The sequence below is a fragment of the Streptomyces sp. NPDC056883 genome, from assembly GCF_042788835.1.
GTDB classification, from domain to species: Bacteria; Actinomycetota; Actinomycetes; order Streptomycetales; family Streptomycetaceae; genus Streptomyces; species Streptomyces stoeckheimensis.
Genome location: NZ_JBHUBS010000004.1, coordinates 270,464 through 325,838, shown reverse-complemented (window position 1 = coordinate 325,838; position 55,375 = coordinate 270,464). Strand labels below are relative to the sequence as shown.

Here is a 55,375-nt window from a genome sequence, read left to right as displayed (position 1 = left end):
TCGCCCGCTCGCGCCGGCTCACCCGGGCCCACGAACGCCTCGGCACCGCCCTCGCGCGCGGCGGCGGCGCCCTGGTGGTGATCGCCCGCTTCGCCCCGGCGGGCCGCTCGGTGGTCTCCCTCGGCGCGGGCAAGACCCACCGCAAGGTCCGGGAGTTCCTGCCCTGGTCGGTCCTGGCCGCCATCGCCTGGGCCGGCTACAGCATCGCCCTCGGCTACTTCGGCACCCAGTGGCTGGGCACCACCTGGCTCGGCACCGCGATCTCCCTGCTGGCCCTCTTCGCCGCAGGCTCCCTGGCAGCCTTCGTAGTCCGCCGCCCCACCCCCACCCCCACCGCCTAACCCCACCCCCAGCGCCGCCAGCCGCTGCACCGCCTACCACCAGCCCCGAAGCACGCCCCACGGTCCGCCCACAGAACGCCATGCCGCACCGCAGCCACCGCCGACACCCCTCGCACAGCCCCCGGCCAGCCCCCACTCACGCCTCCACCCCAGACCCCAGCCTGCGCGCGCCCACCCCTCGGTCCCAGACACCGACCGGCCCGCTCTCCCCCCTCCGGCCGTCCCAGACCCCGGCCAGCAGCTCGGCCATTCACCCCGCAGCGATCGCCGCGGCCGCGCACCCCCGTGCCACCCCGCCGCCCCGCCGCCCCGCCGCCCCGGCACCCCGGCACCCCGGCACCCCGCTCCCTTGGCGCGCCCCCTCGGGATCCCAGGCGCAGGGCCCGACCGCCCCCGCCGCCCCACCCACTCCTCCCGCCGCCCGGCGGGATCGGTGGCCCAGCCGTTCACCCGCAGCAATCCCCCCCCGGCTCACTCCTACGCCCCGCCTCCCTCCGTCGGCGCGCCGCCTCAGGCCCCGGGCACGAGGCCCGACCCGGACCCCGCTCCCTCGCCCGCTCCTCCCCGCCACACCGCCTCGCCGTCTCCCCCGTGGACCGGTAGCTCAGCCAGTCACCCCGCAGCGATCCCCGCGGCCGCGCGCCCCGGGCCGGCCCGGGGGCCGGTCCCGCGCCGATCCCCCGGCTCCCTCGCCCGCAACCGGCAACCGGCAACCCACACCCGCACCCAGCTCCGCACCCCACCCGCTCCGCCCCGCCTCCCCCGGGCGGAGCAGTGGCTCACCCGTTCACCCGGCAGCGATCGCCGCGGCCGCGCCGGGCTCCTAGCGTCCAGAGAACGGTGCGCACCCGAATCCGCGCCGCGCAGTTCCCGGAGCCCGAGGAGTCCTCTCCATGCCCGCCACCCCCCACAGCCCCCGCCGGTACCGCCCCCTCCCCCGCCTGCTGGCCGTCGCCGCAGCGACCGTCGCCTTCGCCGCAGGCGCGCCGCCGACCCTCGCCCAGGCCCAGCCCTCCGGCAGCGTCTCCCCGACCAACGTCGCCCCCGGGGACCGGGTCAGCCTCAACGTCTCCGGCTGCGGCACCCGCACCGGCAAGGCCACCTCCCGCGCCTTCGGCGACGTCTGGCTGACCCCCGGCAACGCCGAGGCCACCAACCTCTTCGGCTCCGCCACCACCTCCCGGAACATCAGCGCCGGCTCACATCCCGTCACCTTCGAGTGCGGCGGCCCCGGCGGCGAACGCGTCACCGTGGCCCTGAACATCACCCCGGGCGCCGCCCGTGGCGGACTCGGCGGCAGCGTCGACTCCATGAGCCCGGGCCAGATCGCCATCGGCGGCGCCCTCGTAGCCGGTGCGCTGGGTGCCGGCGCCTGGATCCTGCGCCGCCGCACGGGCCACGCCTCCTGAGCCGACCCGACGCCCCACCCGCCGCGACCCACCCACCCCGAACCCATACCCCCCTCCGCCCTCCCCCCGACGGGGGTGGCCGATGGTCCCGCCGCATTCGGGACTTTCCCCACTCCCGCCCGGAGCCCCCTCCCGCAAGGCTGAGTCCACGCACCGCTGCCCCTCAAGGAGCCCGCCATGGACCAGAGCCCGCGCCCCGTGATCGCCGCCGTAGACGGTTCCGCGAACGGCAACCGGGCCCTGGAATGGGCCATCTCCCAGGCCCTGATGGCCTCCGCCCCGCTGCGCATCGTGCACGCCCGCCTCTACATGAACACCATCGGCGCAGCCCTGTCCGGCGCCTTCACCGAGCCGGGCCTCGACGACGACCCCGTACTGATCCGGGTCCGCGAGGCACTCGACGGCCGCGCCGGCCTCCCACCGATCGAGTACGCCTCGCACCCCGGCGCCCCCGACCAGGTACTGCCCCGGCTGGGCGAGGACGCCCAGGTGATGGTCCTCGGCTCACGCGGCCGCGGCGGCTTCGCGAGCCTGCTCCTCGGCTCGAACGGCATCGCCTGCGCGAGCCAGGCCGCCTGCCCCGTGGTGGTCGTCCCGCGCGCCGAGCCGCCCCTGCACGACCCGTACGGGCAGGTCGTACTCGGCCTCAACAGCGCGGCCCCCGACGCGAGCACCACCTCTTTCGCCTTCCGCGAAGCGGCCCGGCACGGGGCCCGGCTCCAGGTCGTCGTCGCCCACGCCTGGCCCGGCCGGACCTTCACCGCCGCCGGCGCCATCGCCACGGCCGCGCACGAGGAGACCGCCAACACCCACGAGGTCACGGCCCTGGCCGCCGCGCACCTGCGCCCGTACGCCGAGCAGTACCCGGAGGTGGAGATCGAGCAGCTGTCGGCCCCCGGCGACGCGGCCGGCCACCTGGTCGCCGCCTCCCAGGCCGCGGACCTGATCGTCATCGGCCGCCACCGCAAGCGCCCGCTGTCCCCGCGCCTGGGCTCCGTCACCAACGCGGTACTGCTCCACACCGGCTGCCCGGTCGCGGTGGTCCCCCTGGAAGAGGACGCCGTCCCGGCAGCCGCCTGACCGTCCGCCCGGCACCCCTCACCCGGCCACGGCCGCCCCCGCCCCCCTGACGTGAAGCCCCTCCAACAGGTCCCTCGTAGCCTCCGCTACCGCATCGACGGCGGCGTCGAAGACCTCCTGGTTGTGCGCGGCCGGCGCCCTGAAGCCGGACACCTTCCGCACGAACTGCAGGGCGGCGGCCCGGATCTCCTCCTCGGTCGCCTTCTCCGGAATGGCGGGCGGACGCAACGTCTTGATCGATCGGCACATACCTCCACTATCCCGCCCCACGAACAACCCGTCACCGCCCCACCTCGACCTCGACCCCACAAAGCCCGACCCACACCCCCTACCAACGGGTACTGGCCGGCAACGACGTCGAATGCGAACGCGAATGCGAATGCAGGAGCCCTCCCCGCCGTTCACGGCGGGGAGGGCTCCTCACCACCAGCCCCATTTCTTCTTCCGCAGCTCCTGCATCTTGGCCTTGGCTTGCTTCTCCTCCGCCTGCGCGTTCCCCTGTCGAGTCCAGCGCCCCTGGTGCTTGGCGCACTGGCCGCTCCCGACGATCGCCTTGTTCCGACACCGACCTCCGCGCTTGGTCACCGCGCCGCACCTCGGTTGCGTCACCCCGCCCCCTCCCGCCCACTCAACGTGAGCACTCCTCGTACCGTGCCGGAAGCTCCGAGGAGCAGGAAGGGCGCACAGCAACGCGCTGGGAGCTCAGGGGGGGCTCGGCCCGTTACCACCGCAGAGGGCAGTCGAACCTGTGGGGCGGCAGGGATCGGCGGTTCGTCCCTCGGAGGTCTGCCGGGCAAGTTCGCAGGCCGCCGTGCGCGAGGCCGCAATCAAGGTCGCACCTACCTCGCCACCTCGGGCGGGTTCCTGTTCGGGCGCGCGGAGGGAATGCGGGTTGCCGGCAACTCACCTGACCTATGCCGCACAATGCCTAGGTGTCGCAAGCGTTCTGGACCGAACTGGTAAGCGTAGTTCCCGGAATTCTGTGGGTGGCATTCGCCACCTTCGCATTCCTGGCGCTCCGAGAGCCAATCATCCAACGGTTTCCACAAGTGAGGACCTTCAGAGGCTTCGGCATCGAAGTGGAGCTTGCCGAGGAGCTGCTGGACCGGGCGTCCGATCAAGGCAGTGCGGCCCCCAGCCCTGAAGCCAGAAAGGGGGTTGTTCGCAGGCTGGATCACGCAGCCGAGTTCCTCCTTGGTGGCAGGATCCTCTGGGTTGACGACCACCCTGAGGGGAACAGTGCCCTGATCAAGCTGTTTCGCACCGTTGGCATGACCGTCGATACGGCTCGCTCAACCGAGGAAGCCCTTGCGCAGCTGAGGCAGGGGAACTACGACATCATCCTCAGCGACATCGAGCGCAATGGCGATCCGCAAGCAGGAATCAAGATGCTGCGCGAACTGGAGCGCCACCGCATCCAAGCCCCTGTACTGATTCATGCAATGAGATTCAACCCGGAATTGGGTGTAGATCGACGGATCTTTGCCGGTACGAACAAAGCCAATGACGTCGTCCACTATGTGATCGACTTGATGGAAAGGGCCAGAATGACCCTCCCCTTCTGGGCGGCGACAACGGAAGGCAGGAAACGGTGAGGTCGGCGGAGCGGCTCCGGCCACCCTCCGGCGCCTCATGTCGCCCTGCCGGGCACGCAGATGGCTACGTCGGCATCGTCGCCAGCCTTGCACCCGGGCCATGACAGGTCCGCACCTCGAGATGCCGCGGCGACGAGCTCCGCAGGGACGGCTGCCGTCAAGAACTACCGTCAAAGGCCCCCAACCATGATTGGTTGGGGGCCTTTGTACTGGTGGGCGCGGACGGTTTCGAACCGCCGACATCTGCTTTGTAAGAGCAGCGCTCTACCCCTGAGCTACGCACCCGTGGATGAGTGGACAGCCTACATGCAGGGCACACCCCCCACGCAAACCCGTTCCTGTGGGGGAGAATGGGCCGGGGCAGGGGACATGCGGACCGGGTACGGGAGAGGCGACTGTGACGACGGCACCCCGGCGGTGGTTCGGCGGCGGGCGGGACGAGAGTCGGCGGGCGGATGCGCAGGCGGCGAAGGACGCTGCCGCGGCGGCGTTCTACGAGCTGGACACCGCGCAGCGGGATCTGCGGATCTCGATCGAGACGATCGCGGCCGCGGACGGGTCGCCGGAGGCGCGTCGGGTCGGTGAGGGGTTCGCCGCGCTCGGGCAGCGGATCGACCAGGTCAGCCACGTGTACATCGATGCCGTCGACGCGCACGATCTCGATCGGGTGGAGTTGGAGGCGTCCGCCGCGACGCGCGCCCGGGACGAGCTGACGCGGGCCAAGGAGGAGCTGGTACGGGTCAAGGGCGAGCTCGACCGGTTCGCGCACGGGTTGCAGCCGCTGCTGGACCGGGCCGAGACCCAGCTCGCCCGGGTGGCGCCCGCACGGGAGCGGGCCAGGGCCGCGCTGCTCGCGGCGAGCACGGCGCTGGACGAGGTGCGCGGCAAGGGGATCCGGGCCGACGACCTGGCCGCCCGGCTGGCCGCGCTCGGGCCGGAGCTGACCAAGCTGAACCAGGGCGCCGCGCAGCACGGCGTGCAGGAGACCGTGCAGCGCGCCGACCGGATCCTGCGCGACGCCGAAGCGATACGGGCCGAGGCGGCGCGGCTCCCGGAGCGGGCCGCGGAGATCGACCGGCGGCTGGTGAGCCTGCGGACCCGGGCGCAGGCCCTGCGCAACCGGGCGGACCGGGTGGATCCGGTGCTCAGCGAGCTGCGCCGGCGGTTCAGCGCGGCCTGCTGGCAGGACCTCCAACAGGTCCCGGAGCAGGCGGTACGGGACGTCGCGCAGGCGGAGGACCGGCTCGCGGAGGCCGGCCGGGCCCGCGACCAGCAGCAGTGGGCCGTCGTGGCGGCCCTGGTCGAGGCGGTGCGGGCTTCGCTGGACGCCACCGACGAAGCGGTGTCGGCGGCGCAGGACCGGCTGACCCGGCTGGAGGCGGTGGCACGGGATCCGCAGGCGGAGGTGCAGCGGACCCGGTTCGCGATCCGGGACGCGCAGCGGCTGGCGATGGAGGGCCGTACGGTCCCCGAGGCCCGGCACGCGCGCCCGCTCGACGACGCGGTGGCCCGGGTCGCCCGGGCGCTGTCCGCCCTGGAGGACCGCCATCCCGACTACTGGGCCTTCCTCCAGGAGATGGAGGCCGTACGGTCGTCCGTGCAGCGGGTCGTCACCGACATCCGGACCGAGCGCGGCCACGCCTGAGGGGCTTCCCGGTCCGGACTTGTCCGGGTGGGGGCACCGGCGGATGCTGGAGGGGCCACGAACGGAGCAGAGGAGGGCGCCATGGCCGCCCACGCTTCTCAGGGACACCACCACGGGACTCACGGACTTCGCAGATTGCACAGGCCGCACCGGCCCCGTTGGTCCCGGGCTTCCGGCCCGCCCCAGGCGTCGCCCGTGCCCCGTGCGCCGCAGGAGTCGTACGCGGCCCACGCGCTCTACGGGTGCCACGAGCCCCATGAGCACTACGCGCCCTACGTGGCCCACGAGCCGTACGCGACGGCGGCACCGCCCCGGAGCTCCCCCGGGATCCTGCACCGCATGATGCGGCCCGTGAACGCGAGCCTCGACGAGCACCTGCCCAGCGATCACCGCCTCAGCAAGGTCTACCGGGTCGGCGCCGGGCTGACCGGACTCCTGCTGGTGGCCTTCGGGATCCTCGGGCTCATCGACCGGATCGGGTTCTTCGACACCGGCGGGGACACCGTGCTCGCGCTGAACACCAACGGCGCGCTGAGCGTGCTGTCGATCTGCATCGGACTGTTGCTGTTCATCGGGATGGTCATCGGCGGCACGTTCGCCTCGACCCTCAACATCGTGCTCGGCGTGCTGTTCATCGCGAGCGGGTTCGTGAACCTCGCGCTGCTCGACACCGAGCTGAACTTCCTGGCCTTCCACATCCCCAACGTGCTGTTCAGCTTCGTGGTCGGCGTGATGCTGATGTGGTTCGGGATGTACGGGCGGGTGGGCAGCGCCCTGCCGCACGACAACCCGTACTGGCGCGCCCGCCACCCCGAGCAGGCGGCTCGGGAGCAGCGGGCACGTACGAGCGCGAGCGGGAGGACGCCCGCCGGCAGGCCTGCGTGAGGCCCTACGCCTCGATGTCCACGAGGAAGAGGAAGGACAGGGCTCCGGTCAGCAGCGCGGAGCAGCCGGAATCAGCTCTTCCGGTAGCGCGACTCGATAATTGCTAATTAACGATTACTTGTGCAAGTCTTTGCCTTGTCAGGGGGTGCATAGGGGAGCAAGTGAGGACCAAAGCCCCGACGGGGAGAGGGGCAACCGGAGTGAGCAACAGCGAGGCCGCGTACGCCGGCCGCGGGGTCCACAAGGCGGCGGTGGAAGAGCTGGCCCGCCGGATCTTCGACGGCACGTACGACGAGGGGGCCACCCTCGACCTCCCCCTCCTGATGGAGGAGCTCGACGTCAGCCAGACGGTGCTCCGCGAAGCCATCAAGGTGCTCATGGCCAAGGGGCTGGTCGACGCCCGGCAGAAGCGCGGCACCTTCGTGCGCCCGCGCACGGACTGGAACCTCTTCGACGCCGACGTGCTGCGCTGGAAGCTCGCGGCCGGCGCGCCCGACTGCTTCTTCTCGGACCTGCTCGAACTGCGCCGCTCGATCGAGCCGGCCGCCGCCGCGCTGGCCGCCGTACGGGCCACCGAGCAGGACCTCGCCGCGCTGGACGCGGCGCTGACCGCGATGGCGGCGAGCGGCTCCGACCCGGTGCTGCACGTGCGGGCCGACGCCTCGTTCCACCTGGCGCTGCTGGCCGCCTCGCACAACCTGTTCTTCACGCAGATGTACCGGGTGATCATCCCGGCCCTCGTCGAACGCGACCGCGCGGTGCACAAGGGGGACTTCGAGCACCCGCACGCGATCCACCGGGCCGTGGTCGACCAGGTCCGGGCCGGGAACCCGGACGGGGCGCACCGGGCCGTGCTCGACCTCCTCGACATGGCGCAGCGCGACCACCCGTAGGACCCGTAGGACCCGCAGAACCCGTAGGACCCGAGGCATCGGCCGGCGCCCGCAGCGCCGTCCGCCGCCCCGGCCCTACCGCAGATCAGATCCCCTCCTGCCACCCCACAAGGAGAGGACACCGTCAGCCGTGAAGATCACCCGCATCGAGACGTTCATGGCCCCGCCGCGCCCGATGTTCGTCCGCGCAGAAACCGACGAGGGCGTCGTCGGCCGGGACCCGATGCGGATCGAGGACCGCTGGCAGGTCATGCCCAAGGGCGGCTTCCACCGCGGCGGCCCCGTACTCGGAACTGCGCCGCATCGCCCCCTGGCCGAGGTCTACGGAGCCCAGATCGCGCCGCACTGCCCGCTGGGGCCGGTCGCCCTGGCGGCCGTCCGCGCCGCCGACAAGAAGGGCCACGCCCGGCGCAACCCGGTGTGGCGCGACGAAGACGGTTCCTTCGACGAGTGGTGAGCCCCCACCACCACCCGGCGGCATCCCCACCCCCACAGCACCCCCACCCCCCACACCCCAGAAGGCAGGCATTCCCATGGAGTTCGGCGCAGCGCTGCGACAGGAGCGGCTCGTCGCCATCGTCCGCGGACGGGACCCGGAGGCGTCCTTCCGCACCGTCATGACCCTCGTCGAGGAGGGCGTCCCGCTCATCGAGGTCTCCCTCAGCGGGACCGACGCGCTGGACGTCATCGGCCGGGCCCGCAAGGAGCTCGGCGACGGGGCCTGGCTCGGGGCCGGTACGGTCCTGACCGCCGAGGACGCCCAGCGGGCCGCCGACGCCGGAGCCAATCTGCTGGCCACCCCGGGCCTCGGCGCCGGCGTGGACGAATCCGTCCGGCAGGGGCTGCCGGTACTGGCCGGGGTCATCACCCCGACCGAGGTCATCGCGGCCGACGCGGCGGGGGCCTCCGGGCTCAAGCTGTTCCCGGGCACGATCGGCGGACCGGCGTACCTCCGGGCCCTGCGCGCCCCCTTCCCCGACCTGCCGTTCGTCCCCGTCGGCGGGGTGGACGCGGCCGCCGCGGCCGAGTACCTGTCCTCGGGCGCGGTGGCGGTCGGCGTGGGCTCCCCGCTGATCGGCGACGCGGCCGACGGCGGCGACCTGCTCGCGCTGCGGCGCCGGGCGGCGGAGTTCAAGGCGGCCTGCGCGTGACCGGGACCGGGGCCGTCGCCGCCCCCGAGGTGCTCACCTTCGGGGAGACGATGCTCGCCCTGCGCGGCAGCGGCCCGCTGCGCCTCGGCGGGTCCATGGAGGTCTCCGTCGCGGGCGCCGAGTCGAACGTCGCGATCGGCCTGGCCCGGCTCGGGCACGCGGTCCGCTGGGCGGGTGCGGTCGGCGAGGACGAAGCCGGTGAGCTGGTCCTACGGACCCTGCGTGCCGAGGGCGTCGACGTCTCCGGAGCCTCCCGCGACGACGGCGGCGCCCCGACCGGGCTGATGATCGCGGAGCCCAGGCTGCCGGAGGTCACGCGGGTGCACCACCACCGCGCGGGCTCCGCGGGCTCCCGCCTCAAGGCCTGTTCCCTGGAGCGGGCCTTCACGGAGGCCCCGCCGAAGGTCCTGCACCTGACCGGGATCACCCCGGCGCTCTCCCGCTCCGCCCGCTCGGCCTGCACCCTCGCCCTGCGCCTCGCGGCCGAGCACTCGGCGCTGGTGTGCCTGGACGTGAACTTCCGGTCCCGGCTCTGGTCCTCGGAGGAGGCTGCGGAGGTGCTGCGCGGGTGGGCGCCTTCGGTGGACGTCCTCATCGCCTCCGGCGACGAGCTCCCGCTGTGCCTCCCAGGGGAGGCCCCGGCCGACCAAGGCCTCCAGGCGAAGGCGCTGCTCGCCCTCGGAGTCGGCGAGGTGGTCGTCACACTCGGCGCCGCCGGCGCGACGGCCTACACGGACGACGGCCGGACGGTGCACGCCCCGGCGCGGCCCGTCCGCGCGGTCGACACGGTCGGCGCGGGTGACGCCTTCGTGGCGGGCTACCTCTCGGCGTTCCTCGACGGGTCGACCGCGGAGGCCCGGCTGGACCGCGCGGTCGCCGCGGGCGCCTTCGCGGTGGCCTCGCGGGGCGGCTGGGAGGGCGCGCCCACGCGTGCGGAGCTCGGCCTCCTGTCCGCCCCGGCGGGCACGGTGGTCCGCTGAGACCCCGGCGGGGTTGGGGCGACACGGGGGTGTGTCCCGGCCCCGCCGGTTCCGGGGTGCGGGGCGGAGTCCCCTACCCGCCCTTCCACCGTTCCCTGGGGCTCCGCCCCAGACCCCGCGCCTCAAACGCCGGCGAGGCTGGATCTTTCCAGCCCGTCCGGCGTTTGAGGACCGGGTCCGGGCAGCGCCCGGGGAACGGTGGAAGGGTGGGTAGGGGATCTCGCCCCCGCAGGGCCGGCCCGTCCGCGCTCCGGATCCCGCGCGCGGGGATTCCGGAGGCCGGGCGGGACTGCGTAGCCTGTCCGCATGCCCCGTTATGAATTCCGCTGCCGGACCTGCGAAGACGTCTTCGAGGTCAGCCGGCCCATGGCCGAGTCCTCCGCTCCCGCCGACTGCCCCGCCGGGCACGCCGATACCGTCAAGCTGCTCTCCGTAGGCGCCGTAGCCGTCGGCGGGACCAGCGCAGCCCCCGCCGCACCCATGGGCGGTGGCGGAGGCTGCTGTGGCGGGGGCGGCTGCGGCTAGCGCTTGCGGGACAGGGTGATGCCGTCGGAGATCGCCAGCAGCACCGACTCCATGCGGGGGTCCGCCACGACGTGGTCGTTGTAGGCCTGGACCCCCGCCGCCCCGCCGGTCGCCGCCGGGTTCAGCACCTCACCGTGGTACAGCGTGTTGTCCGTGACCAGCAGGGCCCCCGGGCGCAGCCGCGGGACGAGCTCCTCCCAGTAGGCGATCTGGCTCTGCTTGTCCGCGTCCATGTACGCCATGTCGATGTGCGGCTCCGCCGGCATCGCGCGCAGCGTCTCCAGCGCGGGCGCGATCCGCAGGTCGATGCGGTCCGCGACCCCGGCCTTCGCCCAGGCCTCGCGCGCGTACGCCGTCCACTCCTCCGAGACGTCGCAGGCGATGAGGCGGCCGTCCGCCGGCATGGCCTGTGCCATCGACAGGGAGGAGAAGCCGGTGAAGGTGCCGATCTCCACGATGTGCCGCGCGCCGGTCAGCCGGACCAGGAAGGCCAGCAGCGGCCCCTGCTCCTCCGCCGACTGCATTCCGGCCGCGTCCGGGAACACCTCGTACGTCGTCGCCACCAGCCCCCGCTGGACCTCGTCCAGCGGGGGGTTGTGCGCGAGCATGTACTGGTAGAGCTCGTCTGTGATCTTGGTGCTGTTGCCCTTGGTCATGGGCCCAGTGTGCCCACGATCAGGCGGCGGGTGTGCCGAGTCGCGCCACTTCGCGGGTGAACGCGCGCACGATCTCCTCACCGGCCAGCACGCCCGCCTGCGCCAGCGCCGTGACGTGCGGCGCCGTCCAGCCCGCGTCGGCCAGCTCGCCGTGGCCCGGCCGCCAGGCCGTGTCGGCCGCGAGCAGCAGGTCCGCGTCGAGCAGCGAGTCGCCGGCGGCCAGCGTGCTCGTGGCCCCCGTGCGCTCGGCCACCTCGCGCATCGCCGCGCTCTTGGTCAGCGGCCGCGGGACGGCGTAGATCTTCCGGCCCTGGAGCGAGATGGTCCAGCCGCGCGCCTCGGCCCATTCCGTCAGCGCCTTGATCCATTCCTCCGGGACCATCGCCCGCTCCACGACCAGGTACGCGAACAGGTCCTCCGCCACCCGCGCCTTGCGCAGCCACGCCGGGTCGGCCACGGACAGCAAGTGCGCGTTCATCTCCTCCAGCGGCACGGACTCCGCGGCGAGCCGTGCCGCGACCTGGCGGCGCCAGTCCCGGTCCGGGACCCCGTCCACCAGCAGCTGGCCGCCGTTGGCGCAGATCGCGTACTTCGCCGGCCGGCCGGGGAAGCGGATGCGCTGGTACTGCTTGCGGGTCCGGGTGGTGGTCGGGACGAACACCGCTCCCGGGTCGGCCGACAGCTCGGCCAGCAGGCCCGCCGCCGTCTCGGTCATGTACGACAGCGGCTTGCTCTCGTGCACCTCCACGCACAGCAGCCGCGGGGCCACCGGGTCGGGCATGGTCAGGCCGAGCGCGGCCGTCGAGTAGATGAGCGTACGGTCGAGGTCACTGGCTACGAGGACGGTCACTTGGCGGCCACAGCCTTTCCGTCGGCGCCCGTGGCGCCGCGCGTGAAGCGGGGATGGATGAGTCCTACGCAGCTGTACGGCAGGCCGTCGACCTCTTCGACCGGCACCCCCCGCTGCTCCGCGAGGAGTCGTACGTGGTCCAGGTCGGCCCCGGCGCCGCGCTGCGCGAGGATCTTCCACGGCACCCGGCGCAGCAGCACGCGCGTGGTCTCGCCGACGCCGGGCTTGACGAGGTTGACGTCGTGGATGCCGTACTCCTCGCTGATCCGCTCCACCGCCCGCCAGCCCACCCAGGTCGGCGTGCGGTCGGCGGCGAGGAGCTCCTTGACCTCGGCGTCCACGGCCTCGGCCACCTCCTCGAAGTGCGCGGAGACGGTGTCGACGAACGCGACGGAGACATCGGCCCCGGCGAGCTCGCGGTAGAACTTCGCGCCGTGGAAATCGGCGGGCCCGACCAGGTCGGACCTGAGAACCGTACGCGAGACGAGCCCGGAAACGGTGGAATTGAGACAGGCGGAGGGGATCAGGAAGTCCTCGCGCGTGCCGTACGTCTCCACGCACGAGCCGGGGTCGGCGAGCACCACGATCTCCGGGTTGAATCCCTCGAACTCGCCCAGGGCCTCGCGCAGTTCGCGGGTGATGGCGCCCTTGCCGGTCCAGCCGTCGACGAAGACCACGTCGGCCGGGTCGTGGTGGGCGGCGAGCCAGCGCAGCGCGTTGGCGTCGATGCCGCGGCCGCGCACGATGGAGACGGCGTAGTGCGGCAGGTCCAGGCCGTGCCGGGCCTGCGCCCAGCGCCGCATGAGCACGCCCACGGGGGTGCCGGCGCGGGCCAGGGAGACGAGGACGGGGGACGGGGAGCGCTCGGCGAGGACCGTCTCGGTGACGGTGCCGACGGCGCGGGCCATCCGGGCGGCGGAGGCGGTCAGCGCGCTCTGGTAGAGCTGCTGGTACTCCGGCGACGGCTGGAACTCCACCGGCAGCGATTCCGCGTAGTGGGCGCCGCCGGCCTGGATGGCTTCCTCGCGCTCCTCGGTCGGGGCCTCCAGCTCGACGTCGGAGAGGTCCTGGAGCAGCCAGCCGACGTCCTCGGCGGCGTAGGAGGAGAAGGCGGGGCCGCGCAGTGGTTCGCCCAGGGGCCCGTGCTGGGGCTCGGTCATGATCGGCTCCTGCCGGTCGGGTACGTACGAAGGTATGACCGCCAGCAGGACCCGGCCGGTGTGCGGGGCGAGGGCCGCGAGCAGGCCGGTACGGAGCTCCGCGGTGTCCCCGGCCGAGTCCACGACGGCGACCACGGCGTCGAAGCCGGCGCCCGCGACGTTGTACGCGTACCGGTCCCCCGGCCCGTCGGCCGGGGCGTCGTGGGCGGGGAAGACCAGCCGGGTACGGATGGCGTAGCCGGGGTCGTCCACGGCGAGCACCGGCGAGCGGGTGGTGGTGGAGAAGCGCACCTCGGCCGGCGCTGCCGCCGCGCCGGACGCCTCCAGGGCCTGCGCGAGGCGCAGCGGGGCGTACATCAGCTCCTCGTTGCCGAGTACGAGGACCCTCTCGGGGGTCCCGCCGAGCGCGGCCCTGAGCCGGTCAGCCATGCCTGGCAGGGCGGCCTCCAGTGCTGCGCGGTGCGCGGGGGTGAAGCCGTGGCGTCCGCCGTCGGGTATCCCGGCGGGCCAGCCCAGTTCCACGCGGATGGTCGGGTGCGGGTCGTCTGCCGGGGCGCCGCCCCGGACCCCGCTGCTCAAACGCCGCAGGGGCTGATTTTGCCCACCCCCGGGCTGCGATTCGCCGGCCCCGGGCTGGGATGCGGCAGCAGCGGAGGGAGCCGCAGCGGAAGCTCGAGCAGCGGCCTCCGCCTCGTACTGCTCCACCAGGGCCTGCCCCTTCTCCAGGACCCCCTCCGGGAGGGAGACCGTGCCCGAGGCCAGGGATATGAGGTCCACGCGGGCCTCCAGCCCCTCCGCGAAGGCGGCCAGACGGTCGCGGTCGGCCTCCGAGCGCATGTCGACCAGGGCGACGACCACGTAGTGGCCGCGCGGGTGGCGGGCGTGGAGGTCGGCGATGGTGTTCAGGACGGTGTTGCCGGTGGAGAACTCGTCGTCGACGAGGACCAGCGGGCCCGAGCCCGCCAGCAGCTTCGGGTCCTCGGGCAGCAGCAGGTGCGAGGTGGCGTGCGAGTGGGCCTCCTCGAAGCCGCCCGCGGCCTCCACGCCGGGCACGGGGCGGCGGGTGGAGTGCAGGTACGGGGCGCCGCCCAGGCCGTCGGCCACGCAGTGGCCCAGCCCGGTCGCGGTCTCCGCGTATCCCAGGACCACCGCCGAGGCCGCCTCCGCGTCGCCCAGCAGCTCCCGGACCCGCTCGCCGAGCCCGTACCCGGCGGCGTACACGGCCGCCGGGGACTGCGGGACGTGCTTTCCCAGCACCCGCGACACGAGCAGGTGCGCCCGCTTGGGGTTGCGCCGCAGCGCCAGCCCGAGGAGCTCTTCCAGCGCCGGCCCGCCGGTTCCGGTACCCGTCCCGTCCTCCAGGCTCACGCCCAGCCGGTCCGCGACCCACGTTCCCGACCACACCGCTTCGATCGTCTTGCCCTTCTTCGCAGTCAACGGCCCGCTCACACCTGGAGCCCGGCCGTGAGGAGATCGACGAAGCCGACCTCCTCCTTCGCCACACCGAAGACCTCGGCGCGCAGCATGGTGCGCTCGGCCCAGGCCCGGTGGGGCTTCACCTCGTTCATCTTGTTCGTGTAGGCGGAACGCATCACTCCGCCGCCTCCGCGCTCGGGGCGCAGGATGTCTTGAGCATCGCTGAACTCCTCGTGCGACACCACCGAGAGCGCGTGGACCGGGGTGACGTGGGCGGGGTGGATGCAGGTCTTGCCCAGCAGCCCGTTGGCCCGGTCGAGCTCGATCTCGCGCAGCAGCCCGTCCAGGTCGTGCTCGATCAGCGCGGTGCGCAGCTCCTCGACGCCCTCCTCCAGGAAGGGGCTGCGGCGCAGCTGCGGCTTGAAGAGGCGCTGCTGGCTGCGGAAGTACTCCCACACGGGCCCGGTGACGGTGAAGCCGGTGCCGTCGGCGCGGCTGAGCACGTTGACCACGTCGGCGATCACCCCGGCGACGATCTGGACGTCGTAGGCGGTCATGTCGGGGGTGCGGCGCAGCCCGTAGGCGGAGCAGAAGTCGGTCACGCCGAGGCGGAGCGCCAGGACCCGCTCGCGGTACTTGTTGACCGTGCGGGAGATCCCGGCGAGGGCCTCGACCCGGGTCTCCAGGTGGAGCAGCTCGGGGGTCTCCAGGACGGGCATCGCGTACAGCCGGGGCAGGCCGCTCGCGGCTTCCGCCTGCGCGACGGCGTCGAGGAAGGCGATCCCCCGGCTCTCGCTGAACTTGGGGAGCACGAATCCGGCCAGTCGCGCCGCCGAGCCGCCGAGCCGGTGCACGAGGTCGGGGATCTGCTCGGGTTCCCGGACGCGGATGAAGAGCAGCGGGAGCTCCGCCGGGTCCTCGTGGAGGGCGGCGAACTGCCGGACGAGGTTCTCCTCGCCCCCCACGACGTCCGCGTCGCTGATGGAATCCTCCAGGCAGAGGACCATGGAGACGACCCCGAGACCGGCCTGCTTGCGGATGTCACGGGCGAGCTGGGGACGGGTGGCCGGGCTGTAGAGCGTGGCTCCCAGCGCGGCCGCGAGCGTGGCGGCGGGAGAGGCGGCGGTGAACTCTGCCGGCTCCTGGTGGAAGAGGTCCTTGCGGACAGTGGGCGAAATATGCCCGAAGTGACGCATGTGCTTCCCCCGTACAGGCTCGGCGGCCGATCTGGCATGGCCGGTAATAGTACGTACGAACGTGAGTCAAAAATTCCTCAAGCACATGAAATCCAGGTAACCCTCTTGCACCATGCCCAGGTCTCGCGATCCGGACAAGGTCTACGGGGGGCCGCATTGTCCCGGTCCCGCCCGGGAGGGCAGGATGACCGGCATGACGCACGCGATGCAGAAGGGCTCCAACATCCCCGTGGCCGCCTTGGCGGTCCGCGCGGTGCTGCGCTGGACCGCGGGGCCCGACGTACCCGACGTGGACGCCTCGGCGCTGCTCGTGGGGGCGGACGGGCGCGTGCGCTCGGACGAGGACTTCGTCTTCTACAACCAGCCCCGGCACCCCTCAGGGGCCGTCTGGCGGCTCGGGAAGAAGCAGATCGGCGACGGGATCACCGACGCCGTCCAGGCCGACCTGCGGGCCGTCACCCCGGCCGTGGACCGGATCCTCGTCGTCGCCTCAGCCGAGGACGTCCCCTTCGAGCGGGTCCACGACCTGCGGATCCTCCTCTACGACGCCACCGCGGCCGGCGGCTCCGAACCGCTGGCCTACTTCGACGTGCGGCCGGAGACGGGCGCCGAGACGGCGCTGATCTGCGGCGAGCTGTACCGGCGGGCCGATGCCTGGAAGTTCCGTGCGCTCGGCGAGGGCTACTCCAACGGGCTCGTCGGCCTGGCCACCGACCACGGGATCTCCGTGGACGAGAACGCCCCCGAGGCCCAGGAACAGGGCCAGGGGCAGGTCCAGGGGCAGTCCCCGTCGGTCTCCCCCGCGACCCCGGCGCCGCCCACCCAGGCCCCGCCGGTCGCCCAGCCCGCATACGGCTACCCGCAGCCGGTGGCCCAGGCCCCGGTGCCGGCTCCGGGCGGGGACCCGTCCTTCAGGCTGCCGGCGCAGGGCCCGCAGTTCATCCGCCGGTGAGCGGCGGCCGGGCCGGGCCGGCCGTGCGGACCGAGCGGCCCGGCCGGCCCCGTCAGGTCTTGGTCTTGTAGCCCCGGCCCCACTGGAGGCCCCACCCGTACAGCCGGTCCAGCTCGGCCTGGAACCCGTACACGAAGGTGACCTCGCGCCGCACGATCAGCTCTCCCTTGACGTTCTCCAGGGAGACGACCGCGCAGGAGCGGGCGTGCGGGTGGCGCTCCTCCAGGGGGATCTCGATGCGCGGACCGGTGATCGGGTAGAGGGTGACCAGGGCGTGCGTCCGGTCGAAGGCCGGGGTCTGGTCGTAGATGTAGACGAAGACCAGCAGCCGTTTGATCTCCTCGGCGTGGTCGAGATTGACGAAGATCGTCTCGCCGGAGGGCGCCCCGAACCGGTCGTCCCCGCTGAGCTTCACGTACGGCGGGCTGTTGATGTCCCCGTGCAGGTTCCCCAGCGGCTGGACGACGCCCCGGGTTCCGTCGGTCAGTTCGTAGAGGCAGCCGATGTCGAGGTCGACATTGACCATGCCCTGGGTGTGCGCCTGCACCATGTCCGGCTTGAACAGCTTGAACGGATGCCGGAAGAGCTGCCCGCTCTGGCCGGCGCTGCGGCCGCCTATGTCCGAGGTGCGCATCCGCCAGGAGAGGTTCACGCGCAGATTGCCGTGCACCGCCCCCTGTTTGGTGAGCGACACCGTCGGATGGCGTTTGGTCAGCTCGATCGCGTTCGACGAGGCACTGCCCGACTGGAACTGCGTACCGCGGCTGCCCCTGATGCCGTCGAAGAATCCCATCCCCACAACCCCCCTTGTCCCTTGGCGCGCTCGGCCCCCTGCCGGCACGCCGATGTCCCGACATGCGGACGGGGCGGTCCGGTGGGTCCGTGGACCCGCCGGACCGCCCCGCACTTGAGCGTTCCGCATTACCGCCGCGATCATGCCTCGGCGGTGGAACCCTCCAGTTCCAGGCGCTTGTTGCGGCGCACCGAGGACCAGAAGGACCAGGCGATCAGCACGACGCCGACGAGACCGGTGATGACCTCGTTGATCTCGTGCTGGATGGTGACGAGCAGGATGACGGCGAGCGCGCCGATGGCGTAGTGCGCGCCGTGCTCCAGGTAGACGTAGTCGTCGAGGGTGCCCTGGCGGACCAGGTAGACCGTGAGCGACCGGACGTACATGGCACCGATGCCGAGGCCGAGGGCCATGAGCACGATGTCGTTGGTGATGGCGAAGGCGCCGATGACCCCGTCGAAGGAGAAGGAGGCGTCGAGGACTTCGAGGTAGAGGAACATGAAGAACGCGGCCTTGCCGGCCATGGCGACGGCCGTCACCGGCTTGCCGGACTTCTTGGCGGCTTCCTCCGCCTCGTGCTCGGCCTCTTCCTCCTCTTCGAGCTTGTTCTCGAAGTAGCCCGAGAGACCGCCGACGACCATGTAGGTGATCAGGCCGAGGACGCCCGAGATCAGGACGGTCTGGGCCTTGTCCACGTGGGCGCCGCCGTGCTGGTGGGCCTGGGTGGCGAAGGTCATCGCGGTGATGACGAGAACGATCAGCGCGATGCACGCGGACAGCATGTCGATCTTGCCGAGCTTCGCCAGCGGGCGCTCCAGCCAGGCGAGCCACTTGATGTCACGGTCCTCGAAGATGAAGTCGAGGAAGATCATCAGCAGGAACATGCCACCGAAGGCGGCGATGGCCGGGTGGGCGTCCGTGACCAGTTGCTGGTACTGGTTCTTGTCGGTGAGGGCCAGGTTGACCGCGTCGATGGGTCCGATCTTGGCACTGATGGCGACGATGACGACGGGGAAGACCAGCCGCATGCCGAAGACGGCGATCAGAACACCGATCGTGAGGAAGATCTTCTGCCAGAAGGCATTCATCTTCTTCAGGATCCCGGCGTTGACCACCGCATTGTCGAAGGACAGCGAGATCTCAAGGATGGACAGGATCGCGACGATCCCGAGCGCCTCCCAGTTCCCGTAGAGCAGCGCCACAACCAGTCCGAGCGCAGTGACTGCGAACGACCAGCCGAAGGTTTTCAGAACCACTGGCATCCCATCGTGTTGTACGGCTTTACGAAACGTTGACCCCGAAGTCTAGAGCGATGCCGCGGAGCCCCGACGCGTACCCCTGCCCCACTGCACGGAACTTCCATTCGCCGCCGTACCGGTAGACCTCGCCGAAGATCATCGCGGTCTCGCTGGAGGCGTCCTCGGAAAGGTCGTAGCGGGCGAGTTCCTGTCCGTCCGCCTCGTTCACCACGCGGATGAAGGCATTGCTGACCTGGCCGAAGCTCTGCCTGCGGGCCTCGGCCTCGTGGATCGAGACGGGAAAGACGATCTTGTCCACGCCGGCCGGGACCTTGCTGAGGTCGACGATGATCGACTCGTCGTCGCCTTCACCCTCGCCGGTGAGGTTGTCCCCCGTGTGTTCGACGGAGCCCTCGGGGCTCTTCAGGTTGTTGTAGAAGACGAAGTACTCGTCCCCGAGCACCCGGCCGTTGCTGCACAGCAGTGCGCTGGCGTCGAGGTCGAAGTCGGCGCCCGTGGTCGAGCGCGCGTCCCATCCGAGGCCGATCAGAACCCGGGTGAGGTTCGGTGCGGCTTTGGAGAGGGAGACATTGCCCCCCTTGGCGAGTGTGACGCCCATGTTGTGGTCCTCCCCGGACGACGATGGCGATGTGGCGAAGCGGCGGTGCGGCCGTACGGCGGTGTGACGGTACGCGGTACGGCGGTGTGACGGTACGGCGGGTGTGGCCGTAAAGCCGGTCCGGCGCCGTACACACGAGTGCACGGCGCCGGACGGATGGAACGACTGCTCTGGGGGAGCAGGCTCAGACGTTGACGCCGAAGTCCTGCGCGATGCCGCGCAGGCCCGAGGCGTAGCCCTGGCCGATGGCGCGGAACTTCCACTCCGCACCGTTGCGGTAGAGCTCGCCGAAGACCATGGCGGTCTCCGTCGAGGCGTCCTCCGACAGGTCGTAGCGGGCGAGCTCGGCGTTGTCGGCCTGGTTCACGACGCGGATGTACGCGTTGCGGACCTGGCCGAAGCTCTGCTGGCGGCTCTCGGCCTCGTAGATCGAGACCGGGAAGACGATCTTGGCCACGTCGGCGGGCACGCCGGCGAGGTTGACCTTGATCGCCTCGTCGTCGCCCTCGCCCTCACCGGTGGTGTTGTCACCGGTGTGCTCGACCGAGCCGTCGGGGCTCTTCAGGTTGTTGAAGAAGACGAAGTTCGCGTCGCTGGCGACCTTGCCCTGGTCGTTGGTCAGGATCGCGCTGGCGTCGAGGTCGAAGTCGACACCGGTGGTGGTGCGAGCGTCCCAGCCCAGTCCGACGATGACCGCCGTCAGGTTCGGCGCGGCCTTGGTCAGCGAGACGTTGCCGCCCTTGCTGAGGCTGACTCCCACGGGTCCTCCATAAGGTTTTGTGTGGGGCGGGGCCCCGTCGTGCGGTTGCTACCGGATCAACGTTTCGATCCTAGTGACGGGTTCCCGCCTGTACGGGCTTATTCCAGGCGAACGGGCCCGCGTGCCTGTCGGCACCGTGCCCACGAGCCTGCGGCACGGACTCAGAGGCTGTCGAGGGCCTTGATGTACTCGTTCAGGTCACGGGCGTCGGGCAGCCCGTTGACGACGCTCCAGCGCACGATGCCGTCGCGGTCGATGACGAAGGTGCCGCGCACCGCGCAGCCCTTCTCCTCGTCGAAGACCCCGTAGGCGCGGGAGGCCTCCCCGTGCGGCCAGAAGTCCGACAGCAGGGGGTACTCCAGCCCCTCCTGCTCGCCGAAGACGCGCAGGGTCGGTACGGAGTCGTTGGAGACCGCCAGGAGCTGCACGTCGTCGTTCTGGAAGCGCGGCAGCTGGTCGCGCAGCTCGCAGAGTTCGCCGGTGCAGACGCCGGTGAAGGCGAAGGGGTAGAAGAGCAGCACGACGGCCTTCTCCCCCCGGAAGTCGGAGAGCCGCACGACCCTGCCGTGGTTGTCCTTGAGCTCGAAGTCCGGGGCCTTGCTGCCGACCTCGATCGCCATCTGTCGCATCCCTTCGTCCCGCATCCCTGCGTTGGGCTGTTCGGGTGATCTCACCTTATGGGTCCTGCGCGCGTCCGGCTCCGGCCCGCCCGCGAAACGCACACACCCCGCCCACCGGGAAGCTTCCGGCGGGCGGGGTGCGTGTGTCCGCATGACTGCGGGGCGCGGCTCAGCGCTTGGACTTGGCCGTCTTCGGAGTCGCCAGCTTGGTGGCGGTCCACTCCTTGCCGACGGGGAGACCCTTCGCCAGCGAGAGGCCGGCCGTCTCGGCGGCCTCGCTGATGTCGCTGGCCTCGACGAAACCGTCCTTGCCGGTCTTGGGGGTCACCAGCAGGATCAGTGCGCCGTCCTCGACCAGCTCGGTCGCATCGACCAGGGCGTCCGTCAGGTCGCCGTCGTCCTCCCGGAACCACAGCAGAACCGCGTCTGCGACATCGTCGTAGTCCTCATCGACGAGTTCGGTGACGTGATCCTCTACGGCATCACGGAATTCCTGATCGACGTCGTCGTCGTAGCCGATCTCCTGGACCACCTGTTCGGACTGGAAACCCAGCCTGGCGGCCAGGTTCTCCGCGTGGTCCGCGGTCGCGCTCACGGGGTGCCTCCTGCTCATGTTCGGTGAATGTTCTTCGGCGGCGCGCGTACGCGCAGCATTGGGCGTAGTCCACACGGGCGCGGCGGATCGCGCAAGTACCCGGCCGCCGGGACCGTCGAAACGGTGACGATTGCGGCCGTCTCGCCGCAACTTTCAGCCCTTCCGCATGTACCCCTGGTGATTCATCCCACACCATTCCACCTCATTCGGCACGCCCCCGGGACTTTCGCACCTGTTTGAGGGACGAACGGCCTTGCGAAGGGGGTGATCGACATGGGCGTAAGGTTGCGGTTTGGGCGTTGTCGTCGCCACAGCCAGCAGAATCCCGCCACCTCCAGGGATTACCCAACGGTAAAGATGACGATTTCTGCCGAGCGTAAGACCATGGGAGGCGGCGAGACTCAAGGCACGACTCCCCCGACAGCGAAGGAACAGCGTGGCTTCCGCATCCGATCGCAATCCGATCATCATTGGTGGCCTGCCGAGTCAGGTACCGGACTTCGATCCGGAAGAGACGCAGGAGTGGCTCGACTCCCTGGACGCGGCCGTCGACGAGCGGGGCCGTGAGCGCGCCCGCTACCTGATGCTGCGGCTGATGGAGCGCGCCCGCGAGAAGCGCGTGGCCGTGCCCGAGATGCGCTCCACGGACTACGTCAACACCATCGCCACCAAGGACGAGCCCTTCTTCCCCGGCAACGAGGAGATCGAGCGCAAGGTCCTCAACGCCACCCGGTGGAACGCGGCCGTCATGGTCTCGCGCGCCCAGCGTCCCGGGATCGGCGTCGGCGGTCACATCGCCACCTTCGCCTCCTCCGCCTCCCTCTACGACGTGGGCTTCAACCACTTCTTCCGGGGCAAGGACGAGGGCGACGGCGGCGACCAGATCTTCTTCCAGGGCCACGCCTCGCCCGGCATCTACGCCCGCGCCTACCTCCTGGACCGGCTCTCCGAGCAGCAGCTCGACGCGTTCCGCCAGGAGAAGTCGAAGGCCCCGTACGGCCTCTCCAGCTACCCGCACCCGCGGCTCATGCCGGACTTCTGGGAGTTCCCGACCGTCTCGATGGGCCTCGGCCCGCTCGGTGCGATCTACCAGGCCCGGATGAACCGGTACATGGAGGCCCGCGGGATCGCGGACACCTCCAAGTCACACGTTTGGGCGTACCTGGGTGACGGCGAGATGGACGAGCCCGAGTCCCTCGGCCAGCTCTCCATCGCGGCCCGCGAACACCTCGACAACCTGACCTTCGTCGTCAACTGCAACCTCCAGCGCCTCGACGGCCCGGTCCGCGGCAACGGCAAGATCATGCAGGAGCTGGAGTCGCAGTTCCGCGGCGCCGGCTGGAACGTCATCAAGCTGATCTGGGACCGCTCCTGGGACCCGCTGCTGGCCCAGGACCGCGACGGCATCCTGGTCAACAAGCTGAACACCACCCCGGACGGCCAGTTCCAGACGTACGCCACCGAGACGGGCGCGTACATCCGCGACCACTTCTTCGGCGGCGACCACCGGCTGCGGGCCATGGTCGAGAACATGACCGACCAGCAGATCCAGCACCTGGGCCGCGGCGGTCACGACCACAAGAAGGTCTACGCGGCGTACGCGGCGGCCAAGGCCCACAAGGGCCAGCCGACGGTGATCCTGGCGCAGACGGTCAAGGGCTGGACCCTCGGCCCGAACTTCGAGGGCCGCAACGCGACCCACCAGATGAAGAAGCTGACGGCCGACGACCTCAAGCGCTTCCGCGACCGCCTGCACATCCCGATCACGGACGCCCAGCTGGAGGACGGCGCGCCGCCGTACTACCACCCGGGCCGCAACTCCCCCGAGATCCAGTACATGCACGACCGCCGCAGCGCGCTCGGCGGCTACGTGCCGACCCGCGTGGTGCGCGCGAAGCCGCTCCAGCTGCCGGGCGACGCCACCTACGCGGCGGCCAAGAAGGGCTCGGGCCAGCAGTCGATCGCCACCACCATGGCCTTCGTCCGCATCCTGAAGGACCTGATGCGGGACAAGGAGATCGGCAAGCGCTTCGTGCTGATCGCCCCCGACGAGTACCGCACCTTCGGCATGGACGCGTTCTTCCCGAGCGCCAAGATCTACAACCCGCTGGGCCAGCAGTACGAGGCGGTCGACCGCGACCTGCTGCTCGCGTACAAGGAGTCGCCGACCGGCCAGATGCTGCACGACGGCATCTCGGAGGCGGGCTGCACGGCTTCGCTGATCGCCGCGGGTTCGGCGTACGCGACGCACGGCGAGCCGCTGATCCCGGTCTACGTCTTCTACTCGATGTTCGGATTCCAGCGCACGGGTGACCAGTTCTGGCAGATGGCCGACCAGCTGGCGCGCGGTTTCGTCCTCGGTGCGACCGCCGGCCGGACCACCCTGACGGGTGAGGGCCTGCAGCACGCCGACGGCCACTCCCAGCTGCTGGCCTCGACGAACCCGGGCTGCGTGGCGTACGACCCGGCGTACGGGTACGAGATCGCGCACATCGTCAAGGACGGTCTGCGGCGCATGTACGGCCCCGACGCCGAGGACGTCTTCTACTACCTGACGGTCTACAACGAGCCCATCCAGCACCCGGCCGAGCCGGCCGGCGTGGACGTGGACGGGATCCTCAAGGGCATCCACCGGGTCTCCCAGGGCACCGCGGGAGCCGTCGGGGCGCAGATCATGGCCTCGGGCGTGGCGGTTCCGTGGGCGCTGGAGGCGCAGCGGATCCTCGCCGAGGAGTGGAACGTCAGGGCGGACGTCTGGTCGGCGACCTCCTGGAACGAGCTGCGCCGCGAGGCCGTCGCCGTGGAGGAGCACAACCTGCTCCACCCGGAGGAGGAGCAGCGCGTCCCCTACGTGACGACCAAGCTGTCCGGCGCGGAGGGTCCGTTCGTGGCCGTCTCCGACTGGATGCGGGCGGTCCCGGACCAGATCTCGCGCTGGGTGCCCGGCACGTACACCTCGCTGGGCGCGGACGGCTTCGGCTTCGCGGACACGCGGGGCGCGGCCCGGCGCTTCTTCCACATCGACGCGCAGTCGGTGGTCCTCTCGGTGCTGACCGAGCTGGCCAAGGAAGGCAAGATCGACCGCTCGGCGCTGAAGCAGGCGATCGACCGGTACCAGCTGCTGGACGTCCGGGCGGCCGACCCGGGCGCGGCCGGGGGCGACGCGTAGCCGTCACTCGTCCGTGAGGGGCGCCGGGACACCTGTCCCGGCGCCCCTTACGCGTTCTTTACGATGCTCCGCATGAAGCAACCCTCCCCCCAGGCCCGGTGGGAACGCCGGACGCAGACGCCGCTGCTGGTGCTCGCCCTGGGATTCGCCGTGGCCTACGCGGTGCCGATCGTCCTGCCCGACGCGAGCCCGGCGGTGCACGCCGCCTGCAAGCACGCCGAGTGGGTGGTGTGGGCCGCCTTCGCCGCCGACTACCTGATGCGGCTGGGCCTGGCGCACTCGAAGAGGGCCTTCGTCCGGAGCCACTGGCTGGACCTGGCGGCGGTGGTGCTGCCGATGATCCAGCCGCTGCGGCTGCTGCGGGTGGTGTCCACCCTGATGCTGGTGGGCCGGCGGGCCCGGATGGCCCCGCAGATCCGGCTCACCACCTACGTGGCGGGTTCGGTGGTCGGGCTGCTGATGTTCGGCTCGCTGGCGGTGCTGAGCGTGGAGCGGGACGCCCCCGACGGCAACATCAAGAACCTCGGGGACGCGCTGTGGTGGTCGGTGACCACGATGACGACGGTCGGGTACGGGGACCACTCCCCCACCACCGGACTCGGACGGCTGCTGGCGGTGGGGCTGATGCTGTCCGGGATCGCGCTGCTGGGTGTGGTGACCGCCAACATCGCGGCCTGGTTCATCTCCCGCTTCGAGCGCGACGACCTGGTGGAGCTCGCCCAGACGGCGGCGATCACCGAACTGACGGCGGAGGTACGGGCGCTGCGTGCCGAGGTCGCCCGCCTCGGCGGGGCGGCTCCCGCGGGGGCGACCGGGGCGGGGGTTCCCGCACCGGTCGCGCCCGAGGGCGGCGCCGCCGTCAGCGCTCCCACACCTTGAACGCCCTGACCTGGTAGGGCGACTGGGGCAGCCACACCCCGTCGCCCGGGTAGGTCTGGAACTCGCCGGTCTCGGCGCACTCGGCCGACTGGTAGGTGGTGACCGGGCGGCCGGTCCGGTTCGTGAGGGACTGGGCGGTGGTCCCGGCGGGCAGGGCGGTGCAGCTGTTGATGTCGAGGGTGCTGAGCTCGTGGGTCGTGCGGGCGCCCTTGAACTCCGGCTTGGCCCACAGGCACAGCTGCCCGGTGGCGCAGGCCCCGAGCACCGGCGGCCCGGCGGCCCGGCCCTTCGTCCGGCCCTTCGCCTGCCCCTTCGCCCGCCCGGAGGCCCGTACCGGAGCCGGGGCGTCGGCCCGGGCCCGTACCGGCGTCTGCGCCTGCGCCTGGGCAGGGGTCAGGCCCGGGGCGCGGCTCGCGGCGTGGGCGGATTCCGCGGTGGTCGGGATCAGCAGGGTGGCGGCGAGGACGGTGGCCGCGGCGGCGGTGCGCCCGGAGAAACCGGAGAAAGTAGTGCTCCACGTACGCATGACGGGTCAACTCCTGGTGGACGTACGGGCCCCGGACCGTTTCCGGAGCTCCGTCTGCACCACGCTGACCTGCGCGGACGGGCCTGCGGAAGGGGCCGCGAGCGGGTCCACCCGGATAGGCGACAGCCCTGCCGGAACCGCCCGGCAGGGCTGTCGTACGCACGGAGTTGACGCCTCCGCAGCCCCTTCCGATCGGCGGCGGACGGGGCCGCGGAGGCGCGGGAGGCGCCGCCCGGCCGCAGCGGGCGGCTCGGGCGGCGCCGGTTCTGGGGCCGCGCAGGCGGCGCGGGTCCGGCCTAGAGGTGGGCCGCGCCCGCCCCCGCCGCCGCGTTCTCGCCGCGCTTCGTGAAGCCGGCCACGACCGCGGCGAACACCGCGACCACGCCCGCGACGGTGAAGGCCGTGCTCATCCCTGACACGAACGTGTCGTGCGCGACCCCCGTGATGGTCGCCGCGAGCTGCTCCGGAGCGCCCGGCGGGACCGGGGCGATGCCGACCTGGATGCCCTTCTCCGCGAGGTCCGCCTGCTCCGGGGTGAGCGGCGGCAGGCCGGCTCCGGCCCAGTTGTCCTCGAAGACGCTGCCGACCTTGCTCGCCATGACCGCGCCGAGCACGGCGGTGCCCAGGCTGCCGCCGACCTGCATGGCGGCCTGCTGGAGCCCGCCGGCCACGCCCGAGAGCTCCAGCGGGGCGTTGCCCACGATGACCTCGGTGGCGCCGACCATGACGGGCGCGAGCCCGAGGCCCATCAGGGCGAACCAGAGCGACATGGTGAGGGTGGAGGTGCCCGGGGTCAGCTGGGACATCCCGAAGCAGGCGGCGGCGGTGGCGGCCATGCCGGCGACCAGCGGCAGCCGCGGGCCGACCTTGGTGATGGCCAGGCCCGCCAGCGGGGATCCGACGATCATCATGCCGGTCAGCGGCAGCAGGTGCAGGCCGCTGTCGACGGGGCTCATGCCGTGGACGTTCTGCAGGTAGAAGGTGACGAAGAACAGCCCGCCCATGAAGGCGAAGGCCATCAAGACCATCAGCACCGTGCCCGCGGACAGCGGCAGCGAGCGGAACATGCCGAGCGGGATCAGCGGCTCGGAGACGAAGTTCTCCCAGAGGGCGAAGGCCACGAAGCACACGAGGGAACCGCCGAGGAAGGCGAGGGTCTTGGTGTCGCCCCAGCCCCATTCCGAGGCCTTGATCAATGCCCAGATCAGCGAGAACATCCCGGCCGACAGCAGCAGGATGCCGGGGAGGTCGAAGGAGCGCGGGGCGTTCTCGGCCCGGTGGTCGACCAGGATGAACAGGCCGAAGGCGAGCGCGACGATGCCGACCGGCACGTTGATGAAGAAGACCGACTGCCAGCTCACGTTCTCGACGAGCAGGCCGCCGACGATCGGCCCGGCGGCGGTCGATGCGCCGATGACCATGCCCCAGATGCCGATGGCCATGTTGAGCTTCTCGGCCGGGAAGGTCGCCCGCAGCAGGCCCAGCGCGGCGGGCATCAGCAGCGCTCCGAAGACGCCCTGTGCGACGCGGAAGCCGATGACGAGCTCGACGCCGCCGGAGAGGCCGATGGCCGCCGAGGAGACGGCGAAACCGGCGATGCCGATGAGGAAGGTCTGGCGGTGGCCGAAGCGGTCGCCGAGCTTGCCCGCGGTGATGAGGGAGACCGCGAGGGCGAGCAGGTAGCCGTTGGTGATCCACTGGACGTCGGCGAGCGAGGCGCCGAGGTCCTTCTGGATGGCCGGGTTGGCGACGGCGACGATCGTGCCGTCGAGGGTGACCATCATGACGCCGATCGCGACGGCGAACAGGGTGAGCCACGGGTGGCCCCGAAGGCCCGTACGGGCCGGCGAGGGGCCCGGTTCCTTGGTGAGCGAGAGTGCGTCTCCGCCGTCGACGGTCATCTGACTAGTCATGCGAACAGGTTAGTGACAGCGACTGACACTTCACAGGCCGGTTCGCCAGACAGTCATTGTCAGGTCGGTCACAGGTACCCTGACCGCCGTGATGACCGATCAGCGGCCCGCGTCCGCACCGCCGGCCGGGCTGCGCGAGCGCAAGAAACAGCGCACGCGCGACGCACTGCTGCGTGCGGCCCTCCTCCTCTTCATCGCCCAGGGGTACGAGGAGACGACCGTCGACGAGATCGCCGACGCCGTGGACGTGTCCCAGCGCACCTTCTTCCGGTACTTCGCCAACAAGGAAGAGGTCGCCTTCGCCGTCCAGGACCTGGTCGAATCGCACTTCGTCGCGGCGCTGCACTCCCGCCCTCCCTCCGAGGGCCCCTTCGAGGCGATGCGTTCGGCCGTGCTCGCCGCCTGGGACACCGTCGAAGAGGCCATTTCGGACCTGGTCCCGCTCGACCTGTACATGCGCAGCTACCGGCTGATCGAGTCCACCCCGGCCCTGCTCGCCGTGCACCTGCGCCGCTCCACCGAGCTGGAGGAGCGGATCGCCCGGCTGATAGCCGAGCGCGAGGGACTGGACGTCGACGTCGATCCGCGCCCGCGGGTGGCCGTCGCCGCGTTCACGGGCGTGATGCGCGTCACCGGCCGGCTCTGGGGACAGGGCGAGGACACCAGCGTGGCCGCCATCCGGCGGATGACCGAGGTCTACCTCGACCAGATCGGCCCGGCGCTGGCCGCCGACTGGCGCCGACCCGTCTGACCGGCGCACTTTCCGCCCGGCCCGCCCGGCCGGGCGCAGGCCGGACGAACCCGGACGAAGCTCCCGTACGGGTCAGGGCGCCCGCGCACGCAGGTCCCGTACGGGAGCACCCGCAGGCGGGGCGTCCCACGGTCGGCGGTGACTCCCGTCACCCGGCGCGCAGGCACCCGCGACGGTCTCCTAGGCTGGGCGCAGTGAACCTGCCCGGCCCCGCCCACACCCCCTCCGCCGACGCCCCCGCGCGCCCGGCCGCCCTGCGCGCCCTGCTCGCGCTGGCGGTGGTCTTCCTGATGCTCGCGACCACGGGCTGGACGGCCGTCTACCGGTCCGCGAGCGAGGCGTCCCCGCGCGAGGCCGCGCTCGCCTCCTGGGCCGCGGCGCGCTTCCAAGGCCGGGCCCTGCCCGCCGCGGATGCGCCGGCACCTGTGGTGGCACGTTTCTTCGCGAGCCTCGACGGCGCCCAGCGCGCCCGGCTCACCGAGGGCCACCCTCTGGTGGTCGGCAACCTCGACGGCGTGCCGCCCGGCGTCCGCTACCGGGCCAACCGGATGGCGCTGAAGCAGGCCGTGCGGACCGAGGACGCCCGCGCGCACGACAGGACGCTGTCCCCCTCCGACCGCGCGACCGCCGCCCGGCGCGCCCACCGCTTCGAGTCCCTCGCCGAGCCCGGCCGGCAGATCCTCGTTTTCGACCCCACCGGCAGCGCCCTCGTCGCCGAGGTCTTCGGCGACCTCGGCGAGGCCCGCCGCGTATCGGTGATCGTCCCCGGCGTGGACACCGACGCGCTCACCTTCGAGCGCACGATGCGCCGGCTGACCGCCCCCGTCGGCATGGCCGAGTCCCTGTACGCGGCCGAGCGCACGGCCGCCCCGGGCAGCCGGACCGCGGTCATCGCCTGGGCCGGCTACACCGCCCCGACCGGCGTCGGCATGGACGCGGCGACCGGGCGACTGGCCGTGGACGGCGCGGCCAGGCTGCGCTCGCTGGCCTCCGCGCTGCCCGGGCGGGCGAGCGTGGCGCTGTTCTGCCACAGCTACGGTTCGGTGGTGTGCGGCGTGGCCGCCCACGAACTGCCGCCCCGGGTCACGGACATCGTGGTGGCGGGCAGCCCCGGAATGCGCGCCGCGAACGCCGCCGAGCTGGACACCTCGGCGCGGGTGTGGGCCATGCGGGACGCCGGCGACTGGATCGCCGACGTGCCCCACCTGGAGTTCGGCGGCCTGGGCCACGGCGCGGATCCGGTCTCCGAGGAGTTCGGCGCGCGGGTCCTGTCGGCGGCCGGAGCCAAGAGCCACACCGGCTACTTCGCGCCAGGAACCGAATCCCTGGACAACTTCGCCAAAATCGGAACCGGTGCGTTCGGTTCCACGGTGTGCGCCGCCGGGGACGACACGTGCCGACGCGGAACATCCGGGACGGACGGTCCCTGACCGCTCGGCCGACCCGAAATCGGACCTCACGGCAGGGGGACGCACGGGGGTGCGTCCCTTTACGATGTGCCGCATGGGTGACGTACTGGCCGGAAACCATGCCGTCTGGGAGTTCGAGCACACCACGAACTCGCTCATCATCCGCTTCGCACGGGGGATGCGAACGCCGAGACTCTGGCACGCCCTGGGGGAACGTCGGATTCCCCTGGAGGCGTTGTCCGGGGTGGGCCTGACCGAGGGACGGCGGGACACCCTGGTGCTGCACGCCCGCGTACGGGTGGGAGCGGACCCCCTGATGGAGGCCGCGGCGGGGCAGTTGAGAGAAGCCTGCGATCCGTACCGGCTGGTGCTGCCCGGTGGTGGCGCCGGGGCCGGCCGGGCGGCGGCCTTCGCCGAGGCCCTGCGCGAGCAGCTGGGTCCGGCCGGGCCGGCCGACCGGTTCCTCGTCTCCGTCCCGGAGCCCCCGGCCACGCTGAAGGCACACGACGCCCGGCTCGCCTTCGACGGCGGCGCCGTCACCTTCCGCTGGTCGCGCACCGGGGCCACCAGCGCCAAGTGGAAGGCGGGCGACCAGCGGTATCCGCTGGCCGCCCTGGCCGGGCTGGTCTGGCACTCCCCGGAACGGTCCGGCGGGCACCTGCGGTTGCTGCCCCGCGAGGGCGCCGGCGATCCGCGGCCGGACCACGATCTCGCCTCCGCGGTCTTCGGGGTGGGATACGGAGCCGTGCACGAGTCGCTGCCGTTCGCGGCGGCCGTGCTCGCCGCCCTGCGGGCGCGCAGCCCGGTCGCCGCCGCCGTGCCGCCGCAGCGATCCTGGGAGCGGATTCAGCATCTCGCCGAGCTGCACGATGCGGGGCTCCTCACGGATGCCGAGTACCGCGCCCTGCGGGACCGCTTCACGGCCGGAGCCTGACCCTGCGGGGCTGTCCCCTACCCGCCCTTCCACCGTTCCCCGGGGCTGCGCCCCGGACCCCCTGGGGCTCCGCCCCAGACCCCGCGCCTCAAACGCCGGCGAGGCTGGATTTTCCAGCCCCTCCGGCGTTTGAGGAGCGGGGGTCCGGGGGCTGGCCCCCGGCAACGGCGCCGCAGGCGGTCACACCTCGCGCGCCGCCGACGTGTGGGTCATGTCGGGGTAGCGGTCGCCCGCGACGCGGTCTGCGATCGGGTCCAGGAGGGACAACTCCGCGTCCGTCAGCGTGATGCGGGTCGCCGCCGTGTTCTCCGCGAGGCGCGAGGGCTTGCGGGTGCCCGGGATCGGGACCACCGTCAGGCCGTGCACCGCCGCCCGCTGCTGCACCCACGCCAGGGCGATCTGCGCCGGCGTGGCCCCGCGGGCCGCCGCGATCTCCCGTACGGGCGTCAGCAGCGCCCCGTTCGTCTTCGCGTTGTCCCCCGTGAACCGGGGCTGGTACTGCCGGAAGTCATCGGCCGTCAGCTCCGCCGAGGCGTCCGCGAACGCCCCGGTCAGGAAGCCGCGCCCGAGCGGGGAGTACGGCACGAAGGCCACGCCCAGCTCCGCCGCCGCGCCCACCGCGCTGCGCTCCACGTCCCGGCTGAACAGCGACCACTCCGACTGGAGCGCGGCGATCGGGTGCACCGCGTGCGCCTCGCGCAGCTCGGCGCCGGTCACCTCGCTGAGCCCCAGGTGGCGCACCTTGCCCTCCTGCACCAACTCCGCCATCGCGCCCACCGACTCGGCGAGCGGAACGGCCGGATCGCGCCGGTGCATGTAGTAGAGGTCGATCACGTCGGTGCCCAGCCTGCGCAGGCTGTCCTCCACCGCGCCGCGGATGTAGGCGCGGTCGTTGCGGACCCCCCGGTACAGCGGGTCGTCCGTCCGCTCGATGGCGAACTTCGTGGCGAGGGTGATCCGGTCGCGGTGCGCGGCCACGAACGGCGCGAGGAACTCCTCGTTGGCGCCCCGCCCGTAGACGTCGGCGGTGTCGAAGAGGGTGACCCCGGCCTCCAGCGCGGCATCCAGCGTCTGCCGGGCGGCCGCCTCGTCGGTGTCCCCGTAGAACTCGCTCATGCCCATGCATCCGAGCCCCTGGACGCCCACCAGCGGGCCGCCCCCGCCCAGTTCGACCTGCTCGATCCCTGCCGTGTTCCCGGTCATGTCCGGTCTGCCTCTCCCGCGACGGCTTCCGCGGTGGCGGTGCACATCGCATACGTATCGATCTTGTAGTCCAGCACGGCGAGCGCATCGGTCAGTTCCGCGATCCGCGTCCGCACCTCGTCGCGCGTGCGCTCCAGCAGTTCGCGCCGGTCGTCGGCGGTGTGCGGGCCCTCACGGACGAGTTCTGCGTACCGGACCATGTCCGCCACCGACATTCCGGTGGTGCGCAACTTGCCGACGAAGCCCAGCCAGTCGAGGTCCTTGTCGGTGAACCGCCGCTGCCCCGAGTGCGAACGATCCACGTGCGGCATGAGGCCGATCCGCTCGTACCAGCGCAAGGTGTGCTGGGTCAGACCGGTCCGCGCCTCGACCTCGCTGATCGTGTACCGCGTCTGCGTCTGCAGGGGGGTCTGGGTCAGGCTCATGGCTCCACGCTAAATCCTTGGAGTGCACTCCAAGCAAGTACCCTCGGCCGCATGGAGAGCTTGCAGAGTCTGCGCATCATCGAGAACTGGCCGGTTCCGACCGCCGCCGCGGCCGTCGTCCACGCCGGCGGGACCGTGCTCGGCTCCCACGGCCCGGTGGACCACCGCTTCCCGCTGGCCTCCGTCACCAAGCCGCTCGCCGCCTACGCCGCCCTCGTCGCCTACGAGGAGGGCGCGATCGAGCTGGACGAGCCGGCCGGGCCCGAGGGCTCCACCGTGCGCCACCTGCTCGCCCACACCAGCGGCCTGGCCTTCGACGAGCACCGGGTGACGGCTCCTCCCGGGCAGCGCCGGCTGTACTCGAACGCCGGTTTCGAGGAACTCGGCGACCACATCGCGAAGGCCACCGGGATCCCCTTCGCCGCGTATCTGGCCGAGGCCGTCTTCGAGCCGCTGGGCATGGCGTCGAGCAGCCTGGAGGGCTCCCCGGCCAAGGACGGCGTCTCCACCGTCTCCGACCTCCTGCGCTTCGCCGCCGAGCTCCAGCAGCCCCGGCTGCTGGACGTGCGCACCGTCGCGGAGGCCACCGCGGTGGTCCACCCCGGGCTCAAGGGCGTGCTGCCCGGCTACGGCCACCAGTCCCCCAACGACTGGGGTCTCGGCCTGGAGATCCGCGACGGGAAGGCCCCGCACTGGACGGGCGCCGGTTCCTCGCCGCGCACCTTCGGGCACTTCGGGCAGGCCGGGACCTTCCTGTGGGTGGATCCGGACGCGCGCGCCGCCTGCGTGGCGCTGACGGACCGCGCCTTCGGGCCGTGGGCGGTCGAGGCCTGGCCGCCGTTCACCGACGCGGTGCTCGCCGAGCTCAGGACCCGCTGAGTCCTACGGGAACTCCCAGATCAGCACCTCGGCCGGGGATCCGGCGATCAGCTCCAGTTCCGGCTCGCCGGTGATCCGCGCCGAGTCCCCCGGCCCGAGCTCCGCGCCGTCCAGCCGCAGGTCTCCCCGTACGACGTGCAGGTAGACCCGCCCGGCGGCCGGTACGGCCACCCGCTCGCCCGCGCCCGGACGCCGGACGTGCAGGACGGCCCCGGCCGCGGGCACGGCGTAGGGCGTGCCGTCGGCGATCCCCCGGACCAGCGTGTACGAGGGCTCCCCGGCCGGATCGGCCGGGGCCAGCCACATCTGGACGAAGCGCAGCGGTGCGGAGCCGTCGTTGCGTTCCACGTGCCGGGTCCCGGACGCCGCGGCGAGGTGCTGGACGTCCCCGGGCCGCACCAGGGTGGCCGCGCCCGTGGCGTCGCGGTGGGTGAGCTCGCCCTCGGCCACCCAGGTGACGATCTCGGTGTGGCTGTGGGGGTGCTCGTCGAAGCCCGCACCCGGGGCGAGGCTCTCCTCGTTGCACGCCATGACCGGGCCGAACCGCAGGTTGTCGGGGTCGTAGTGCGGGCCGAAGGAGAAGGCGTGCCGGGTGGTGATCCCCGTGGCCGGACCGCCCGCCGCAACGTCGGCGTCCGCTCCCTCGTACCGGTCGGCGCCTCGGCGTACATCAATCATGGGGGCCACCGTAGCCCCCGGGGCGCGGCCCGGGACGGGACCGGACTCCGCGCAGCCGTCCCGATAAGGCAGTCTTGTCACGTGCCCCAACCCGAACGTGAGCATTCACCCGCGGTCCACCCCGCGCATCCGGCTCCGCCCCATCCGCACTCCGCGACGCTGCGCCGGCTGGAGAAGTCCTCCGGCCGGCTCGCCGCGAACGCCATCGCGCGCATGGACGAGACGCTGTCGTGGTACCGGGCGATGCCGCCGGAGAACCGGTCCTGGATCGGCCTGGTCGCCCAGGCCGGCATCGCCGCGTTCACCGAGTGGTTCCGGCATCCGGAGACCCCCCAGGCGATCTCCACCGACGTCTTCGGGACGGCTCCGCGCGAGCTGACCCGGGCGATCACGCTGCGCCAGACGGTCGAGATGGTGCGCACCACGATCGAGGTCATGGAGACCGCGATCGACGAGGTCGCGGCGCCCGGCGACGAGTCGATCCTGCGCGAGGCCCTGCTCGTGTACGCCCGGGAGATCGCCTTCGCGACCGCCCAGGTGTACGCCCAGGCCGCCGAGGCGCGCGGGGCGTGGGACGCCCGGCTGGAGTCCCTCGTGGTCAACGCGGTGCTGTCCGGGGAGGCCGACGAGGGCGCGCTGTCCCGGGCCGCGGCCCTCGGCTGGAACTCCCCCGAGCACGTGTGCGTGGTGCTGGGCACGGCTCCGGAGGGCGACAGCGAGCTGACGGTCGAGGCGATCCGGCGGGCCGCCCGCCACCACAAGCTGCAGGTCCTCACGGGTGTGCTGGGCGACCGGCTCGTGGTCATCGCGGGTGGCAGCGACAATCCGATGCAGGTGGCGAAGTCGCTGATCGGGCCGTTCGCGGCGGGTGCGGTGGTCGCCGGACCGGTGGTCCCGGACCTGCTGAACGCCACGAAGTCGGCGCAGGCCGCCGCGGCCGGGCTCAAGGCCTGTACGGCCTGGCAGGACGCGCCGAGGCCGGTGCTCGCGGACGATCTCCTGCCCGAACGCGCGATCGCCTCCGACCCTGCGGCCCGCGAGCAGTTGGTGGAGGAGATCTACAGACCGCTCGAAGAGGCCGGCTCGGCGCTGCTGGAGACGCTGAGTGTCTACCTGGAGCAGGCGAGCAGCCTCGAAGGTGCCGCCCGGATGCTGTTCGTGCACCCCAACACCGTGCGCTACCGGCTCCGACGTGTGACAGACGTCACCGGCTGGTCGCCCTCGGATGTCCGCTCCGCGTTCACGCTGCGGATCGCCCTGATCCTCGGGCGTCTGGCCGACGGCGATCTTCAGTCCTAAGCTTTTGTCGGACATCAACAATTACCCCGATGGTTCTTCGTCCCTGTCCCCACGGGCGGCGCGGACCGAACACAAGAGAGAGTGTGAGGGTGCTCGTACTCGTCGCTCCCGGCCAAGGCGCACAGACGCCCGGCTTCCTGACTCCCTGGCTCGAACTGCCCGGTGCCGCTGACCGCGTCGCCGGCTGGTCGGATGCCCTCGGGCTCGACCTTGCCCACTACGGCACGAAGGCCGACGCGGACGAGATCCGCGACACGGCCGTTGCACAGCCCCTGCTGGTGGCCGCCGGCCTGCTCGCCGCGGCCGAGCTGACCTCCAAGGTCGGCCCGGGCTCCTTCGGCGCCGTGGCGGGCCACAGCGTCGGCGAGATCACCGCCGCCGCGTACGCCGGGGTGCTGTCCGACAAGGACGCGCTGTCCTTCGTACGCACCCGCGGACTCGCCATGGCCGAGGCCGCGGCGATCACCGCGACGGGCATGGCCGCCGTCCTCGGCGGAGACCTCGACGTCGTCGTCGCGCACCTGGAGAAGCTGGGTCTGACCCCGGCCAACGTCAACGGCGCGGGCCAGATCGTGGCCGCGGGGACGATGGAGCAGATCGCGGCCCTGGAGGCCGAGAAGCCCGAAGGTTCCCTGAAGGTCGTCGCCCTCAAGGTCGCGGGCGCCTTCCACACGCACCACATGGCTCCGGCGGTCGCCGGTCTGGAGGAGGCCGCTGCGGCCCTCTCCCCGGCCGACCCGGCGCTGACGTACGTATCGAACAAGGATGGTCAGGTCGTGACCACGGGCGCCGATGTCGTCGCCCGGCTGGTGGGCCAGGTGGCCAACCCGGTCCGCTGGGACCTGTGCATGGAGACGTTCGCCGCTCTGGGCGTCACCGGGATCGTCGAACTGTCCCCCGGTGGCACCCTGACGGGTCTGGCCAAGCGCGCGCTGAAGGGCGTACCGAGCGTGGCGCTGAAGACCCCGGACGATCTCGACAAGGCCGCGACGCTCGTCTCCGAGCACGCGGTCTGAGAGAAGGAGCCCACTCAGCATGTCGAAGATCAAGCCTGCCAAGGGCTCCCCGTACGCCCGCATCCTCGGTGTCGGCGGCTACCGTCCGGTCCGTGTGGTGCCGAACGAGGTCATCCTCGAGACCATCGACTCCTCCGACGAGTGGATCCGTTCCCGCTCCGGTATCGCGACGCGGCACTGGGCCTCCCCGCAGGAGACCGTCGCCGCGATGTCGGTGGAGGCCTCGGGCAAGGCCCTGGCCGCCGCCGGGATCGCTCCGGAGAAGATCGGCGCCGTGATCGTCTCGACGGTGTCGCACTTCAAGCAGACCCCGGCCGTGGCGACCGAGATCGCGCACCGCATCGGCGCGAACAAGCCCGCCGCCTTCGACATCTCCGCCGGCTGCGCCGGGTTCGGCTACGGGCTGACCCTGGCCAAGGGCCTCGTGGTGGAGGGTTCCGCGGAGTACGTCCTCGTCATCGGCGTGGAGCGGCTCTCGGACCTGACCGACCTGGAGGACCGCGCGACGGCCTTCCTCTTCGGTGACGGCGCGGGCGCCGTGGTCGTCGGCCCCTCGGACGAGCCGGCCATCGGCCCCACGGTGTGGGGTTCTGAGGGCGACAAGTCGGAGACCATCAAGCAGACCGTGCCGTGGGACGAGTACCTCGGCAAGGACGGCGGCGAAAAGTTTCCCGCCATCACGCAGGAGGGCCAGGCGGTCTTCCGCTGGGCCGTCTTCGAGATGGCCAAGGTGGCCCAGCAGGCGCTCGACGCAGCCGGGATCACCGCCGATGACCTGGACGTCTTCATTCCGCACCAGGCGAACATGCGGATCATCGACTCGATGGTGAAGACTCTGAAGCTGCCGGAGCACGTCACGGTCGCCCGTGACATCGAAACCACCGGCAACACCTCGGCCGCCTCGATTCCGCTCGCAATGGAGCGGCTCCTGGCGACCGGTGCGGCGAAGAGCGGCGACACCGCGCTCGTCATCGGCTTCGGGGCGGGGCTCGTCTACGCCGCCACGGTCGTTACCCTCCCCTAGGGCCCGGGATCCACATCCCGTGTTCCGTTTGACCCCCAGCTAGCTATAGAAGGAGCGCCATCATGGCCTTCACCCAGGAAGAAATCGTCGAAGGTCTCGCGGAGATCGTCAACGAGATCGCCGGCATCCCGACCGAGGACGTCCAGCTCGAGAAGTCCTTCACCGACGACCTGGACGTCGACTCGCTGTCCATGGTCGAGGTCGTCGTCGCCGCCGAAGAGCGCTTCGAGGTGAAGATCCCGGACGAGGACGTCAAGGGTCTGAAGACCGTCGGCGACGCCGCGAGCTACATCCTCAAGCACCAGGCCTGAGCCTGACGAGCGTTTGTCGCCACCTGGCGGTGGCGCCGTGACAATTCACCCCCTGAAACGTGGAGAAAGAATTCCTGTGAGCCCGACCAATCGCACCGTGGTCGTCACCGGTATCGGCGCAACCACTCCGCTGGGTGGCGACAGCGCTTCGACCTGGGAAGGTCTGCTTGCCGGCCGTTCCGGCGTAAAGCCCCTCGAGGGTGAGCGCTTCGCCGAACTCCCGGTCCGTATCGCCGCCACCGTCGCCGTGGACCCGAGCGAGGTCCTCCCCCGGCCGCTGGCCCGCAAGCTGGACCGCTCGGCCCAGTTCGCGATCATCGCGGCCCGCGAGGCGTGGGCCGACGCCGGTTACACCGCCCCGGCGGGCGAGGACGCGTCCATCGCGCCCGAGCGCCTGGGCACCGTCATCGCCTCCGGCATCGGCGGCGTGACCACCCTGCTCGACCAGTACGACGTACTGAAGGAAAAGGGTGTGCGCCGGGTCTCCCCGCACACCGTCCCCATGCTCATGCCCAACGGCCCGTCGGCCAACGTCGGCCTGGAGGTCAACGCCCGCGCGGGTGTGCACACTCCGGTCAGCGCCTGCGCCTCCGGCGCCGAGGCCATCGGCTACGCCGTCGAGATGATCCGTACCGGCCGTGCCGACGTGGTCGTCGCCGGCGGTACCGAAGCGGCGATCCACCCGCTGCCGATCGCGGCCTTCGCCAACATGATGGCGATGTCCAAGAACAACGAGAACCCGACCACGGCCTCCCGTCCGTACGACAAGGCCCGCGACGGCTTCGTCCTCGGCGAGGGTGCGGGCGTCGTGGTCCTGGAGTCCGCCGAGCACGCCGCCGCGCGCGGCGCCCGGGTCTACTGCGAGGTGCTGGGCCAGGGCCTGTCCGCGGACAGCCACCACATCGCGCAGCCGGAGCCCACCGGCCGCGGTGTCTCGGCCGCCCTGCAGAACCTGCTCGACAACACGGGTCTGGACCCGGCCGAGCTGGTCCACGTGAACGCGCACGCCACGTCCACCCCGCAGGGTGACACGGCCGAGCTGAAGGCCCTGCGCAAGGTGCTGGGCGAGGACCTCGACCACATCGCGATCTCGGCCACGAAGTCGATGACCGGTCACCTCCTGGGTGGCGCGGGCGGCATCGAGACCGTCGCGACGGTGCTGGCGCTGTACCACCGGATCGCGCCGCCGACGATCAACCTCGACGACATCGACGACGACATCGACGCGGACATCGTGCGCGACGAGCCCCGCAAGCTCCCGGCGGAGGGCCCGATCTCGGCGATCAACAACTCCTTCGGCTTCGGCGGCCACAACGTCTCCCTGGCGTTCAGGACCGTCTGAACCGGACGCTGACACGTAGAAGGCCCGCCCGGGTGTCCCGGGCGGGCCTTCGGCGTGTCCGGGGCTCAGACGACCTGGTGGAGCCAGCGCACCGGGGCGCCCTCGCCCGCGTAGCGGAAGGGTTCGAGCTCGTCGTCCCAGGGTTTGCCGAGGAGTTTGGCGATCTCCGCCTCCAGGTCCGTCTCGCCGCGCGCGGACCGGGCGAGGGCGGCGCGCAGCCGGTCCTCGGGGATCAGGATGTCGCCGTGCATGCCGGTGACGGCGTGGAAGATGCCCAGGTGCGGGGTGGAGCTGTAGCGCTCGCCCTCGGCGGTCGGACAGGGTTCCGCGGTCACTTCGAAGCGGAGCAGGTGCCAGCCGCGCAGGGCGGAGGCGAGTTTCGATGCGGTGCCCGCCTCGGCCTGCCAGGAGAACTCGGCTCTCCAGGTGCCCGGGGAGGCGGGCTGACGGATCCAGTCGAGGTTCACCCGCACCCCGAGCACCCCCGCAACAGCCCATTCCACGTGCGGGCAGAGCGCGCGCGGTGCGGAGTGCACGTACAGGACTCCACGTGTCGTCACCGGGACCTCCAGTGTGGGACGAGGTCGGGAATAAACTCCAGAAAACGGACAGTATGTGACGTGATGTAATGTAACGGAAATTATTTGACATTGCGTTGCGGGACTTGCGGCCGAAACGCCACGGGAAAAAGCTACCGTGCGCCGGGGGTCATGGTGTGACGTACGGTCGCTCCGAGGCCCGTAAACACAGAGCATTCACTCAGCAGGACGCCCCCGAACGATGTGGGGACGACGAGGAGGGACCTTCCGCATGCGCACCACCGCCCCACGCCGCCGCGCGCGTCGGACCTCTGCGGGTGCGGGCGCGGGCGCGACGGCCGCCCTGCTGCTCCTGGCGGCGGGTGCGCTGACCGGGTGTTCGGCGGACGGGGCGCAGACCGGGGGCGAACGCGGTGCGCAGGCGGCCCCGCGGTGGAACACCGCACCGGCGTCGGTCGCCGCCGTGGGCGACTCCATCACGCGCGGTTTCGACGCCTGTTCGGTGCTGGCCGACTGTCCGGAGGCCTCCTGGGCCACCGGTGAGGACCCCGAGGTGCGTTCGCTGGCCGCCCGGCTGCTCGGTGAGGCCGAGGTGCCCGCGCGCAGCTGGAACTACGCGGTGACCGGCTCCCGGATGGCGGACCTGCCGGGCCAGCTCGCCTCGGCCGCCGCGCACAAGCCGGGCCTGGTCACGGTGATGGTGGGCTCGAACGACGCCTGCCGGCCCTCGGCTTCGTCGATGACTTCGGTGGCCGCCTTCCGCTCCGGCTTCGAGAAGGCGCTGGCCGGCCTGCGGGCGGCCTCGCCGGCCTCTCAGGTGTACGTCTCCAGCGTCCCGGACCTCCAGCGGCTGTGGGAGCAGGGCAAGGACGACCCGATGGTGCGCCAGGTGTGGAAGCTGGGCATCTGTCAGTCGATGCTCGCCGATCCGACCTCGGCGGCCGCCGGTGCGACGGCCCGGCGGGAGCAGGTGCGGGCGCGCGTGGTCGAGTACAACGAGGCGCTGCGCGAGGTCTGCGCGAAGGACGAGCTGTGCCGCTACGACGGCGGCGCGGTGTTCCAGTACCCCTTCTCGGCGGAGCAGTTGAGCCGCTGGGACTGGTTCCATCCGGGCAAGGGCGGACAGGCGCGGCTCGCGGAACTGGCGCACCGACAGGTGACCTCCGCCGAGCCTCCGCGTTGACGCGGTGAACGGAACGGACCGGGGGCGGGTGTCAGGGCCCGCCCCCGGTCCGGCTTGTGGATCACCTCCGTGCGGGGTGATTTCCGGCCATTACAGGTCGAGGGCCGCCGTCAGCCGCGTGTCGCCGTGCGAGCGGCCCGCGCGGACCTCGTAGCTGCCGCCGATCCGCTGCCAGGCGTGCGAGGCCTCGTCCCAGATCTCGAAGGCGCGCTCCGGCAGGGCGATCTCCACCTCGACGCTCTCGCCGGGTGCCGCGGTCACGCTCGCGAAGCCCGCGAGCCAGCTCGCCGGACGCAGGGCGGTGTCCGCGAGGGGCGCCAGGTAGACCTGTACGGTCTCGCGGCCCGGCCGGGTGCCGGTGTTGGTGACGCGGACCGTCGCCCGCGTGGGGGTGGCCTCCAGGGACTCGTAGGCCCAGTCCGTGTAGCCGAGGCCGTGCCCGAAGGGGAAGGCCGGGGCGATCCCGTGCTTCTCGTAGGCCCGGTAGCCGATGAAGAGCCCCTCGGTGTACTCCAGGCGCCCCTCGGTGGGGGTGACTTCGGTGACCGGCGCGTCGGCGAACTCGGCGGGCCAGGTCGTGGGCAGCCGCCCGCCCGGCTCGGCCTCGCCGAGGAGTACGTCGGCCAGCGCGGCCCCGCCCTCCTGCCCGGGGAACCAGGTCAGCAGGACGGCGGCCACCTCCTCGCGCCACGGGAGTTCCACCGGGGAGCCGGCGTTGACGACGACCACGGTGTTCGGGTTGACCGCGGCGACGGCGCGCACCAGGTCGTTCTGGCGGCCCGGGAGGGTGAGGTCCTTGCGGTCGAAGCCCTCGGACTCCACCCGTTCGGTGGTGGCGACGACCACGACGGCGGTGTCGGCGGCGCGGGCCGCCTCCACGGCCTCGGCGATGAGCTCGTCGGCGGAGCGCTGCGGGCCGAGGTGGAGGAAGGAGAACATGATGGCCTTGAGCGGCAGGGCCGTCGTGTCGGGGACCTGGTAGGTCAGCGAGACCTCGACGGCTTCGCCCTCGGTGAGGGTGAGGCGGGCCCGCTCGTTGGGGGCTCCGAAGAAGGCCTCGAAGGGGTCGGCCTCGCTGCCCATCTGCTGGACGCCGTGCCAGCGGACCTCCCCGCCGACGGCGAGGCTGAAGGCGCCGAGTCCGCGGGTGCCGAAGGCGTGCTCGCCGCTCTCGCGCGGGACGAACGTACCGACGACCTCGATGCTCGCCATCGTCTCGTACGTGACGCCCTCGGGCAGGTCGTCGCCGATCCACTGGAGCTGCCCGGTGGGCAGGGAGCCCGTGCCGAGGACGGCCCCGGAGGCGTCGCGGCAGATCGCGCGCAGCTCGAAGCCCTTGTCGGCGGGGGTCAGTTCGTCGCTGGGGTCGGCGCCGACGGTGAAGGTCAGCGCCCCGTCGGGCAGGGCCTCGGTGAGCCCGTCCAGCGGGGAGACGATCCGCTCGGGGAAGACGGTGGCGGAGCCGCCGCCGAGGACGCGGGCGTCGCGGGCGGCGGCGCCGATGAGGGCGACGGTGCGGCCGGCGGACGCGTCGAGCGGGAGCACCGGCCCCTCGCCGGAGAGGGCCTCGTTGCGGACGAGGACGAAGCCGCGGGCGGCCAGCTCGCGGGCCAGCGCCTGGCCGTCGACGGGGGCGGGGGCCTCGCCGACCACGGCGGGGGCGCCCTCCAGGATGCCGACGCGGGCGGCGAGGCGCAGGACGTTGCGGACGGCGTCGTCGACGGCGGACTCGGGGACCTCGCCCGAGCGGACGGCTTCGGCGAGCGGGGTGCCGTAGACGCTGACGGGGCCGGGCATGACCACGTCGAGGCCGCCGAGGATGTCGCCGGTGGTGGAGCGGGCGGCCATCCAGTCGGAGACGTTGGCTCCGTCGAAGCCCCATTCGGCCCGCAGGACCTCGTTGACGAGGTGGGTGTTCTCGCTCATGAACACGCCGTTGACCCGGTTGTAGGCGGTCATGATGCCCCACGGGTGGGCGTTGGCGACGATGGCCTCGAAGGGGGCCAGGTACAGCTCGCGCAGCGGGCGCGGGGCGATGACGCTGTCGACGGTGAACCGCTCGGTCTCGGCGTCGTTGCCCACGAAGTGCTTGACGGTGGTGCCGACGCCGCCGTCCTGGACGCCGTTCACGTAGCCGCTGCCGACGGCGCCGGTGAGGTACGGGTCCTCGGAGTAGCACTCGAAGTGCCGGCCGCCGAGCGGGGAGCGGTGCAGGTTGACGGTGGGCGCGAGCAGGACGTGGACGCCCTTGCGGCGGGCCTCCTGGGCGAGGAGGCGGCCGGCCCGGCGGGCCAGCTCGGGGTCCCACGCGGCGGCGAGCGCGGTCGGGGAGGGCAGGGCGATCGACGGGTCGTCGGCGGTCCAGCGCACCCCGCGCACCCCGATGGGGCCGTCGGAGAAGACCAGGGACTTCAGCCCGATCTCGGGGACGGCGGGCAGGGACCACATGTCCTGGCCGGCCAGCAGCCGGGTCTTGGTGTCGAGGTCCAGCTTGCCCAGGGCCGTCTCCACGGCGTCGTTGCGGACCTGATCGGCATCGGTCACGGCCATGCCTCCTCGTTGGGTGCGGGTGCGCGGTGCGGCGCGGTGACCCCATGGTGGACCCGTTCCCTGTAGAGCGGTAGGGTTCGTAATCTGTTCGTGATATTCCGGATGCTGATGCGGTCATGCCGTACGGTCCTGCTGGCAGGTGTGGAACGGAAGGGGTGGCGGGGCGATGGTCAGGGCCAGAAGCGAGGAACGGCGCGTGGAGATCGTCCGCGCCGCCCTCGAGGTGATCGCCGAGCGCGGCTACCGCGGCGCGGCCCTGGGCACGGTCGCCGAGCGCGTGGGCCTGACCCAGCAGGGGCTGCTGCACTACTTCCCGACCAAGGAGGCCCTGCTGGTCGCGGTGCTGGAGGAGCGCGACCGCTGGGACACCGGCGGCGGCGCCCGCGCGCTGGCCGACGCCTGGCGCCCGGACCTGCTGGCCTCGCTGGTGGAGTACAACGCCATGCGCCCGGGCATCGTGCAGACCTTCTCGGCGCTGCTCGGCGAGAGCGTCACCGACGGCCACCCGGCGCGGGAGTTCTTCGCCGAGCGGTACGCGCAGGTGCGCTCGGCAATGGCGGACGTGCTCCGCGCGGAGTACGGCGACCGGCTCCCCTCGGGCCTCACCCCCGAGCAGGCGGCCCCGCTGCTGGCCGCCGTGATGGACGGCCTCCAGTACCAGTGGCTGCTGGCCCCCGAATCCGTGGACATGCCGGGCACCTTCCGGGCCTTCCTGGACCTGATCCAGGGGCCCCGGGCCTGACTCCGGGCCGGCGCCGGGCCCGGCCGCGGGGCTGGCATGCTGGGCCGGGTGAAGATCGCTGCCGCGCAGCTGAGCTGCGCCCCCGCCGACGTGTCCGCCAACGCCGTACGGGCGGCCGCGCTCGCCGTGCGGGCCCGTCAGGAGGGCGCCGGGCTGGTGGTGTTCCCCGAGTTCACCCTGACCGGCTACGAGCTGGCCGCCCTCGCCGCCGACCCCGGTCTGTGGCTGGCCGATGCCGAGGATCCCCGGCTGGACCCCGTCCGCTCCACCGGGATCGCCACCGCCGTCAACGTCGCGCTGCGCACGGACGGCCCCCGGCCCCTCATCGCGACCCTGGTCCACGACGCGGACGGCGCGCACGTGACCACGTACGCCAAGCAGCACCTGTTCCGCCACGAGCAGGAGGTCTTCGCCGCGGGGACGGTCCCGGGCCGCTTCGAGCTCGGCGGGATCCGCTTCTCCCTGGGGATCTGCTTCGACAACCACTTCGCGGACGTCCCCGCCGCGGGCGCCGAGGCCGGCTGCCGGGTCCACCTGGCGAGCTCGCTCTACGGCACGGGCGACGGCGTCGCCGAGCGGGCGGCGGTCCACCCGGGGATCGCCCGGGACTTCGGGATGTACGTGGCCCTCGCCAACCACGTCGGACCGGCCGGACCGTGGACGGGCTGCGGGGGCGCGGCCGTATGGGCGCCGGACGGGACCCTGCTGGCCGAGGCGGACGCGCACACGCCGTCGGTCGCCGTCGCGGACGTGCCGGCGGAGGTACCCGCGGAGGTGCCGGCGGGAAGCCGGGACGGGGGCCGCTGACGACCGCGGCCCCGGCCTGACGGGGCGTCCGAGGACGCACCCGCCGGGCCGGGGCCGACAGTTCAGCGGACGGGGCGGTTCAGCGGACCTGGGTCACCCGTGGCTGGCGGTGGGCTTCCACGCCCGGCTCCGGAAGGGATCCGGAAAGGTCCAGCGGGCCCTGCGCCCCGCCGGCTCCGGGCACGGCGCCGGGCGGTGGGAGTACGGGCGTCCCGTCGGCCACGCGGTCCCGCATCAGTCCGGGCACCACGAGGGCGAACGCCGCCACCGTGTAGGCGCCGGTCCAGAACACCCAGCCGCCGGGCGGGGCCCAGTGCGCGGCGTACGGGATCACGGGGCCGCTGATCCCGACGGCGAAGCGCCGCAGGGTCCAGTAGAACGCCGCCGCGTTGCCCAGGGCGAGCAGGGGCAGGGAGTAGCCGACCAGCCTGCGCAGGGGGAAGCCCTTCTCCGGCATCCGGCGCGCGAGGATCAGCACGGCCATCAGCGGCAGGCCGACGGCGAACGGCAGCAGGTAGCGGCCCTGCCAGACCAGGCCGATCTTCGACGCCTGCGAGGTCTGTCCGACCACCGGCACGATCACGACGGCCATCAGCATGCCGATCAGCGCCACCGTTTCGCGCTTGCGGCCGTACATCAGCCCCAGCACGGTGACCACGGCGATCACGCCGAGCCAGACGTACCAGGTCACGAGCGGCGCCGGGGTGTCCAGCCAGCCGAAGTAGCCGAGCATCTGCTGGATGTACATCTCGCTGGCCCCGAGGGTGCGGCGGGCCGCTTCCGTCGTGGTGAGGTACTTGGGGATCTTTATGACCGAGTTGTCGGGGTGCGCGGCCGCCCACGCGAGCGCCCCGACCGTGGCGAGGCCGAGCAGCCCCGTCCAGAGCCACATCGCCTTGCGGCGGAGCACCGAGCGCAGCACGCCGCGCTCGGCCAGCAGCAGGCCGAAGCAGACCGCGCCGGCGAACCAGATCAGTCCGAGCGGCCGGATGTTGATCAGCACCAGACCGCCGATGCCGACCCGGGCCAGCCTGCGGTTCAGCAGGTGCGGATCGGGCGACATGAGGATCGACAGCAGGCCCGTCCACACCAGGATGCCGGCGGCGATCTCACCGCCGCTGGGGTTGACCATGCCGGCCATGAACAGGGCCATGGGCGTGGCCGCCGTGAAGACGCCGAGCAGGGCCAGCGAGCGTCCGCGCCGCCATTCGGAGGCCGTCACCACGGCACTGGCCAGCAGCAGCGAGCAGAACAGCGCCGACATCAGGCGCATGAGGTAGAGCCCCTTGGTGCCCTCCACGAGCAGGCTCGGCCAGCCGGTCATCAGGTAGTACGCCGGGTGGTAGCGACCGGCGGCGGTGGGGACCTCGACGATGGTGTCCGAGGTCCCGATGGCGGGCGCGCAGGAGGCAGGGGTGCCCGCGTGCCACGAGTAGCACTCGTGGTGCTTGGGGAGGTCCGAGTACCACTCCGGGAGCTGCACGCCGGTCTCGGAGAAGTCGCCCTTGATGCCCGCGACGATGTGCGGAACCATCACCTCGGAGCCGTTGATCTGCCCCCGGGCCACCGCCGCCGCCCGGATGAAGTGGGCGTGCTCGTCGGGCGAGGCGCCCAGCGGCGTCGCGGCCGACCAGCTGGCCGCGATGGTGAAGAAGAGGACGAAGCTGACGGCCCAGAGCCTCTTGGGGGTCCGGGCCGACCAGTCGGCCAGCCGCGTCAATGCGGAGATCATGTCGTCCTCGTGATCATCTGATGTATGTCAGCCAAGTCTGATCGCCGTCCTTGGAGCACTTGTGCTCGGGGGCGAATTGGGGGCACTTTCCGTTCATCTGCCGAATCGTGTGCGACACGTAGGGCAGGATCCGGTAGGTCCCGTCCTGGGCCGGCATGTACCGGTCGGCCATCGAGGACGACACCGTTCCGAGCAGGAGCAGCAGGGCGCACAGGGTTCCGATGACGGCCCCCTCCCGGCCCGGCAAGCCCCGACCCCGTACGGCCGTGGCGTCACCATTGTCCAATGTGCGCCGTTCGGCCAGCCGCTGCGACACCAGGTGGGCGACGAGTGCGGCGAGGATCAGCCCGCAGTAGAGCAGCTGGTTGTTGGTGCGCGTGTAGAGCTGGACGGTCTGCGTCTCGTACATGTGCGAGGCGATGTACATGCGCATCAGCCAGGCGGAGACGAACATCGCGGTGATGGTGACCACCATCGGCTTGCGCAGGCCCAGCCAGATGGCGACGCCGAGGCATATGAAGGTCACCAGGGCGAACAGGCCGACCCCGCCGAACTCGCCGGGCGGCGGCCAGTCGCCGACCTTGCCCGGCATGTCCGTGCGCCACATCAGGTAGTAGGCCGGGTCGGTGAAGGTGTCGAAGCGGAAGTTGAAGTCCTTGGTCTCCTGGCCCTCGGTCAGCATGACCACCAGGTATTTCCCGGCCACCGCCATGAAGGCCGCCAGGGTGACGCCCAGGAACGCGGCGCCCTTGGCCCGGCCGGTCTTCCAGGGGAAGTACAGGGCCGCGGCGAAGAAGACGCCGGCCGCGCTCCACAGGAACCAGCCGGAGTACGTGAGGAAGAGCACACCGATGAGCGCGCCGAAACCGGCGGCCTTGAGCAGCAGCGGCCGCCAGTTCTCGGTGCCGCTGCGGCGCAGCGCCACCACCAGGGCCACCAGGACCGGGACCAGCACCACGAGGACCGTCTGGGCGTACGGCTTGTACGCGTCGATCAGCGCGAAGGCCGGTACGACGCCGAAGGCCAGCGCCCGCAGCGGGCTCAGCAGCAGCCGCCAGGCGAAGTAGACGAACGGCCCGAAGAAGGCGGCCCCGAGGATCTGGAGGTCCTTGAAGGCGTAGGCGGTGTTGCCGCCGTGGAACCACTCCGCGTAGTACCCGAGGGTGTAGAGCGGTGCGGGCGGGTAGACCGGGGACCCGGAGGGCTGCCCGTTGGCGACCGCGTGGGCCCACTCGACGATCCGGCCGCTGTCGCCGTTGAGGCCGAACATCGGCCACGGCGTGCCGTGGAGCGCGACCACCGCTCCCGCCGCGACGAACCCGCTGGCCAGGCCGGCGAGGGCGGCCGCGGAGATCCGGGTGGTCAGATCGAAGTGGCGGCCACCGCGCAGCCGCATCGCGAGCACGACGGCGGCGATGAAGAGCAGACCGATCAGGGCGAACCGGAACTGGATCGCGGCCAGGCCGCTGACCTGAGCGATGCGGTCCAGCGGATCGAGCTTGAAGCCCACCGCCATCATCGGGAGCACGAGCGCCCCGCCGAAGGCCGCGACGGCTTCCAGGAGCAACAGGGAGCCCCGGGAGCGGAGCACTCCACGTGCGGGACCCGAAACGGGCCGGGCGCGCGTGGCAGGCCCGCTCGCGGGACCCGAGCGCACAGGCTCCAGCCCCTCGGTACTGACTCTCACGTGAAAGATGTCCCTACTGCTGGTCGGTGCACAGCGCTGTGGCCGGTCGTCTCTCAGCAAGGCACTGTCGGGCTCGGACCCCGAACGACCGATGCTCCGGACAGGGGCGCGGGCTCTAGGACGGTGGGGGACAGCTTTGAATCTTGCCGCTTGTCATCCTATCGGGTGGCGCAGGAGCGCCGCGGAGTCCCGGGAGATGCCGCAGACCCCCGGGCAGGGTCGCGTACGGGAGGACAGGGCTCCGGAAACCGTACGGAAACAGGGCCCGGAGCGGCCGGAGAAGGGCCCGCCAGGGCCCTGGGCGAGGCCCTGGACCGCCCGGCCGCCCCACCCCCGTGGGCGGGGACCGACCCCGTCGCGACAGTGCGCCAGAAGACCCGTCACCCCTCCCCCACACCCCACCTGACCTGGGCTTTCCTCTTGATCACCGATAAAATCGGGGACAGCTGAAAGGGGTTCTGATGGACCGGAACATACGCAGTGTCGACGACGTGCTCGCCCTCATGGACGGCCTCTTCGCACCGGAGGCCGACCGCTGGACCGCCGGCGGCTCCGCCTGGTGGGACGGCTTCTACGCGGACCGCGAGCGGCCGGTGCCGTTCTTCGCGGCGAAGCCCGACGAGAACCTCGTCTCCTGCCTCGACCGCGGACTGGTCCCCGCGGGCGGCCGCGCCCTGGACCTCGGCTGCGGCCCCGGCCGCAACGCCCTGCACCTGGCCGCCCGGGGCTTCGAGGTGGACGCCGTCGACCTTTCTCCGACGGCCCTGGCCTGGGCCGGGGAGCGCGCCCGCGCCGCGGGGGCCCGGGTCCGCTTCCACCAGGGCGACGCCTTCGGCGCGGCCGGCGCCGGGCTGGTGGGCCCGTACGACCTGATCTACGACTCGGGCTGCTTCCACCACCTGCCGCCGCACCGCCGGGTCAGCTACCTGGACCTGCTGGACCGGCTGCTGGCCCCCGGCGGCCGCTTCGCCCTGACCTGCTTCGCCTCGGGCGCGATGGGGTCCGAGCTGTCCGACGCGGAGTTCTACGGCCGGGCCCGCCTCGAAGGCGGGCTCGCGTACACGCCGGAGGCACTGCGCCGGATCTTCGACGGCCTCACCGAGGTGGAGCTGCGCCGGATGAACGACGAGCCCGAATCCTCCGGCTCCTTCGGCGAGGCCTTCCTCTGGACGGCGCTGTTCCGCCGCCCGGAGTGAGGGCCCGGCCCCTTCCTCACATCGGGACCGGCTGGGCGGCGTCGCCGAGCAGGTGCTTCGTGCCCCACGCCCCGAGGGCCTCCAGGGCACCGTTCAGCTCGCGGCCGAGCGGGGTCAGCGAGTACTCCACGCGCGGCGGGACCTCCTCGTAGACCTCGCGGTGGACGATGCCGTCCGTCTCCAGTTCGCGCAGCTGGGCCGCGAGCACCTTCTCCGAGACCCCCGGGACCAGGCGGCGCAGTTCGCCGAAGCGGCGCGGGCGCTGCTCCAGCTCCCACAGGACCGACACCTTCCACTTGCCGTCGATCACGGACATCGCCGCGGCGATCCCGCAGTGATCCGCGCCCGGCCGCTGAGTCAATGCCATCGCGCACCCCTCCCCACCTGTTCGCTCACCTCGGGGTAACCACCCACTCCGAAGTGCGTACTTGAGCACCTGACGGCCCTGAACCAGGCTAAACGGCATGACCGACACCAGCACGAAGACCAGCACGAAGACCCCGATCACCCTCCTCGGACTCGGTGCGATGGGCACCGCCCTGGCCCGCACCTGGCTCGCCGCCGGGCACCCCCTCACCGTCTGGAACCGCACCCCCGCCAAGGCCGGGGCCCTCGCGGCCGAAGGCGCCGTCGTCGCCGCGAGCCCCGCCGAGGCGGTGGCCGCGAACGGCCTGATCGTGGTCTGCCTGCTGGACCACGCCAGCGTGGGCTCGGCCCTGGAGGGCCTGGACCTCACCGGCAAGGACCTCGTCGACCTGACCACCAGCACGCCCTCCGACGCCCGCGCCCGGTCCGCGTGGGCCCGGGAGCGCGGGGCCCGGTTCCTCGACGGCGGGATCATGGCCACCCCGTCGATGATCGGCGCCCCCGCAGCGGGCGGGTACGTCTTCTACAGCGGCTCCCCCGCCCTGTTCGAGGAGCACCGCAGCGCACTGGAGGTCCCGGCCGGCGCCCGCTTCGTCGGCTCCGACCCCGGGCACGCGGCCCTGCACGACGTGGCCCTGCTGAGCGCCATGACCGGACTCTTCGCCGGGATCTCGCACGCCTACGCGCTGATCGAGGGCGAGGACGTCTCCCCGAAGGACCTGGCTCCGCTGCTGACCGAGTGGCTGGGGGCGATGGGCTTCTTCGCGGGCGCCGCCGCCGAGCGGCTGGTGTCGGGGGACTTCACCACGGGGGTCGAATCGAACCTGGCCATGCAGGTCACGGCGAGCGCCACCTTGCTGCGGACCGCTGCGGAGCAGGGCGTCAGGACCGAGCTGATCAGTCCCTACCTGGACCTGATGCGCGAACGCCTGACGGCGGACCCGGCGGCCCACGCCGGCGAGGACACCGCCGGGGCGATCACCCTGCTCAGGCGCTGAGCCGCTTGCCCGCCGCCTGGCCCTGGCCCTGGCCCTGAGTCTGGCCCTGGCCCTGAGCCTGCCCCTGCCCCTGCCCCTGCTCGTCCTCCTGCTCCGCGTCGTCGCCCACCAGGTCCCGGACCATGAGCGTCGCCCCGGCCACCGCGCCGGGCATCAGGAACACGGCGACGAGCGGTACCAGGAAGGAGAGCACGAGCGGCACCCCGAAGCCGAGCGCCAGCATCCGCCGCCTGCGGAGCAGCGCGAGCTGCTCGGTGAGCTGGACCCGGCGGCGCATCAGGGCGACGGAGGTGAGCTCCTGGGCGAGGAAGAAGCCGGAGACGCAGAAGCCGAGGACCGGGACCACGGTCTGTCCGATCACCGGGACGAAGCCGAGCGCGAAGAGCAGGATGCCGAAGAGCAGCACCCGGCCCAGGATCCGCAGGCTGTCCCGGGCGGAGATCCACAGCTCCTGCGCGAGGGTGAGCCCCGACTCCGGGACCTCGCCGCCCTCGGTGCGGTCGACCTGCTCCGAGAGGGACTCGTAGAACGGCTGGCCCACGAGCAGGGTCACGGCGGTGAAGGTGATCACCGCGAGGAAGAGCCCGAGGCAGAAGACCAGGGCGGTCAGGAAGCCGCGGAAGAGCCCGAGCCACGGGGAGGACCAGTCGTCGGCGAAGGGGGTCGCCCAGGAGGTCAGGTCGTCGGCGCCGTAGCCGAGGCCGATGAGCGCGGCGGCGTACAGCACCAGGGAGACCAGTCCGGGCAGCAGCCCGAAGCCCAGCCACCTGCCGTGGCGCAGTACCCATCGCTGTCCGGCCAGCAGATAGCCGAATCCCCCCGCAAGATCACGCATGCTGCCAGTTTAGGGCGGGTGCCCGGGGCGGAGGACGCCGGGCATGTCGAAGGCCGCACCCCGGTGCCTGGGTGCGGCCTTCGATGTACGGACGTACCGGATGAACCGGAACGCGCCGGTCGAGCGGGTCGGAGATCAGACCGCGAGCTCGACCGTGATGTTGCCGCGGGTCGCCTTGGAGTACGGGCAGACCTGGTGGGCCTTCTCGATGAGGTCCTTGGCGGTGGCGGCGTCCACGTTCGGGATGGAGGCCGAGATCTTGACGATGATGCCGAAGCCGTCGTCGTTCTTGCCGATGCCGACCTCGGCGGTGACCGTGGAGCCGGAGATGTCGGCGTTCTCGTTGCGGGCGACGACGCCGAGCGCACCCTGGAAGCAGGCGCTGTAGCCGGCGGCGAACAGCTGCTCGGGGTTGGTGCCCTCGCCGCTGCCACCGAGCTCCTTCGGCGGGTTCACGACGACGTCGAGGCGACCGTCGTTGGTGGCGACGCGACCGTCACGGCCGTTCTCGGCGGTGGCAACAGCGGTGTACGTGACGTCGGACTGCTGGATGGACATGTAAGGAAATCCTCCTGGTAAATCGCCGGGACTCGCGCCCACGCGTCACGGCGGTGTGCAGTGAGCCTAACCGGTGAAAGAAACGATCATCTTTCCGGTGTTGTCACCGCGCAGCATTCCGAGGAAGGCGTCGGCGGCGTTCTCCACTCCGCGGACGACCGTCTCGTCGGCGACGAGCTGCCCGGAGCGCAGCCAGCCGGCCACGTCCTGGACGAACTGCTGCTGCAGTCCGGCGTGGTCCCCGACCAGGATGCCCTGCAGGCGCAGCCGCTTGCCGATGACGAGGGCGAGGTTGCGCGGGCCGGGCACGGGCTCGGTGGCGTTGTACTGGGCGATGGCCCCGCACAGGGTGGCCCGGCCGTGGACGTTCAGGGAGGAGATGGCGGCTTCCAGGTGGTCCCCGCCGACGTTGTCGAAGTAGACGTCGATGCCCTCGGGGGCGGCGTCCTTGAGCTGCTCGGCGACGGGGCCGCTCTTGTAGTTGAAGGCGGCGTCGAAGCCGTACTTCTCCGTGAGGAGCGTCACCTTCTCGTCGGAGCCGGCGGAGCCGATCACCCGGGAGGCGCCCTTGATCTTCGCGAACTGGCCGACGAGGCTGCCGACCGCTCCGGCGGCGCCGGAGACGAAGACGGAGTCGCCCTCCTTGAAGGAGGCGACCTCGAAGAGCCCGGCGTAGGCCGTCAGGCCCGGCATGCCGAGGACGCCGAGGTAGGCGGAGAGGGGGGCGAGCGAGGCGTCCACCTTGGTGGCGTGCTTGGCGTCCAGCTCCGCGTACTCGCGCCAGCCCAGACCGTGCAGCACGTGGTCGCCGACCGCGAAGCGCTCGTCGGCCGAGGCCACGACCTCGCCGACCGCGCCGCCGTCCATGGGCCGGTCGAGCTGGAAGGGCGGGATGTACGACTTCACGTCGTTCATCCGGCCGCGCATGTACGGGTCCACGGACATGTGGAGGTTGCGCACCAGAATCCGGCCGGCGGCGGGCTCGGCGTTCACCGGTACCTCGCGCAGGGCGAAGTCCTCGGCGACGGGCCAGCCCTGCGGGCGGCGGACGAGGTGCCACTCACGGCTGACGGCGGGGATCTCGGACATGGCGTCACTCCTGGGGAGGGGAAGAAGTGCAAAATGCTTCAGAACGTGAAACAACCATGCGCCTGGATATTTCATGTTGTCAAGTAAATGGGTACGCTGGATCCATGCCCAGCCGTCGCGCAGACCCCCTGACCCTCGAGGTCGTCGAGCTCATCGGCGACGTCGTGACCCGCTACCACCAGGAGTACGAGCACGCGGCCTCCAGCCACCAGCTCACCGGTGCCCAGGCCCGCGTGCTGAACCTGCTCTCCCTGGAGCCCATGCCGATGCGCAAGATCGCGCAGAAGCTGCGGTGCGAGCCGTCGAACATCACCGGCATAGTGGACCGCCTGGAGACCCGCGGGCTGGTCGAGCGCCGCCCCGACCCGGCCGACCGCCGGGTGAAGCTGGCCGCCCCCACCGAGGAGGGGCTGCAGACCGCCGACCGGCTCCGCGAGTCCCTGGACTTCGCCCGGGAGCCCCTGGCCGGGCTCTCCCCGGCCGAGCGCGCGGTCCTGCGGGACCTGCTCAGGCGGATGCTGGGCTGAGCCCCGCGCTCACCAGCACAGCGGGTTCCACCAGTCGTCGCAATCCGGAGTGGGGGACGGAGACGGGGACGGCTTCGGATTGGGCTTCGGCTTCGAATCGGGCTTCTTCGTCACCTGGGGCTTGCCGGAAGTCGCGGGGCCCCTGGAAGCCGATGCGCTCGGAGCAGCGGACGTCGGAGTGCGGGAAGCGCTCCGCGACGGCTCCGGGGAAGCAGAGGCCGAGGTGGACGGCCCGGCGGCGGACGTCTCGGCCCCGCCGGCACCCTGCCCGGTCCCGCCCGGCTTCGTGCCCCCGGCCGTGGCCTTCCCGGAGCCGGTGGCCTGCCCCTTCGTCGAAGCCGTCCCCGTGGGCGCGGCCGGATCCTCCGTCAGGCCCGGCAGCGGAGCCGGCTCCGCGGGGCCCGCGTCGTCGGTCAGCACCACCGTCGCCGCCCGGTCGGTGCGCTCCCCGTCGGTCGCCAGCCGGGCCAGGCCCAGGGTCGCGACGGCGGCGAGCATCAGCCCGAGGCCCACGGTGAGCGCGGTCCGGCGGCGTCGGCGATGCCCGGCGCGGCGGCGGTCGGCCGCGCGGTTCCGGGCCCGGCCCCGGCCGTCCCCCCGTTCCCCGGACAGCACGACGAGGGAGTCGGCGTACACGTCGGCGAGCACGGCCGGGTCGCTTCCGAAGGCGTCGGCGGAGCCCGGGGCGGGCGCGGCGGGCGCGGCGGATATCAGGCGTTCGGCCGGGGTCCCGCATCCGGCGCACGCCAGCGCGCCGTTGAGGTACCTGCGGCAGGCGATGCAATAGTCCATGGCGCCCCGCAGGCTACGCGTCCGCTCACAACGGCCGTGTACCGGGATCGTGAGGATCCTGTGTGGAAGGGTGGGGTTCCATGACGAGGACGCCGGGGACACCGCCCCTCACCCCGGGCCCCTTCGGCCCCACGGGCTTCCAACTGGTACTGCTGCGCCGGATGGCGGACTTCCAGCCCGGCCTCGCCGAGGAGGCCCGGCTGCGGCTCGGCGCCTCCCTCGCCGAGCAGCGGGAGGCCAACAAGCGCTGGCAGGCCATGGTCCGTTCGCCGCGTTCGCGGGGCGCCCTGACCCGCTACCGCTCGGTGCTCGGCCCGCCCGAGGCCGTCTCCTCCCGCACGATCGGCGATCTGACGTGCGAGGCCCTGCTGTGGCCGGTGCCGCTCTGGCCCGGGCTGCGCTTCGAGGTGCTCGCCGCGCCGGACGGGGCGGTCTGGAACGAGTGGCTGGTCCGGGCCCCGGGTGCGCCCGGGCCCGTACTGGAGGAGGCGGAGGACCTGCTGCCCTGGTCGGCGACGGTCGACGAGGTGGCGCGGGCCTTCGCCCCCGTCCGCCCCATGGAGGGCACCGGGCCGAAGACGGGGGGGGGGGGGGGTACCCCCCTTGGGGGGGTTGTTGTGGTGGGGTTTGCGTGCAGACTCCTTCCCTCGGTCTCCT

At 71.9% G+C, this 55,375-nt stretch carries 55 protein-coding genes, 1 tRNA gene and 1 pseudogene (1 of these 57 only partly in view); 30 read left to right on the top strand and 27 right to left on the bottom strand.

The annotated features are described in order from the left end of the window. The 3 genes from ACFRU2_RS13395 to ACFRU2_RS13385 all read left to right on the top strand — a co-directional run. Positions 1–341 carry the 3' portion of a DedA family protein gene (locus tag ACFRU2_RS13395; RefSeq protein ID WP_250745542.1) on the top strand. The gene continues 286 nt to the left of window position 1, outside the view, so only the last 341 of its 627 coding nucleotides appear in the window; its start codon lies beyond the left edge, outside the window; the stop codon is at positions 339–341. Positions 342–1,234: 893 nt separating this feature from the next. After that, complete coding sequence (locus ACFRU2_RS13390; protein ID WP_382971496.1) at positions 1,235–1,750, top strand: hypothetical protein; 516 nt, start codon at positions 1,235–1,237, stop codon at positions 1,748–1,750. A gap of 177 nt (positions 1,751–1,927) precedes the next feature. Continuing rightward, entirely contained in the window at positions 1,928–2,830 is a 903-nt protein-coding gene (locus ACFRU2_RS13385; RefSeq protein WP_382971494.1) for a universal stress protein, read from the top strand. An 18-nt stretch (positions 2,831–2,848) separates the two neighbouring features. On the opposite strand, the gene ACFRU2_RS13380 is transcribed toward ACFRU2_RS13385, so the two are convergent. Both ACFRU2_RS13380 and ACFRU2_RS13375 read right to left on the bottom strand, forming a co-directional pair. Beyond that, positions 2,849–3,079, bottom strand: coding sequence for a DUF2277 domain-containing protein (locus ACFRU2_RS13380; protein ID WP_254385331.1), 231 nt, complete (start codon positions 3,077–3,079; stop codon positions 2,849–2,851). Positions 3,080–3,250: 171 nt separating this feature from the next. Continuing rightward, entirely contained in the window at positions 3,251–3,415 is a 165-nt protein-coding gene (locus ACFRU2_RS13375) for a hypothetical protein (RefSeq protein ID WP_382971492.1), read from the bottom strand. A 347-nt stretch (positions 3,416–3,762) separates the two neighbouring features. Between ACFRU2_RS13375 and ACFRU2_RS13370 the strand changes: the two genes are divergently transcribed. After that, complete coding sequence (locus ACFRU2_RS13370; RefSeq protein ID WP_382971490.1) at positions 3,763–4,425, top strand: response regulator; 663 nt, start codon at positions 3,763–3,765, stop codon at positions 4,423–4,425. Positions 4,426–4,635: 210 nt separating this feature from the next. Here the strand turns inward: ACFRU2_RS13370 and ACFRU2_RS13365 are convergent. Then, a tRNA-Val gene (locus ACFRU2_RS13365) sits at positions 4,636–4,710 on the bottom strand. A gap of 4 nt (positions 4,711–4,714) precedes the next feature. Here ACFRU2_RS13365 and ACFRU2_RS13360 point away from each other — a divergent pair. The 7 genes and pseudogenes from ACFRU2_RS13360 (at position 4,715) to ACFRU2_RS13330 (ending at position 10,504) form a co-directional block, all read left to right on the top strand. After that, positions 4,715–6,070, top strand: a complete 1,356-nt coding sequence (locus tag ACFRU2_RS13360; RefSeq protein ID WP_382971488.1) for a hypothetical protein — start codon at positions 4,715–4,717, stop codon at positions 6,068–6,070. Positions 6,071–6,409: 339 nt separating this feature from the next. Then, positions 6,410–6,955, top strand: a complete 546-nt coding sequence (locus ACFRU2_RS13355; RefSeq protein WP_382971903.1) for a DUF4383 domain-containing protein — start codon at positions 6,410–6,412, stop codon at positions 6,953–6,955. A gap of 200 nt (positions 6,956–7,155) precedes the next feature. After that, positions 7,156–7,848 (top strand): FadR/GntR family transcriptional regulator, encoded by a 693-nt coding sequence (locus ACFRU2_RS13350; protein ID WP_382971486.1) that lies wholly within the window; start codon positions 7,156–7,158, stop codon positions 7,846–7,848. A 130-nt stretch (positions 7,849–7,978) separates the two neighbouring features. Continuing rightward, positions 7,979–8,146 (top strand): annotated as a pseudogene (locus ACFRU2_RS13345) (D-galactonate dehydratase); the annotation flags it as partial. 235 nt (positions 8,147–8,381) lie between these two features. Next, entirely contained in the window at positions 8,382–8,999 is a 618-nt protein-coding gene (locus ACFRU2_RS13340; protein WP_382971484.1) for a bifunctional 4-hydroxy-2-oxoglutarate aldolase/2-dehydro-3-deoxy-phosphogluconate aldolase, read from the top strand. Then, complete coding sequence (locus ACFRU2_RS13335; protein WP_382971482.1) at positions 8,996–9,979, top strand: sugar kinase; 984 nt, start codon at positions 8,996–8,998, stop codon at positions 9,977–9,979. The genes ACFRU2_RS13340 and ACFRU2_RS13335 overlap by 4 nt, the downstream gene beginning before the upstream one ends. Positions 9,980–10,285: 306 nt before the next feature. Continuing rightward, positions 10,286–10,504, top strand: a complete 219-nt coding sequence (locus tag ACFRU2_RS13330) for a zinc ribbon domain-containing protein (protein ID WP_382971481.1) — start codon at positions 10,286–10,288, stop codon at positions 10,502–10,504. On the opposite strand, the gene ACFRU2_RS13325 is transcribed toward ACFRU2_RS13330, so the two are convergent. The 4 genes from ACFRU2_RS13325 to ACFRU2_RS13310 are packed head-to-tail and all read right to left on the bottom strand — an operon-like array spanning position 10,501 to position 15,782. After that, entirely contained in the window at positions 10,501–11,160 is a 660-nt protein-coding gene (locus ACFRU2_RS13325; protein ID WP_375955864.1) for an O-methyltransferase, read from the bottom strand. The genes ACFRU2_RS13330 and ACFRU2_RS13325 overlap by 4 nt on opposite strands. 19 nt (positions 11,161–11,179) lie before the next feature. Further along, on the bottom strand, positions 11,180–12,010 hold the full coding sequence (locus tag ACFRU2_RS13320; protein WP_382971479.1) for an HAD family hydrolase: 831 nt from the start codon (positions 12,008–12,010) through the stop codon (positions 11,180–11,182). Continuing rightward, positions 12,007–14,583, bottom strand: coding sequence for a phosphoribosyltransferase (locus ACFRU2_RS13315; protein ID WP_382971901.1), 2,577 nt, complete (start codon positions 14,581–14,583; stop codon positions 12,007–12,009). Before ACFRU2_RS13315 ends, ACFRU2_RS13320 begins: the two co-directional genes overlap by 4 nt. A 32-nt stretch (positions 14,584–14,615) precedes the next feature. Further along, positions 14,616–15,782, bottom strand: coding sequence for an HpcH/HpaI aldolase/citrate lyase family protein (locus tag ACFRU2_RS13310; protein WP_250745557.1), 1,167 nt, complete (start codon positions 15,780–15,782; stop codon positions 14,616–14,618). Positions 15,783–15,975: 193 nt separating this feature from the next. On the opposite strand from ACFRU2_RS13310, the gene ACFRU2_RS13305 reads away from it, so the two are divergent. Continuing rightward, complete coding sequence (locus ACFRU2_RS13305) at positions 15,976–16,734, top strand: TerD family protein (RefSeq protein WP_382971899.1); 759 nt, start codon at positions 15,976–15,978, stop codon at positions 16,732–16,734. A 52-nt stretch (positions 16,735–16,786) separates the two neighbouring features. On the opposite strand, the gene ACFRU2_RS13300 is transcribed toward ACFRU2_RS13305, so the two are convergent. From ACFRU2_RS13300 to ACFRU2_RS13275, 6 genes are all read right to left on the bottom strand, one after another. Beyond that, positions 16,787–17,527 carry a Tellurium resistance gene (locus tag ACFRU2_RS13300; RefSeq protein ID WP_250745558.1) on the bottom strand — a complete coding sequence of 247 codons (741 nt, stop codon included), beginning with the start codon at positions 17,525–17,527 and terminating at the stop codon, positions 16,787–16,789. A 140-nt stretch (positions 17,528–17,667) separates the two neighbouring features. After that, the gene (locus tag ACFRU2_RS13295; RefSeq protein ID WP_382971897.1) at positions 17,668–18,783 is read right to left on the bottom strand and encodes a DUF475 domain-containing protein; all 1,116 of its coding nucleotides are present in this window, start codon (positions 18,781–18,783) and stop codon (positions 17,668–17,670) included. A 25-nt stretch (positions 18,784–18,808) separates the two neighbouring features. Then, positions 18,809–19,384, bottom strand: coding sequence for a TerD family protein (locus tag ACFRU2_RS13290; RefSeq protein WP_250745559.1), 576 nt, complete (start codon positions 19,382–19,384; stop codon positions 18,809–18,811). A 184-nt stretch (positions 19,385–19,568) separates the two neighbouring features. Beyond that, positions 19,569–20,144: a TerD family protein gene (locus tag ACFRU2_RS13285; RefSeq protein ID WP_112446263.1), complete on the bottom strand. Its 576-nt coding sequence runs from the start codon at positions 20,142–20,144 to the stop codon at positions 19,569–19,571. A 161-nt stretch (positions 20,145–20,305) separates the two neighbouring features. Continuing rightward, positions 20,306–20,764: a peroxiredoxin gene (locus tag ACFRU2_RS13280; protein ID WP_250745560.1), complete on the bottom strand. Its 459-nt coding sequence runs from the start codon at positions 20,762–20,764 to the stop codon at positions 20,306–20,308. Positions 20,765–20,933: 169 nt separating this feature from the next. Then, entirely contained in the window at positions 20,934–21,359 is a 426-nt protein-coding gene (locus ACFRU2_RS13275) for a DUF3052 domain-containing protein (protein WP_243329420.1), read from the bottom strand. 436 nt (positions 21,360–21,795) lie between these two features. Here ACFRU2_RS13275 and aceE point away from each other — a divergent pair, with 436 nt between their 5' ends. Continuing rightward, positions 21,796–24,528: a pyruvate dehydrogenase (acetyl-transferring), homodimeric type gene (gene aceE, locus ACFRU2_RS13270; RefSeq protein ID WP_382971476.1), complete on the top strand. Its 2,733-nt coding sequence runs from the start codon at positions 21,796–21,798 to the stop codon at positions 24,526–24,528. A gap of 72 nt (positions 24,529–24,600) precedes the next feature. Continuing rightward, positions 24,601–25,407: a potassium channel family protein gene (locus ACFRU2_RS13265; RefSeq protein ID WP_382971475.1), complete on the top strand. Its 807-nt coding sequence runs from the start codon at positions 24,601–24,603 to the stop codon at positions 25,405–25,407. Here the strand turns inward: ACFRU2_RS13265 and ACFRU2_RS13260 are convergent. Beyond that, a complete protein-coding gene (locus ACFRU2_RS13260) occupies positions 25,388–25,933 on the bottom strand; it encodes a peptidase inhibitor family I36 protein (RefSeq protein WP_382971473.1) in 546 nt (181 codons plus the stop codon). The two genes, ACFRU2_RS13265 and ACFRU2_RS13260, sit on opposite strands and share 20 nt — an antisense overlap. A gap of 296 nt (positions 25,934–26,229) precedes the next feature. Further along, entirely contained in the window at positions 26,230–27,717 is a 1,488-nt protein-coding gene (locus ACFRU2_RS13255) for an MFS transporter (RefSeq protein ID WP_382971896.1), read from the bottom strand. 220 nt (positions 27,718–27,937) lie between these two features. Here ACFRU2_RS13255 and ACFRU2_RS13250 point away from each other — a divergent pair, with 220 nt between their 5' ends. From ACFRU2_RS13250 to ACFRU2_RS13240, 3 genes are all read left to right on the top strand, one after another. After that, positions 27,938–28,597 carry a TetR family transcriptional regulator gene (locus ACFRU2_RS13250; protein WP_382971894.1) on the top strand — a complete coding sequence of 220 codons (660 nt, stop codon included), beginning with the start codon at positions 27,938–27,940 and terminating at the stop codon, positions 28,595–28,597. Positions 28,598–28,887: 290 nt separating this feature from the next. Further along, positions 28,888–30,027, top strand: coding sequence for an alpha/beta hydrolase (locus ACFRU2_RS13245; protein ID WP_382971892.1), 1,140 nt, complete (start codon positions 28,888–28,890; stop codon positions 30,025–30,027). Positions 30,028–30,100: 73 nt separating this feature from the next. Then, positions 30,101–30,940, top strand: coding sequence for a DUF4429 domain-containing protein (locus ACFRU2_RS13240; RefSeq protein ID WP_382971472.1), 840 nt, complete (start codon positions 30,101–30,103; stop codon positions 30,938–30,940). 180 nt (positions 30,941–31,120) lie between these two features. Here the strand turns inward: ACFRU2_RS13240 and ACFRU2_RS13235 are convergent, their stop codons facing one another. Both ACFRU2_RS13235 and ACFRU2_RS13230 read right to left on the bottom strand, forming a co-directional pair. After that, a complete protein-coding gene (locus tag ACFRU2_RS13235; protein ID WP_382971470.1) occupies positions 31,121–32,143 on the bottom strand; it encodes an aldo/keto reductase in 1,023 nt (340 codons plus the stop codon). Further along, positions 32,140–32,568 carry a MerR family transcriptional regulator gene (locus ACFRU2_RS13230; RefSeq protein ID WP_382971468.1) on the bottom strand — a complete coding sequence of 143 codons (429 nt, stop codon included), beginning with the start codon at positions 32,566–32,568 and terminating at the stop codon, positions 32,140–32,142. Before ACFRU2_RS13230 ends, ACFRU2_RS13235 begins: the two co-directional genes overlap by 4 nt. A gap of 51 nt (positions 32,569–32,619) precedes the next feature. Here ACFRU2_RS13230 and ACFRU2_RS13225 point away from each other — a divergent pair, with 51 nt between their 5' ends. Further along, positions 32,620–33,447 (top strand): serine hydrolase domain-containing protein, encoded by an 828-nt coding sequence (locus ACFRU2_RS13225; RefSeq protein WP_382971466.1) that lies wholly within the window; start codon positions 32,620–32,622, stop codon positions 33,445–33,447. 3 nt (positions 33,448–33,450) lie between these two features. On the opposite strand, the gene ACFRU2_RS13220 is transcribed toward ACFRU2_RS13225, so the two are convergent. Then, positions 33,451–34,125, bottom strand: a complete 675-nt coding sequence (locus ACFRU2_RS13220; protein WP_382971464.1) for a pirin family protein — start codon at positions 34,123–34,125, stop codon at positions 33,451–33,453. Positions 34,126–34,206: 81 nt separating this feature from the next. Between ACFRU2_RS13220 and ACFRU2_RS13215 the strand changes: the two genes are divergently transcribed. From ACFRU2_RS13215 to fabF, 5 genes are all read left to right on the top strand, one after another. After that, the gene (locus tag ACFRU2_RS13215; protein ID WP_382971462.1) at positions 34,207–35,424 is read left to right on the top strand and encodes a PucR family transcriptional regulator; all 1,218 of its coding nucleotides are present in this window, start codon (positions 34,207–34,209) and stop codon (positions 35,422–35,424) included. Positions 35,425–35,513: 89 nt separating this feature from the next. Next, positions 35,514–36,440 (top strand): ACP S-malonyltransferase, encoded by a 927-nt coding sequence (locus tag ACFRU2_RS13210; protein ID WP_382971460.1) that lies wholly within the window; start codon positions 35,514–35,516, stop codon positions 36,438–36,440. A gap of 19 nt (positions 36,441–36,459) precedes the next feature. Further along, positions 36,460–37,464 (top strand): ketoacyl-ACP synthase III, encoded by a 1,005-nt coding sequence (locus tag ACFRU2_RS13205; protein ID WP_382971459.1) that lies wholly within the window; start codon positions 36,460–36,462, stop codon positions 37,462–37,464. A 62-nt stretch (positions 37,465–37,526) separates the two neighbouring features. Next, on the top strand, positions 37,527–37,775 hold the full coding sequence (locus ACFRU2_RS13200) for an acyl carrier protein (protein WP_243329395.1): 249 nt from the start codon (positions 37,527–37,529) through the stop codon (positions 37,773–37,775). 76 nt (positions 37,776–37,851) lie between these two features. Further along, complete coding sequence (fabF, locus tag ACFRU2_RS13195; RefSeq protein ID WP_382971456.1) at positions 37,852–39,117, top strand: beta-ketoacyl-ACP synthase II; 1,266 nt, start codon at positions 37,852–37,854, stop codon at positions 39,115–39,117. 65 nt (positions 39,118–39,182) lie between these two features. Here fabF and ACFRU2_RS13190 read toward each other — a convergent pair whose 3' ends face one another. Continuing rightward, entirely contained in the window at positions 39,183–39,677 is a 495-nt protein-coding gene (locus tag ACFRU2_RS13190; RefSeq protein WP_382971455.1) for a DUF3145 domain-containing protein, read from the bottom strand. Between the two features lie 250 nt (positions 39,678–39,927). Here ACFRU2_RS13190 and ACFRU2_RS13185 point away from each other — a divergent pair, with 250 nt between their 5' ends. Continuing rightward, a complete protein-coding gene (locus ACFRU2_RS13185; protein WP_382971453.1) occupies positions 39,928–40,839 on the top strand; it encodes a GDSL-type esterase/lipase family protein in 912 nt (303 codons plus the stop codon). Between the two features lie 90 nt (positions 40,840–40,929). Here ACFRU2_RS13185 and ACFRU2_RS13180 read toward each other — a convergent pair whose 3' ends face one another. Next, positions 40,930–43,389, bottom strand: a complete 2,460-nt coding sequence (locus ACFRU2_RS13180; RefSeq protein ID WP_382971451.1) for a beta-glucosidase — start codon at positions 43,387–43,389, stop codon at positions 40,930–40,932. A gap of 166 nt (positions 43,390–43,555) precedes the next feature. Between ACFRU2_RS13180 and ACFRU2_RS13175 the strand changes: the two genes are divergently transcribed. Further along, entirely contained in the window at positions 43,556–44,131 is a 576-nt protein-coding gene (locus ACFRU2_RS13175; RefSeq protein ID WP_382971449.1) for a TetR/AcrR family transcriptional regulator, read from the top strand. Positions 44,132–44,179: 48 nt separating this feature from the next. After that, the gene (locus ACFRU2_RS13170) at positions 44,180–44,938 is read left to right on the top strand and encodes a carbon-nitrogen hydrolase family protein (protein ID WP_382971447.1); all 759 of its coding nucleotides are present in this window, start codon (positions 44,180–44,182) and stop codon (positions 44,936–44,938) included. A 79-nt stretch (positions 44,939–45,017) separates the two neighbouring features. Here ACFRU2_RS13170 and ACFRU2_RS13165 read toward each other — a convergent pair whose 3' ends face one another. Together ACFRU2_RS13165 and ACFRU2_RS13160 are read right to left on the bottom strand one after the other, a co-directional pair. After that, complete coding sequence (locus ACFRU2_RS13165) at positions 45,018–46,670, bottom strand: DUF2142 domain-containing protein (RefSeq protein WP_382971445.1); 1,653 nt, start codon at positions 46,668–46,670, stop codon at positions 45,018–45,020. A gap of 13 nt (positions 46,671–46,683) precedes the next feature. Next, a complete protein-coding gene (locus tag ACFRU2_RS13160) occupies positions 46,684–48,261 on the bottom strand; it encodes a hypothetical protein (protein ID WP_382971442.1) in 1,578 nt (525 codons plus the stop codon). A 557-nt stretch (positions 48,262–48,818) separates the two neighbouring features. Between ACFRU2_RS13160 and ACFRU2_RS13155 the strand changes: the two genes are divergently transcribed. Continuing rightward, entirely contained in the window at positions 48,819–49,553 is a 735-nt protein-coding gene (locus ACFRU2_RS13155; protein WP_382971439.1) for a class I SAM-dependent methyltransferase, read from the top strand. Between the two features lie 16 nt (positions 49,554–49,569). Here the strand turns inward: ACFRU2_RS13155 and ACFRU2_RS13150 are convergent, their stop codons facing one another. Next, positions 49,570–49,920 carry a winged helix-turn-helix transcriptional regulator gene (locus ACFRU2_RS13150; RefSeq protein ID WP_382971437.1) on the bottom strand — a complete coding sequence of 117 codons (351 nt, stop codon included), beginning with the start codon at positions 49,918–49,920 and terminating at the stop codon, positions 49,570–49,572. Positions 49,921–50,017: 97 nt separating this feature from the next. Between ACFRU2_RS13150 and ACFRU2_RS13145 the strand changes: the two genes are divergently transcribed. After that, entirely contained in the window at positions 50,018–50,917 is a 900-nt protein-coding gene (locus ACFRU2_RS13145) for an NAD(P)-dependent oxidoreductase (RefSeq protein WP_382971434.1), read from the top strand. Here ACFRU2_RS13145 and ACFRU2_RS13140 read toward each other — a convergent pair. The 3 genes from ACFRU2_RS13140 to ACFRU2_RS13130 form a co-directional block, all read right to left on the bottom strand. Beyond that, on the bottom strand, positions 50,907–51,752 hold the full coding sequence (locus tag ACFRU2_RS13140; RefSeq protein ID WP_382971431.1) for an EI24 domain-containing protein: 846 nt from the start codon (positions 51,750–51,752) through the stop codon (positions 50,907–50,909). The two genes, ACFRU2_RS13145 and ACFRU2_RS13140, sit on opposite strands and share 11 nt — an antisense overlap. Before the next feature lie 135 nt (positions 51,753–51,887). After that, on the bottom strand, positions 51,888–52,310 hold the full coding sequence (locus tag ACFRU2_RS13135; RefSeq protein WP_382971428.1) for an organic hydroperoxide resistance protein: 423 nt from the start codon (positions 52,308–52,310) through the stop codon (positions 51,888–51,890). 66 nt (positions 52,311–52,376) lie between these two features. Then, positions 52,377–53,399, bottom strand: coding sequence for an NADP-dependent oxidoreductase (locus ACFRU2_RS13130; RefSeq protein WP_382971425.1), 1,023 nt, complete (start codon positions 53,397–53,399; stop codon positions 52,377–52,379). A gap of 104 nt (positions 53,400–53,503) precedes the next feature. On the opposite strand from ACFRU2_RS13130, the gene ACFRU2_RS13125 reads away from it, so the two are divergent. Further along, positions 53,504–53,926, top strand: coding sequence for a MarR family winged helix-turn-helix transcriptional regulator (locus ACFRU2_RS13125; protein ID WP_250745587.1), 423 nt, complete (start codon positions 53,504–53,506; stop codon positions 53,924–53,926). Positions 53,927–53,935: 9 nt separating this feature from the next. Here the strand turns inward: ACFRU2_RS13125 and ACFRU2_RS13120 are convergent, their stop codons facing one another. Then, positions 53,936–54,718 carry a hypothetical protein gene (locus tag ACFRU2_RS13120; protein ID WP_382971422.1) on the bottom strand — a complete coding sequence of 261 codons (783 nt, stop codon included), beginning with the start codon at positions 54,716–54,718 and terminating at the stop codon, positions 53,936–53,938. Between the two features lie 80 nt (positions 54,719–54,798). Here ACFRU2_RS13120 and ACFRU2_RS13115 point away from each other — a divergent pair. Next, the coding region (locus ACFRU2_RS13115; RefSeq protein WP_382971419.1) for a hypothetical protein at positions 54,799–55,375 on the top strand (577 nt) is incomplete at its 3' end.

Excerpts from the sequence above, each read along its gene's own strand:
- ACFRU2_RS13390 (WP_382971496.1), top strand. The coding sequence starts at position 1,235 with ATGCCCGCCACCCCCCACAGCCCCCGCCGGTACCGCCCCCTCCCCCGC.
- ACFRU2_RS13385 (WP_382971494.1), top strand. The coding sequence starts at position 1,928 with ATGGACCAGAGCCCGCGCCCCGTGATCGCCGCCGTAGACGGTTCCGCG.
- ACFRU2_RS13380 (WP_254385331.1), bottom strand. The coding sequence starts at position 3,079 with ATGTGCCGATCGATCAAGACGTTGCGTCCGCCCGCCATTCCGGAGAAG.
- ACFRU2_RS13360 (WP_382971488.1), top strand. The coding sequence starts at position 4,715 with ATGAGTGGACAGCCTACATGCAGGGCACACCCCCCACGCAAACCCGTT.
- ACFRU2_RS13355 (WP_382971903.1), top strand. The coding sequence starts at position 6,410 with ATGATGCGGCCCGTGAACGCGAGCCTCGACGAGCACCTGCCCAGCGAT.
- ACFRU2_RS13340 (WP_382971484.1), top strand. The coding sequence starts at position 8,382 with ATGGAGTTCGGCGCAGCGCTGCGACAGGAGCGGCTCGTCGCCATCGTC.
- ACFRU2_RS13330 (WP_382971481.1), top strand. The coding sequence starts at position 10,286 with ATGCCCCGTTATGAATTCCGCTGCCGGACCTGCGAAGACGTCTTCGAG.
- ACFRU2_RS13325 (WP_375955864.1), bottom strand. The coding sequence starts at position 11,160 with ATGACCAAGGGCAACAGCACCAAGATCACAGACGAGCTCTACCAGTAC.
- ACFRU2_RS13310 (WP_250745557.1), bottom strand. The coding sequence starts at position 15,782 with ATGCGTCACTTCGGGCATATTTCGCCCACTGTCCGCAAGGACCTCTTC.
- ACFRU2_RS13305 (WP_382971899.1), top strand. The coding sequence starts at position 15,976 with ATGACGCACGCGATGCAGAAGGGCTCCAACATCCCCGTGGCCGCCTTG.
- ACFRU2_RS13300 (WP_250745558.1), bottom strand. The coding sequence starts at position 17,527 with ATGGGATTCTTCGACGGCATCAGGGGCAGCCGCGGTACGCAGTTCCAG.
- ACFRU2_RS13290 (WP_250745559.1), bottom strand. The coding sequence starts at position 19,384 with ATGGGCGTCACACTCGCCAAGGGGGGCAATGTCTCCCTCTCCAAAGCC.
- ACFRU2_RS13280 (WP_250745560.1), bottom strand. The coding sequence starts at position 20,764 with ATGGCGATCGAGGTCGGCAGCAAGGCCCCGGACTTCGAGCTCAAGGAC.
- ACFRU2_RS13265 (WP_382971475.1), top strand. The coding sequence starts at position 24,601 with ATGAAGCAACCCTCCCCCCAGGCCCGGTGGGAACGCCGGACGCAGACG.
- ACFRU2_RS13260 (WP_382971473.1), bottom strand. The coding sequence starts at position 25,933 with ATGCGTACGTGGAGCACTACTTTCTCCGGTTTCTCCGGGCGCACCGCC.
- ACFRU2_RS13255 (WP_382971896.1), bottom strand. The coding sequence starts at position 27,717 with ATGATGGTCACCCTCGACGGCACGATCGTCGCCGTCGCCAACCCGGCC.
- ACFRU2_RS13250 (WP_382971894.1), top strand. The coding sequence starts at position 27,938 with ATGACCGATCAGCGGCCCGCGTCCGCACCGCCGGCCGGGCTGCGCGAG.
- ACFRU2_RS13245 (WP_382971892.1), top strand. The coding sequence starts at position 28,888 with ATGCTCGCGACCACGGGCTGGACGGCCGTCTACCGGTCCGCGAGCGAG.
- ACFRU2_RS13240 (WP_382971472.1), top strand. The coding sequence starts at position 30,101 with ATGGGTGACGTACTGGCCGGAAACCATGCCGTCTGGGAGTTCGAGCAC.
- ACFRU2_RS13235 (WP_382971470.1), bottom strand. The coding sequence starts at position 32,143 with ATGACCGGGAACACGGCAGGGATCGAGCAGGTCGAACTGGGCGGGGGC.
- ACFRU2_RS13230 (WP_382971468.1), bottom strand. The coding sequence starts at position 32,568 with ATGAGCCTGACCCAGACCCCCCTGCAGACGCAGACGCGGTACACGATC.
- ACFRU2_RS13225 (WP_382971466.1), top strand. The coding sequence starts at position 32,620 with ATGGAGAGCTTGCAGAGTCTGCGCATCATCGAGAACTGGCCGGTTCCG.
- ACFRU2_RS13220 (WP_382971464.1), bottom strand. The coding sequence starts at position 34,125 with ATGATTGATGTACGCCGAGGCGCCGACCGGTACGAGGGAGCGGACGCC.
- ACFRU2_RS13205 (WP_382971459.1), top strand. The coding sequence starts at position 36,460 with ATGTCGAAGATCAAGCCTGCCAAGGGCTCCCCGTACGCCCGCATCCTC.
- ACFRU2_RS13200 (WP_243329395.1), top strand. The coding sequence starts at position 37,527 with ATGGCCTTCACCCAGGAAGAAATCGTCGAAGGTCTCGCGGAGATCGTC.
- ACFRU2_RS13185 (WP_382971453.1), top strand. The coding sequence starts at position 39,928 with ATGCGCACCACCGCCCCACGCCGCCGCGCGCGTCGGACCTCTGCGGGT.
- ACFRU2_RS13180 (WP_382971451.1), bottom strand. The coding sequence starts at position 43,389 with ATGGCCGTGACCGATGCCGATCAGGTCCGCAACGACGCCGTGGAGACG.
- ACFRU2_RS13175 (WP_382971449.1), top strand. The coding sequence starts at position 43,556 with ATGGTCAGGGCCAGAAGCGAGGAACGGCGCGTGGAGATCGTCCGCGCC.
- ACFRU2_RS13165 (WP_382971445.1), bottom strand. The coding sequence starts at position 46,670 with ATGATCTCCGCATTGACGCGGCTGGCCGACTGGTCGGCCCGGACCCCC.
- ACFRU2_RS13155 (WP_382971439.1), top strand. The coding sequence starts at position 48,819 with ATGGACCGGAACATACGCAGTGTCGACGACGTGCTCGCCCTCATGGAC.
- ACFRU2_RS13150 (WP_382971437.1), bottom strand. The coding sequence starts at position 49,920 with ATGGCATTGACTCAGCGGCCGGGCGCGGATCACTGCGGGATCGCCGCG.
- ACFRU2_RS13145 (WP_382971434.1), top strand. The coding sequence starts at position 50,018 with ATGACCGACACCAGCACGAAGACCAGCACGAAGACCCCGATCACCCTC.
- ACFRU2_RS13140 (WP_382971431.1), bottom strand. The coding sequence starts at position 51,752 with ATGCGTGATCTTGCGGGGGGATTCGGCTATCTGCTGGCCGGACAGCGA.
- ACFRU2_RS13135 (WP_382971428.1), bottom strand. The coding sequence starts at position 52,310 with ATGTCCATCCAGCAGTCCGACGTCACGTACACCGCTGTTGCCACCGCC.
- ACFRU2_RS13130 (WP_382971425.1), bottom strand. The coding sequence starts at position 53,399 with ATGTCCGAGATCCCCGCCGTCAGCCGTGAGTGGCACCTCGTCCGCCGC.
- ACFRU2_RS13125 (WP_250745587.1), top strand. The coding sequence starts at position 53,504 with ATGCCCAGCCGTCGCGCAGACCCCCTGACCCTCGAGGTCGTCGAGCTC.
- ACFRU2_RS13120 (WP_382971422.1), bottom strand. The coding sequence starts at position 54,718 with ATGGACTATTGCATCGCCTGCCGCAGGTACCTCAACGGCGCGCTGGCG.